The following is a 56,181-nucleotide window of genomic DNA, read 5'->3' as shown; positions in this document are numbered from 1 at the left end:
GCCATCCGCGTCGCCAAGTTCGCCGAAGCCAGACTGACCCTGATCCACGTCGCCAGCCTGCGCGACCTGGCGGTCGACAGCCTGGGCGTCTACGCCGGCGACCCCGGCTACGATTTGGCGCTGGAGCAAGGCCAGGAAGCGCTGGCCCGCGCCCAGACCATCGCCCGCAACGCGGGCCTGACCGATGTGGTCAGCCATCTGGAGAAAAGCTGGGAAGGCGGCCATGATCTGGCCGATCTGCTGATAGGCTACGCCAGCGCGCAGCAGGCGGACCTGATCGTGCTGGGCACCCACGGCCGCAGCGGCCTGGCCCATCTGTTCCTGGGCAGCTTCGCCGAAGACATCCTGCGCCGCAGCCAGTGCCCGCTGCTGGTGGTGCGCAGCCTGGAAGACGACGACATCCGCGTCGAGTAAGCCTCAACGCCCGCCCCGCCGCATGCAGGGCGGCGATGCCAGGCCCGCCTCGCGCGGGCCTGCTTTGTTTCAACGGCGCTCGGCGTGGACAAAAAACTCCCGGTTGCCGTCGCCGCCCTTGATCGGGCTGTCGAACCAGGCCAACGTCTTCATGTTCTGCTCGGCCAGCACTCGATCGATCTTGTCCTTAACCTGCGGATACAGGCTTTCGTCGCGGACGATGCCGCCGTGGGACAGCCCTTCCCGCCCAACCTCGAACTGCGGCTTGACCAGGCTGAGCAGACGCCCGCCCGGCGTCAACAACGGCAGCGCCGACGGCAGCACCAGGCTCAGCGAGATGAAGGACACGTCGCACACCATCAGGTCGAAGCCGTCGCCCTCATTGACGGCCAACAGCGCTGCGCGGTCCAGCGCGCGCGCGTTGACGCCTTCGAAATAGCGAACCCGCGCGTCTTCCCGCATCCGCGGGTGCAACTGGTCGTGGCCGACGTCCACGCCCACCACCCGGCGCGCGCCGGCCTGCAGCAAGCAGTCGGTGAAGCCGCCGGTGGACTGGCCGACGTCCAGCGCGGTCCAGCCGGCGATGTCCAATCCGGCCGCGTCCAGCGCGCCGCGCATTTTCAGCCCGCCGCGCGACACGTAGCGGTCGGCCTCGTCGGCGACGATGTCGAACGCCGCGTCCGCCGGAAATTTCTGGCTGGACTTGGCCACCACCGCGCCGCCGCAGCTGACGCGGCCGGCCGCCACCAGGTTCTGCGCGGCGGTCCGCGATGCGGCAAGCCCTTGTTCCACCAGCAAAATATCCACTCGAATCATGTCCGTTCCCGCTGCCCGAATTCCGATGAACGCGACAGGTTGGCGAAGCCGCCATCCGCTGTCAAGCGAAGCCGCCAACCCTGTCCATTTGCATCAAATCTCGCAACAGATGTTTACAAGAAAATGCTAATAATGATAATCTAAAAAGCAATTCATTGATTTTATTCATATATTCAAACAGCCCCGCCGGCATCGGACAGAAAGCGCCCGCCCCATCCCGCGCGCCCTTATCCATCCATGCTGGCCCGCTCCGCCAGCGCCCGGCAGCAAACAGCCGTTGGCGGCAGAGTCCCGCAGCGGGCTCTGGCCCGGGCAAGGCTTTCGCGCCGGCCGTCGCCGGTTTCGCCCGCGGCCCAGGCCGCGCCTCGCCTCGCCATCCATCACGGCTGCGCGCCCCGCGCGGGGACGCGCGCCGCCATGCAAGGAGTACCGATGGTCCTACGCCTGTCGTTGTTGTTCGCCGTATTGTTCGCGTTCTGGGGCGCCGCCGCTCCCGAGCACATGACCGCCACCGCTTCCGAGTGGCTGAGCTTCACCATTTCCCGCTTCGGCTGGTTCTACCTGTTGTCGGTGTTCGGCTTCCTGCTGTTCGCGCTCTACCTGGCTTTCGGCCGCTTCGGCCACATCCGGCTGGGCAAGGAGGACGACGAGCCGGAGTTTTCCCGCCTGAGCTGGTTTTCCATGCTGTTTTCCGCCGGCATGGGCATCGGCCTGGTGTTCTGGGGCGTGGCCGAGCCGCTGTCCCACTTCGCCACGCCGGCCAGCGCGTCCACCGCGCCGGAATCGGCCGAGGCGGCGCGGCTGGCGATGCGCCACGCCTTCTTCCACTGGGGCCTGCACCCGTGGGCGGTATACAGCCTGACCGCGCTGGCGCTGGCTTACTTCAAGTTCAACCGCGGCCAGAAGGGCCTGATCAGCGCCGCCTTCCGCCCGCTCCTGGGCAACCGCGTCGACGGCCCGATCGGCATCGCCATCGACGTGATGGCGGTGCTGGCCACCGTGTTCGGCGTCGCCACCACGCTGGGCTTCGGCACGCTGCAAATCGAAAGCGGCCTGGAGATGCTGTTCGGCGTGGCGCCGTCTCCCACGCTGACGGTAGCCATCGTCGTCATCGCCACCGCGCTGTTCCTGCTGTCGTCTCTGACCGGGCTGTCGCGCGGCATCAAGTGGCTGTCCAACCTCAACATCGGCCTGGCCATCCTGCTGTTCCTGGCGGTGGTGGTCCTGGGGCCCACCGGCTTCATCTTCGACACCTTCACCACCACGCTGGGCGATTATCTGGGCAATCTGACCAGCACCAGCCTGCGCATGAGCCCATTCACCCAGGGCACCTGGATGGCCAACTGGACGCTGTTCTACTGGGCCTGGTGGGTGACCTGGGCGCCCTTCGTCGGCATGTTCATCGCCCGCGTCTCGCGCGGCCGCACCATCCGCGAGTTCATCGTCGGCGTGCTCTTGGTGCCGGCGCTGGCCAGCTTCGTCTGGTTCTCCGCCTTCGGCGGCACCGCGCTGGACCTGCAGCTGTTCGGCGGCGCCGACCTGGTGGCCGCGGTCAAGAGCGACGTTTCCACCGCGCTGTACGTGATGTTCGAACAGTTGCCGGGCGGCCGCGTCCTGTCGCTGCTGGCGATGACGCTGGTGATCATCTTCTTCGTCACCTCGGCCGATTCCGCCACCTTCGTGCTGGGCATGTTCACCAGCGGCGGCGACCTGAACCCCAGCCACCGCGTCAAGCTGATCTGGGGCGTGCTCCTGGCCGCCATCGCGCTGGTGCTGCTGCAAAGCGGCGGCCTGAAAGCCTTGCAGGCGGTGCTGATCGTCAGCGCGCTGCCCTTCATGCTGATCATGATAGGCATGGCGGTGTCGCTGTACCGCGCGCTGGATGAAGAGGAGCACGACAGCCGCCTGCGCGAGATCCGCCGGCTGCGCCAGCTGGAGGCGCTGGAAAAACGCCAGCAGGATTGACCATGCGACGGGACGGCCGGCGGATTTGATGCGATCATGACAGTATTGTCTCGCCATGGAGGATGTATGGACACGCATCAACTCGACCCGATGGAGGTCCGCGTGCTGGGCGCGCTGCTGGAGAAGCAGGCGCTGACGCCCGACGCCTACCCGCTGACGCTGAACGCGCTGGTCGGCGCTTGCAATCAGCTGACCAGCCGCGAACCGGTGATGCAGCTGTCCGAGGCCGACGCCAGCGCCGCGCTGGACGCGCTGATCGCCAAGAAGCTGGTGGCCGAGCGCCTGCCGGCCGGCAGCCGGGTGGCCAAGTACGAGCACCGTCTCAACTACGAATGGAACATCGACGGCGCGCGCCTGGCCGCGCTGTGCCTGCTGACGCTGCGCGGCCCGCAGACCGGCGCCGAGATCCGCGCCCGCGCCGGCCGCATCTACAGCTTCTCCGGCGTGGACGAGGTGGAAACCGCGCTGAACGCGCTGGCCGACAAGTACCCGCCGCTAGTCATGAAGCTGGAACGCCAGCCGGGCGAGCGCGAGGCGCGCTGGTGCCACCTGCTGTCCGGCGAGCCGCAGATCGTCCCGGCGCAAGCCTGCGAAGTGATAGACGTGGGCCTGACCGGCCGGGTGGCGGCGCTGGAGGCCGAAGTGGCGGCGCTGAAAACGATGCTGCTGGCGCTGGAGCAGCGGCTGAGCAATTGACCGGCTGAACTTGTTTTTTAGGAATTGGTCACTACCTGTTGTCGCTTGAATGAACCAACAGGAATGGACCGCATGAAGCATTTCGCAATCGCCCTGGCGCTGGCCGGGCTGGCCGGCGGCGCCCACGCCGCCGACTACATGTTCGGCGCCGGCAACGGCACCCAGCAACTCACCCGCACGCCGGACGGTTTCGGCATCGGCCTCAATCTCGACTACCTGCGCGACGACCACAAGGGCAGCGCCGGCGGCGCCGGCCTGGAGTTCGCTCTGCCGCTGGGCCCGCTGACCGTGGCCGGCGGCGGCAAGCTGATGGCGCTGTCGCCGGACAGCGGCTCCGCCACCGCCGCGCTGGTCGGCGGCCGCGCCAGCTTCGACCTCACCCCCAAGGTCAAGCTGTTCGGCCAGGCCTACTACGCGCCGAGCAGCTTCGCCAGCGGCAGCGTCGACCGGGTCAGCGACTACGCCGCCGGCGTGCGCTGGAACGTGGTCGGCCCGCTCAGCGTGGAAGCCGGCTACCGCTACTTCGACATCCGCCGCGACAACGACAGCCGCAGCCGCACGCTGGCCGACGGCGCCTACCTGGGCGCGGGACTGAGCTTCTAATCTTCGCCCGCCCTCCTCACGGCTCCCCAGGGGGCCGTTTTCTGTTCCGCACGCCCGCCGAATCCACGCCTTCTTGAGCGCGATCAACCCCTTTTCCCGCGGCAAACTGTTTACAATATTCAAAAAAGATTATTCCTAACGTATACTATGCCGCCTCACATATGGCATACGTCTAAAAATCCATACAGATATGGTATGGATTACGAAAGGAATGCTTTCTTGAAATCCACGCTACGCTCCTTATCGCTGGCCGTTGGCCTATTGCTGGCCGCAGCGGCCTCCCATGCCGCCACAGTGACGTTCGCCGGCCTATCCTATTCCGGCGACAGCAAGTCCATCCCCGCCCGATTTCCCTACAGCCTGAAGCTGGAAAAGACGCTGGCCGCGCGCGGCAACCCGCTGAACAAACAGCTGGCGGCCAAGCTTGCCGCCGACAAACCGCTGCATTTCGACCTGAACCAGCAGGGCCTGACTTCGTTGAAGGGGCAGGACCAGGCCATCGTCGCCACGCTGCTGATTACCGGCGAGACCGTTTCCGCCGAACGCTTCGGCAATGTCGCCAAACTGATGACCCAGGTACGCGCCCAGGCAATGTTCTTCGATTTCAAGAACATGACCGTGCTGCGCGCCTATCCGCTCAGCTTCGCCGACCTGGACCTGATCGACCACTACCCCAGCGAGCGGGAAATGCAAGATCGCTTCGCCGCGCTGTACTACGGCGAACAGGACAAGCCCGGCATTCTGCAGCGCTTCGCCGACATCATGCATGAGGCCGCCGTGCCCGATCAGGTTCCGCGCTTCCTGCAAGTCGCCAAGGTCCGCATCGGCGACGACGCCCGCAAGGCATTGCCTCCCGAGCTGACGCGCACGCCGGGCACCGCGGAAACCTGGGCCGCGGATCTGTTCGCGGAAAACCTCTCCAGCAAGACCGGCGTGCCGCTGCTGCCTTACACCAAGGGCTACGCCATCGGCAACACGCTGTCCATGCGCGTATCCGAGGGCGATGTGTTCATGCTCAAGCTGCCGGAGGCCGACTACGCCATCACCCTGGACATCCCTAAGCTCCGCCGCATCACCAGCGGAGAAGTGGCCGCCGGCACCAGCTATATCTACGGCGCCTACGCCCACGTCAACATCCAGGAGCCGGTATCCGGCAAGAACTATCTGGACGCCGACTTCAAGAACGGCGAGATCAAGCTGGTGCCGGCGTCGCAAGACACCATAGACGATTTCCCCGCCTATCACGAAGCCATCAAGGGCCTGTTCGCCAAACTGGCCGACAACCTGGCCGGCAACCGCAATGGCTGGCTGAAATCGTCCACCTCCGCGTCCGACATCGACCAACAGATCCAATCCACCCAGCAATTACTGAAAGCCTGCAAATGATCCGTAGTCTCCTGATCGCATTCCTGATGCTGTTCGGCGCCCAAGCGTTGGCGGCGACCGCCACGGCCAAGGGCCAGGCGACCGTCAAGTACGAATCCTCGCTGTTCGGCAAGAAGGTCACGCCCGAAGTCCGCGCCCAAGCCGTGCTGCAGGCGCAGTTGAAGGCCATCGACAAGTACTATGCCGAAGCCGGCGACGCGCAGTCGCAGAACCTCGACGCCATCCGCGAAAAAGTGAAGGCGGACCCGGATCGGTACATCCTGGATACTGCGATCCTGAACGAGGACGACCGTCCCGACATGGGCCAGTTCACCGTCACCATCCGCGCCACGCTCAACGTTTCCCAACTGAACAACGCGGTCAAGGCGTCCTCCGCCGCCGCCCAGGCAGCCAATGGCGGCCAGAAATCCAAGCTGACCTTCATCTTCGTTTCCCGTCAGACCGACAGCTCGCAGCGCTTCGACGACCGCGAGTACCAGGCGGTGGAACTGAAGGCGCAAGGCAAAGCCGGCCGTTCCGGCGCCCAGTACCGCGAGTCGGTGGAAACCGGCGGCAGCACCACCCGCAAGGCCACCAAGAAAACCTACGCGATCTTCCCCAGCAACTACTTGAAAAGCGTATTCAACGGCGTGTTCGCCGGCGCCGGATTCAAGGTAGTGGATGCCGCCTACCTGGAGCCGTACACCAAGGGCCTGCTGAAGATCAAGAGCGTGGAAGCCGACTTCAAATCCGGCAACGACCTGCAGCCGCAGACCGAGCGCAACGTGGCCGCCGGCCTGCAGAACGCCAAGGTGCCTTATATCGCCTATGGCACGCTGGACGTGCGCCTGGCCGACACCGATCCCGCCACCGGCATGTTCCGCGTATCGGTAGCCGCCACCGGCAAGCTGCTGGACGCCAGCGACTCCATCCCCGAAACCAAGGCTGAAGTCGGTCCGATCCAAGCCGCCGGCTTAGGTCCGACCGAGGAAGAAGCGCAAGTCAACGCGCTGAAGAAAGCCGCCGAGGACGTCGCCCGCGAACTGCTGAGCCAGATGACCAACGCCGGCATCAAATAAACCCGAAAAACTCACCCAACAACAATGCATCCGGAGATGAAAATGCGCAAAACCCTGATCGTGGCCGCCCTTGCCGGCCTCAGCCTGACCGCCGTGACCGCCCAGGCGGGCATGTTCGACGCCGTGACCAGCCTGACCGGCGGCGCCGGCAACAGCAGCAGCGGCGCCGACCTGATCGGCCAGCAGAAGCAACTGGTGGAATCCTACACCGGCGCCAACAAGCAAGTGCTGATGGCCCAGTCCCAAATGGCGACCGCGCTGGGCGCCAAGGATGCCGCCGCGCTGGCCAAGGCCGAAGCCGAAGCCCTGACCTCCGGCGCCACCAAGGACAGCCTGAGCAAGGCCGACTCCGCCCAGAGCGCCGTGTCCAAGGCCATCAGCGAACAACAAAAGAACACCGGCACGGTGCTGGACGCCGAGGCGAAGAAAGCCTATGCCGAAGGCCTGGGCTCGCTGGCCAAGGGCGTGCTGAAGTACTCCAAGATGGCCAACCAGTTCAGCGGCTTCAAGGATGCGCTGGCATCCGCCTCCCCGCTGGACCTGCCCAAGCTGTCCTCCGGCGCCTACATCGTCACCAGCCTGCCGGGCAACTCCAAGAACCTGTACGAGGCGCTGAAGCAGGCGGTCAGCTTCGCCAAGAGCCACGATATCCCGGTTCCGAAGGATGCGACCCAGGCGCTCTAAGCCCAGACCCGGCCAAGGAAACGACATGAAATTGCGATACGCGATGAGCGCCGCCGCCTTGGCCCTGAGCCTGGCGGCCTGCTCCCACAAGGAAGAGGCGGCGACCGCCCCCAAGGCGGATGCCAGCGCGCCGGTCCAGGCCCAGCCTGACGCCGGCAAACTGACATCGGTGGACAGCGCGGCAACCGGCATCGGCGCCAGTCCGGCGGAAGCCGTCGAGGAAGCGCTGAAACTGGCGATCAAGCAGGTCAACGGCGCCTCCTTCGACCTGTCCTCCGAACAGGTCAAGGCCACGCTGTCCGTCGCCGCCGGCAAGGATGCCGATCAGCTCAGCGCGCACGCGTTCGCCGAATATGTCGCCCAGGAGTCTGGCGGCGTGGTGACCGGCTTCAAGCTGGTCAAGATGGAAGAGCCCGGCCTGCTGAACAAGAGCTACAAGGCGAGCATCGAAGCCAAGATCGCCAAATTCGTCCAGCCGGCATCCGCCGGCAAGCTGAAGATCGTGGTCGGCCCGGTGTACATCGATCGCGAATCCTTCAAGCTGGCGGGCATCTCGGTGCCGGCCGAACAGGTCGCCCGCGAGATACACCAGCAGACGCTGGACGCGCTGGCCAACACCGGCCGCTTCTCGGTGCTGGACCGCGAGCTGGGCGACGATGTGCAGCAGGAACTGGACATGATCAGCTCAGGCCAGACGCCTTCCGCCGAGCGCTCCAAGATCAGCCAGGCGCTCAGCGCCGACCTGATCTGGACCGGCCATCTGACCGCCTTCGGCTACGACAAGAAGCGCGCCAGCTGGAATCTGTCGCAACGCGTGATCAACGTGGCCAACCGCCAGGTGCAACTGTCAAACATGCTCGCCGGCGACGCCGGCAAGCTGGGCGATGGCTCCGCCGATGCCGCCCGCCGCGGCATGGAAGGCCAGATCGTCGATCGCATCGTCAGCGCCATCCTGGTCCGCACCTTCCCCATCTCCGTAGCCTCGCGCACCGGCAATAACGTGATTCTCAGCCAGGGCGGGCAGTCCGTTCGCGAAGGCGCGCGTTACAAGCTGGTATCGCTGGGCCAGGAGGTGAAGGATCCGCAGACCGGACAATCGCTGGGCCGCTCCGAATTCGACTGCTGCGAAGTAGTAGTCGACAAGGTGATGCCGACGATGTCCCAGGGCCATCTGGAAAACGTGAAGATGCCGCTGGAACAGATACCGCCAGGCGGCCTGCAGCTGCGCGAACTGGCGCCGGCCGCGCCGGCGAAAGCCGAGGCTTCCGCCCCGGCAGCCGGCAAGAAGGCGCCGGCCAAGAAGCACAAGCCGGCCGCCGGCATGTTCGACGCCGACAAGGACAAGTGGTAGGCGACGCCTTCCCGCTTCGTTCCACACAGCCGGGCTCCCGAAAGAGCCCGGCTTTTTTTACCACCACAAATGGAAGCGCTGCGCCGGCGGCAAATACATCTTGTCCCCCGGCTTGACGCCGAAGGCCTGGTAGAACGGCTCCAGATTGCGGACAGTGCCGAAGGCGCGCCACTGGTCAGGCGTGTGCGGATCGGACACCATCTGCTGCAGCGTGGCCGCGTCGCGGCTCTTGCTGCGCCAGGACTGGGCGAAGGCGATGAAGAAACGCTGGTCGCCGGTGAGGCCGTCGCGCACCGGCGCTTCCTTGCCGCCCAGCGCGATCTTGTACGCCTTGTAGGCGATCTCCAGGCCGGCGTTGTCGGCGATGTTCTCGCCCAGCGTCAGCTCGCTGTTGACCTTGTGTCCCTTCACCGGCTCGTAGCCGCCGTACTGCTTGACCAGTTTGGCGGTCGCCTCCTTGAAGTGCGCCTCGTCGGCTGGCGTCCACCAGTTGCGCATATTGCCGTCGCCGTCGAACAAATGGCCCTGATCGTCGAAGCCATGGCTGATTTCGTGGCCGATGGTGGCGCCGATGCTGCCGTAGTTGACCGCGGGATCGAAGGCGGTATCAAAGTACGGCGCCTGCAGGATGGCGGCCGGGAACACGATCTCGTTGTTGGCCGGGTTGTAATAGGCGTTGACCGTCTGCGGCGCCATGCCCCATTCGGTCCGGTCCACCGGCTGTCCCAGATGCCTGGCCTGGCGGCGGTAATTGAACGCCGCGACGCGCTCGGCGTTGCCGATCAGGTCATCCGGGCGGATCTCCAGGCTGGCGTAGTCGCGCCACTTGTCAGGGTAGCCTATCTTCAGCGTGTACTTGGACAGCTTCAGGTGCGCCTCGCGCTTGGTTTCCGCGCTCATCCAGTCCAGCGTGTCCACGCTGCGGTCGTAGGCCGCCAGCAGATTGCGCACCAATTCGTCGGCCTGGCGTTTGGCCTCCGGCGTGAAGTACTTGGCCACATACAGCTTGCCCACCGCCTCGCCCATGCCCTCGTCCACCAGCGTCACCGCCTTCTTCCAGCGCGGCCGGTCGGCGCTGCGGCCGTCCAGCGCCTTGCCGTAAAAGGCGAAGCGGGCCGCTACCCACGGCTTGTCCAGGTAGGGCGCGTAGGCGTCCAGCGCGCGCAGCGTCAGATAGTCGCGCAGCGCCGGCAGCGGCGTCGCGCGCAGCAGGCCCGGCAGCTGTTCCAGATAGCTGGGCTGGTCCAGATTGAGGTCCGCCGCGGCGGCCAGCTGCGCGTCTTTCAGCAGCGCCGGCCAATCGTAGCCGGGCAGACGCTTGGCCAACTCGGCCGCGCCGGTCTTGTTGTAGGTCTTCTGCGCGTCGCGGTTGTCGACATTGCTCCACTGCGCCTTGGCCAGCCGCGTTTCCAGCTCCAGCACCGCGGCGGCGCGCGGCAGGGCGTCCTTTTCGCCGGCCAGCGTCAGCAGCCTGGCCAGATAGGCGCGGTAGGCCTTGCGCGCCGCGGCGAAATCGGCGGATTGGAGCAGATAATAGTCGCGGTCCATCGCCAGGCCGGACTGGCCGACGCCGGCCAGGTAGGCCGCGGAGTTCTTGTTGTCCTGCGCCACGTAGAAGCGGAACGGCGTGTCTTCCGGCTGGTCCTGCAGCCGGCCCATGTAGGCGATGACGGCGTCGGCGCTGTCCAGCGCGGCGATGGCGGCCAGCTTGGATTTCAGCGGCGCCAGGCCGCGACGGGCAATGGTCTGTTCATCGAGAAAGCTGCGATAGAGATCGGCGATCTTGCGCGAGTCGGCCGAAGCCGCCGGATCGGCATGCTCGATCAATTCCCGCACCCGCTGCTGGTTGCGGTCGTACAGCAACTCGGATACGCCGGTCGACGAACGGTCGGCCGGAATCCGCGCGCGCTTCATCCAGCCGCCGTTGGCATGCAGCGCGATATTGTCCTGCGGCCGCACCGCGCGGTCCATTCCCTGAAAATCTATGCCGTACGCGCCGTAGTCCAGCCCCCCGGCCCAAGCCGCCTGCAGGCTCAACAGCATGGCCAGCGGCAGCAATTTCTTCCCTTGCATGGTTTTCCTCTTATCGTTCTGAAACGGCCGGACATGATCCGGCCTCGAACGATGGTACGCCCGCGCTCCCCGCGGCGGCAATCGGCAAAATGCAAACGACATCATCGCTCAACAAACCGGCCCGGAGAGGCAAGCCGCAATGAAAAAGGGCGCTCTCGCGCCCCTTGCTGTCACATCTTCCGCCTCAATCGCACAAGCGCTGGTACAGATACACCAGCACCCGCGCCAGCTCGGCGGCGGTGTCCTCCTGGCCGGCATTGCCGGCGTGGCCGCCGCCGTCGGTCTCGTAGAACAGCGCGTCGTGGCCCAGCTCCAGCAGCCGCGCCGCCATCTTGCGGGCATGGCCGGGATGGACGCGGTCGTCGCTGGCGCTGGTGGTGAACAAGGCCAGCGGGTAGCGCGCGTCGGCGCGCAGATTGTGATACGGCGAATAAGCGGCCAGCGCGGCGCGCTCGGCCTCGTCGTCCGGATCGCCGTATTCGTCTATCCAGCTGGCGCCGGCCAGCAACTGGGTGTAGCGCAGCATGTCCAGCAGCGGCACCTCGCACACCACCGCCCGGAACAGCTCGGGGCGCTGCGCCATCGCCGCGCCGACCAGCAGGCCGCCGTTGCTGCCGCCCTCTATCGCCAGCTTGGCCGGCGAGGCCAGCTTGCGGGCGATCAGGTCTTCCGCCACCGCGATGAAGTCGTCGAAGCTGACCTGGCGCTTCGGCCCCTGCGCCGCCTGGTGCCAGTGCGGGCCGAACTCGCCGCCGCCGCGGATGCAGGCCAGCACGAAGGCGCCGCCCCTGGCCAGCCAGTGCGGGCCGAAATTCTCGATGTAGTAAGGCAGCATCGGCACCTCGAAACCGCCGTAGCCGTACAGCAGCGTCGGCGTCGTGCCGTCAAAGGGCGCGTCGCGGCGACGCACCACGAAGTACGGGATTTGCTCGCCGTCGGGCGCCGTCGCCTGCCATTGCTCGGCGACATAGGGCGCGGGATCGAAAGCTTCCGGCTGGCGGCGCAGGCATTCGCGCTCGCCGCTGGCCAGATCCAGCCGGTACAGGCCGCTCGGCGTCAGGAAATCGCTGTAGCTGTAGTAGAGCACGTCGCTCTGCCACGGCTGGTCGGCGATCTCGATCACGCCGTCCGTCGGCAGGTCCAGCGGCTGCGGCGTCCACACGCCGTCTTGCTTGGCGAAGCACAGCATGCGGCTCTTGACGTTGTCGAGCAGATTGACCAGCAGCCGGCCGCGGGTGGTTTCCACCGCCGCCACCGCCAGCCGCGGCTCAGGCGCCTGCAACAGCTCCGGCGCCGGGCCGTCGCCGATCAGGCCGGGCAGGCTCACCGCCAGCAGGCTGCCGCTGACATAAGTCTCGCCGCGCCAGAACCAGTCCTCGGCCAGCTTGACGATGAAGTCGCCGCCGATATAGGCCTCGATCTCGGCCTTGGCCGGCAAGGGCAGCGCGTGCGCCTCCAGGCCGCCGTCCAGCAGATGGTAGGTTTTGCGGTAGAAGCCGTCGGAGGCCTCGATCAGGTCGACGGCGCTGCCGTCGCTGTCGAGGAAGCGCCAGGCGGCGGTCATCATCGCGTCTTCCGGCGCGGCGAACAGCTGGGTCCAGCCGTGCTGGCCGTCCGCGCCCCTCTCCACCAGCCACACCTCGCGCGGGTAGCCGGAACGGGTCAGCGGCGCGCCCTTCCAGCCGGGGCAGACGAAGGCGCTGTCCGGATCGCGCCAGGCGATGTGGTTCTTGCCTTCCGGAAAGCTGAAACCGTCCTCGACCCAGCGCCGCGCCTCGATGTCGTATTCCCGCGCCACGGTGGCGTCGCCGCCGCCGTCAGTCAGATGCACCAAAGCCCGCTCGGGCCGGACCGTGCAGTGCGACACGCCGTCCAGATACCAGTCGCGCTCGTCGGCGTCGGCCAACGCGTCGATGTCCAGCACCGCCTGCCAGTCCTGGCTGCCGGCGCGATAGGCGTCCAGGGTGGTTCTGCGGTAGAGGCCGCGCGGATGGGCTTCGTCCTGGTGGAAGTTGTACAGCCAGCCGGCGTGCTCGGCGAAATAGGGAATCTGCCGCGTGTCGCGCAGGTGGGCGAGGATGTCGGCCTTCAGTCCAGCGAAGCGCGGATCGGCGTCCAGCACGCCCTCGGTGCGGGCGTTCTGCGCGGCCACCCAATCGGCGGCTTGGTCGGAATCCAGGCTTTCCAGCCAGGCGTGGGGGTCGTGGGATGGCGTCATGATGTCGGCGATAGAAAATCCAGGGATGGCGGCGAGGGTAGCACCGGCGCGCCCCAACCGCCATAGCGCCCGCTCAATGGCGGCCGTGCGCCAGCATCCACGCGCCGGCCAGGCCCAGCGCCCGCGCCTCGATGCCGTTGTAGCCGTGCCAGGCCCAGGGCTGGCACGGATCGCCCTCGCTCTTGCCGCCGTCCAGCAGCATCAGCTCGCGCGGCGCGTCGGCGCGCAGCCGCTCCACCACCGGCCCCAGATTGCCGGGCCGGCTGGCGCGGCATTCGTCGCGGCGGTGCTGGATCATCAACACCGGGATGGCCAGCCGCTCCAGAGGCAGGCCGGCCAGGCTGCCGCGGCCGCTGTCTATGCTGGAGGTCAGCAGCAGGCCGTCCGCCGCGTCCGGCCGGTTCAACGCCACCGCGGCGGCGGAGGTAGTGCCGCGGCTGGTGCCGGCCAGCCATACCGGCAGCGCCGCGCCCTGGCGCAGGTAATCGGCCACCGCGGCGATGTCCGCCGCGTGCGCCGGGCTCTCGCGGAAATCGCCCAACAGGCCGCGCGGCATGTCGGACGGCGCGTCCGCCACCGCGACGCGGAAACCCATGTCGGCCCAGCCCTGGCGGGAGCGCACCAGGAAATTGCCCTTGCCCGCGCCCAGCTCGCCCTCGGCCGACAGTTTGAGCAGGCCTTCGCCGCCAGCGAGCAGGATCAGGTTGGCGCGCGCAGGCCCCGGCGGCTCCAACAACAGGAAACGCAGCGCGACGCCGGGACGGGTTGGAATCTCCACCAGCCGCTCGGCCCAGGCGGGCAGGGCCAACAGGCAGCACAGCAGCGGCGGCAGCAGTCGATAGCGCATGGCGTTCTCCCTTGGCAGCGGTTCACGATGTCTGAAGCGGCACGCCAGCGCCTTCCAGCCGGCAGGCGCTCACGGCAACTCTGCTGCCGCTGCCCGGAACCGGGCGATCACCTCGGGCGGCGTGTCCTTGTTGAACGCGGCGTACAAGCCGCTGTCCAGCTTGTCCAGCCGGATGCCGCGCGCCACCAGCGCGCGGTCCAGGCCCAGCGCCTTCAGCTTGCCGGCGATGCCGCTCTCGGTGGACGGCAACAGGTCGCAACGGCCGGCCGCCAGCTTCCTGACATTGAGCGTGGAGTCCGGCGACACCTCCAGCCTGACAAAGCCCTGCTCCTCCAGAAACTCGTGGCGATAGTCGTTCAGCACCACGCAGATGCTGTATTTGCGCGCCTCGTCCAGCGTGCGCGGCTGGATGTCGCTGCGCGCGGCCAGCCGGTAAAAATAGATGTCGGTATCGAGAATCTTGAAAGTGAAGTCCAGGTATTTTTCCCGCTCCCGAGTCCTGGCGATGGGAAACACCATCGCGTAGGGCCGGCTCTTCGCCTCCTGGTAGGCGCGAGCCCACGGCGCCGCCTGCAGCGCGCTGAAAGGCAGGCCCAGCTTGCGCATCACCCGCGTCACCTTCTCCACCGTGGTGCCGCCCATCACTTGTCCGCCCGGGCCCACCATCACGTAGGGCGGATCGTCGTCGGTGTAGATGCGCACCTGCGCCAGGCCATCGGCCCGTCCCGGCGTCGGAAACAGGAGAATGGTCGCCAGCAGCGCGCCGAGCTGCAAGCGTAGCCGCATCCGGCCTGCTCCCATCGGTTCCCATCTACTGGTTATAGGCCCCCGGGCCGGTTCTCGATCCTTTTGCGAGCCTCGCGCCCGGGAAGCGGCCGGCAGACGCTCAGTCGCTGAGCACGCGCTGCATCACGTCCAGCAGGCGGTCGATGTCGGCGCGGCCCACCTGCCAGTGGGTGACCAGCCGCATCGCGCCCTGATGCGGCGGGTTGGCCAGGAAACCGGCCTGCTTCAGCGCCGACATCAGCTCGGCGGCGTCGATGTCGGCGTTGAAGCGGAACCACACCAGGTTGATGTGGACGTCGGCCGGATCGATATCCACGCACGGCAGCTTGGCCAGGCCCTCGGCCAGGTAGCGGGCATTCTGGTGGTCCTCGTCCAGCCGCGCCGCCATTTCGGTCAGCGCCAGGATGCCGGGCGCGGCGATCACGCCAGCTTGGCGCAGGCCGCCGCCCAGCAGCTTGCGCTTGCGGCGCGCCTGGGCGATGAAATCGGCGGGGCCGGCCAGAATGGAGCCGATCGGCGCGGCCAGGCCCTTGGACAGGCAGGCCATCACGCTGTCGACATGGCGGGTGATCTCGCGGACGTCGCAGCCCAGATGCGCGGCGGCGTTGAACACCCGCGCGCCGTCCAGGTGGACGGGCACGCCATGCGCGCGCGCCAGCGCCGCGGTGTCCGCCATCGCCGACAGCGGCAGCACGCGGCCGTTGCCGTGGGCGTTCTCCAAGCAGATCAGGCCGGTGCGCGGCTCGTGGATGTCGTCGCCGACGCGGATGCGGCGCTCGATCGCGTCCACCGCCATCAGGCCGTTGTCGCCCTCAATGGTGCGCAGATGGGCGCCGGCGATCACCGCCGCCGCGCCGGCCTCGTGCCAGACGATGTGGCTGTTGTCCTCGACGATCACCTCGTCGCCGCGGCGACAGTGGGTGAACAACGCCAGCTGGTTGCCGAAGGTGCCGCTGGGGACGAGCAGCGCCGCCTCCTTGCCCAGCTTGTCGGCGGCCAGTTCCTCCAGCCGCAGCACGGTGGGGTCGTCGCCGTAAACGTCGTCGCCGACCTCGGCCTCGGCCATCGCGCGGCGCATCGCCGGCGTCGGGTGGGTGACGGTATCGCTGCGAAAGTCTATCCACTGCATCTGCGTTTCTCCTCAAGTGTGGTGATAGGCCGGCAGGGCCAGATAGCCCGCCAGCGCGTCGGTGATCGCTTCATCCAGCCCCTCGGCCTGCGGATCGGCGTCCAGCAGCAGGCCGTGCACCAGGCTGTCGGCCATCCGCAGCAGCAGCCCGGCCCGGGCGGGGTCGCCGCCGGCGTCGGCCAGCCAGGCCGCGATCCGCGCATGCAGCGCGGCGTCGATGGGATTGCTGGCCGGCGGCTCGTCGTAGATCGGCCATTCGCGCTCCAGCACCCGGTGCAGGCCCAGCTCGCGCCGGTGCAGATCCAGCGCCGCGGCCACCATCGCCGCCAGTTGCTCCCGCGGCGGCCGGCCGGCGCTGCGCGCCAGCGCGTCGTCCAGCGCCGCCAGCGTCTCCTCGCCGTGCCGGCGGTGCAGCGCGGCCAGCAAGGCCTGCTTGTTGGGGAAGTACTGGTACAGCGAGCCGATGCCGACGCCGGACAGCTCGGCGACGCGGTTGGTGTTGAAGGAGGCGTAGCCGTCGCCGGCCAGAATGCGAGCCGCCGCCTCCAGAATGGCGGCGACGGCGTGGCGGGAACGGGCCTGGCGCGGCTGTTTGCGCGGCTGCGGAATGGCGGTCATGGGCTTAGCTAAACACGAGTTTTCCGGCGTCGCAAGCGCGCTTACATTAGCGGCTGGCGCGGAGCCGGCCCGCCCTCTCTTTCCATTCACACGGGAATATCGCCATGTCCAAGACTCTGACTTTCTTCGCGCTGATGCGCGTCCACCCCAACTGGCTGCGGCTGAGCCGGCCGGAGCGCCGCCGCTTCGAGGACGACACTCTGAAGCCGATCTACGCCCGCTATCCCGAGGTGCGCATGCGCTGGTTCGACGCCGAAGCCTTCACCGCCCGCTGCAGCGACGTGGCGATGTTCGAGACCGAATCGGTGCAGGCTTTCTACTATCTGATCGACGCGCTGCGCGACAGCCCGCTGATGACCGAACCCTATTTCGAGTTCGTCGACATCATTCCGGCGGTGGAGAACGGTTTCCGCGACTACGACGCCCAGCTGGCGCAATAGGCCGAATGCCGACGGCGGCCGCTGGGGCCGCCGTCATCGGACATGCATCGGAGATTCAGGCTTGGCCTGATAAGGCCGGCGCGGAAGGCCGGCGTCTTGCATTCAACGGATTGTCAGTCTAGGCGGTTCAGTGGATTCGGTACGATTGTCGGATCGCGTCGGCTTGACGCTCCGCCTTCTGGATGTCCGGCGTGGCCATCGTGATGTCGGCGCCGCAACTGCAGCGCAGCGCATGGTCGGGTAACAAGGCCTTCAGATGTTGGCGGGTTTCCCGCCCGCACTCCTCGCAGGCGATGACCACGGTGGCGTTGTAATGCTTATCCAGATCGATGTCGAACCTTTGCTGCTTCATCGGATTCTCCCTAGAACTGAGAGTCGACCGGCAGAGGAACTGCCGACGGCAATTCGTGCCGGTCTCGGAACGCGGCCGGCGAAACCGGCGCGTATAGGAGAAGATAGGGCAACCGGAAAAAGGTTCCAATCTATCAAGCAGTTGGATTGTAAAAAAATCTTCACGCGGAGCCAGAAACGCCACACCCGGAACGCCGCCGCCGCCGCCAGACCGCGCCCGGACTGGCACCCCGCCCTCGGCTTGGTTATCCTTGGCCGTTTTTGCGCAACAGGTTATCCCGATGGACCACTCCGCCGATCTCGACCGCCGCTTCGGCGGCATTGCCCGCCTGTATGGCGACGACGCGCTCGCGCGCTTCGGCCGCGCCCACGTCTGCGTGGTGGGCGTAGGCGGCGTCGGCTCCTGGGTGGTGGAAGCGCTGGCTCGCAGCGCGATCGGCCGCCTGACTCTGATCGACCTAGACAACGTCGCCGAGTCCAACACCAACCGCCAGTTGCCGGCGCTGGACCCGCTGTACGGCATGGCCAAGGTGACGGCGCTGGCCGAGCGGGTCAAGGCCATCAACCCGGCCTGCGAGGTGACGGAGATAGAAGACTTCGTCACCGAAGAGAATATGGACGAAATGCTGGGCCAGGGTTTCGACTACATCGTCGACTGCATCGACAGCCTGAAAGTGAAGACGGCGATGGCAGCCTGGTGCGCCAGGAAGCGCCAGCGCTTCATCGTCTCCGGCGGCGCCGGCGGCCAAATGGACCCGAGCAAGATCAAGCTGGCCGACCTGTCCGAGGTGACGCAAGATCCTCTATTGTCCAAACTGCGCTACAACCTGCGCCGCCACCACGGCTTCGTCCGCGACGGCAAAAAGATGGGCGTGCCCTGCGTCTACTCCACCGAGCAGCTGGTCTACCCGCAGGCCCAGGCCTGCGACACCGGAGAGGCGCGCGGGCCTCAAGGTTTATCCTGCGCCGGTTTCGGCGCCGGCATGGTGGTGACGGCCAGCTTCGGCCTGTTCGCCGCGTCGCGGGTGCTGACCGATCTGGCCAAGGCCAAAAAATAAGCCAAGCCCGAGTAGCGGTTTCTGAGTCTTCCATTCCACGCAGACCGCTAGCAACGCACCCATTTCCCCTTCAGGACGCGCCGGCAAAAAAGCGTCTGGCCAGGTTTTAAGCCGCCGATATGTTCGACGCCGCGCGACGCTAGCGCGCGGCTAGTTTCGGCGGCGCCTGGCCAGATGCTTTCTTGCCGGGGTTTCGCGGGCTGCAGGGGCGGCCTGGGATCGCCAAGGGGCTGGCCGCACAGCCCCTGGCCCGTCTGGCGGGCGGAACCGCCACCTGAAACATCGTCCGCGCAGCGGACACATCAGCCTAATAAACCAGCCCCCATGCTTGGGACCTAGCGAAAAGCACGCAACTTCAGCCCTTGCGCTGAATCAGATCCCACTGATTGCCGCACAGGTCGCGGAACACCGCCACCGTGCCGTAATCCTGCTCCAGCGGCGGGCGGGTGAACTCGACGCCGGCCGCGCGGTAGCGCTCGTAATCGCGCCAGAAATCATCGGTGTTCAGGAACAGCCACACCCGGCCGCCGGCCTGATTGCCGATGGCCGCGCGCTGGACATCGTCGCTGGCCCGGGCCAGCAACAGGCCGGCCGCCGAGCCCGGCGGCGTCACCACCACCCAGCGCTTGTCCTGCTCGGCCTGGTAGCTGTCCTCGGTCAGCTCGAAACCCAGCTTGCCAACAAAGAAATCGATGGCCTCGTCGTAATCGGCCACCACCAGCGACACCAGCGCCAAACTCTGCTTCATGTTCTTTCTCCGCAGCCAGGCGCCGCCGCCGGCGGGACATCCGCCAGCCTGCTCCGCGCCTCGGCCAGGGCGCGATGATACAGCGGGTGGCTGCCTTCCGGCGCCTCGCGCTCAAGCGGATGCCAGAAAAACTCCAGCAGCAGCCCGCCGTCGTCCAGGCAGAAATGGCTCCAGGTTTCCGGCAAGGCAGACTCCGCGACGCAAAGCTGGAACGACCAGACCTGAGCCTGATAGCCGGACGCCCACTCGCCCAAGTCGCGCCCGATGCGGGCCTTGGCGACGCCGGCCTCCTCGGCCAGTTCGCGCAGCGCCGCCTGCGCCGATGTCTCGCCCGGCTCCACCGTTCCCTTGACCAGTTGGCAGCCCGCTTTCGGATGGCGGAACCAGAGCAGCGCGCCGTCGTCCCGCTGCAGCAACGGACAAACCTTGTTCGCGCTCATGGCTGCAGAATCCGGCAAGCGTGGTCCTGCAGCTCTTCGGCCGAACCGCGGTTGATGTCGAACAGGTCGGCCCGGGTGGCCAGCAGCACGAAGCCTTCGCCGTCGCCGAAGCGCGCCGGCAGCATCGCCATGCCGTAGCGGCCCATCTCGGCTCGCGCGCCCGGCAGCTCGTTGGCCAGCAGGCGGAAGGGATCGTCCCTGGGGTCGCCGTTCTGGTCGGCGTCCACCCGCCGCGCCCAGTAAGCGTGCCCCTTCAACTCCACCGGCAACTGCCGCCAGCGGTAGCCCAGGCCGTCGGCCAGGTCGTCGATCTGCTGCCTCACGACGGAATCGGTGCAGGAGATGTGGATGTGCAGCTGGTTCTGGCTGCGGCCGTACTGGGAATTGACGGTCAGGGACAGCGCCAGCTTGGGCAGCGGCTGGCCGCGCCGCGCGTCCAGATAGCGCCGCGCCTGCCAGGCCGAGCGCCAATAAGCTGGCGTGCCGTCGCCCAGCAGCTGCAGGCTTTCGATGCCGCTCACCTTGTCGGTGGGGATCAACAGGTATTGCAGCGGCCCGTTGCGGTCTTTCAGCACCGCCACGCCCCGCTGCAGCGCCACTTCGGCGCAGGGGCCGGGCTGGCCCTGCGCCTGCTGGGCCGGCACGCACTGCTCGCCGACGATGCGCCACAGAGCGTCGCTGTCCGCCAGCGCGTAGAAAGACGCGCCCGCGGCCAGCAAGCCGGCCAGGCCAACGCCGGCCAGGATTCTTCTTTTCATTGCGACTCCATGGGTGGGGGATCAAGCGCGGCAGCCGCCGCCGTCCATCGCCGCATCCTATCCGAATCCGGACTGGAGCAAAAACTCATGCCAATGCTGTTGCCAAATCAACGAAATTGATTCCAAACAGATACAAATTGGCGACCTGATATTTCTCAAAAACACCAAAAAACAGCACAAAACAAAAAATCCATCCCAAAGGACAGGGATTCCATCTGATTACTTGACCTACTCTGTGCGCCCTCCATGCCGGAGCGAATCCGGCGCCCAGCCATACATAGACATTCTGCGAAAACTGCAACAATCATGCCAGAAGAATCATTCCGTCCGCTGCTTCACAACATTTCCCGCCGCCAGGCGCTGCTGTTCTGTCTGCTGCTCACCGCTTTCGAACTGCTGACCTATCTGGCCAGCGACATGGTGATGCCGGCCATGCTGCGCGTCACCGCCGATCTTTCCGCCGACAGCCGCCACGTGCCTACCGCGCTGAACGCCTTCCTGCTGGGCGGCATCGCCTTCCAGTGGCTGATCGGCCCGCTGTCCGACCGCTTCGGCCGCCGCCCGACGCTGCTGGCCGGCACGCTGATCTTCGCGCTCGCCTGCCTGGCCGCCTCCGGCAGCCAGCACATCGCCTGGTTCAACCTGCTGCGCTTCGTCCAGGGCATCGCGCTGGGCTTCATCGTGGTGGTCAGCTACCCGGCGCTGCAGGAAACCTTCACCGAGCGCGACGCGGTGCGGCTGATGGCGCTGCTGGCCAATATCGCGCTGCTGTCGCCGCTGGCCGGCCCGCTGCTGGGCAGCCTGCTGCTGGAAGTCATGTCCTGGCGCCAGCTGTTCGCCGCGCTTGCCGCGGCCACCGCGCTGGTGGCGCTGGGCCTGTGGCGCTGGATGCCGGAAACGCTGGGCGCGCCGCGGCGCGACGGTCCGGCGCAGCAGCCGGTGCCGCTGCGCCTGGGCGTGGCGCTGGCCAATTACCTGGCGCTGCTGAAGCACCGCGACTTCGTCTGCGGCAGCCTGGCGCTGGGCCTGTTGACCATGCCGCTGATCGCCTGGATCGGCCTGTCGCCGCTGCTGCTGATCCGCCATCTCGGCTACAGCGGCCTGGAATACGGCCTGTGGCAGCTGCCGGTGTTCGGCGCGGTGATCGCCGGCAACCTGCTGCTGAACCGGCTGGCCGGCCGGATGGAGTTGTCCCGCCTGCTGCGGCTGGCGCTGTGGCCGATGGCCGGCGGCCTGCTGCTGACCGGCCTCGCCGCGCCGCTGTCGCCGTCGCTGCCGGCGCTGGTCGCCTGCCTGGCGGTCTACGCCTTCGGCCTGGGCCTGGGCAACGCCACGCTGTACCGGCTGACGCTGTACAGCAGCGACAACGCCAAGGGCAGCGTCGCCGCGATGCTGGGCATGCTGTCCACCGCGATGCTGGGCGGCGGCAGCGCCGTCCTGGCGCTGCTGGATGCCGGCGACAGCCCGGCCCGCTTCGCCGCCGGGGTCAGCCTGGCCTCGCTGCTGGCCTTGCCGCCCTTGTGGCTGCTGCTGCGCCGCCCGCAGCCCGAACCCGTCGCCGCCTGACGCCCGCTTTCTTCATCACTGGAACCGCCATGACCACGCTTTCCCATGTCGAGGCGCTGTGCGCGCTCGAACAACCCTACCGCGCCGACGCCGAATGCGACCGCCTGTTCGACGCCGCGATGCGCGAACTGGTCGATTACCACTGCGAGCACAGCCCCGGCTACCGCCGCTGGCTGGAGCAGAACGGCTTCACGCCGGAACGGCTGGCCGGCCTGTCCGACTGGTCGCAGCTGCCGCCCATCTTCGCCAACTACTTCAAGCGCAAGCTGCTGCTGAGCAAGACCGGCGAGGACGCGCTGGAGCTGACCTCCTCTGGCACCACCGGCCAGAAAAGCCGGATGCGCTACGACGAGCGCAGCATCGGCGCCGCCCAGCGCATGGTGGACCGCATCTTCGACCACTACGGCTGGAACACCCCGCAGCAGCCGTGCAACTACCTGCTGCTCAGCTACGAGCCGGCCGGCGCCATCACCCTGGGCACCGCCTACACCGACCAGTTCCTGTGCAAGTACGCGCCGGTGAACCGCGCCGTCTACGCCTTGCGCCACAACGGCAAGGGCAACGAGTTCGATCCCTTCGGCGCGGTGCGCGCGCTGCAGGAATTCGCCGCGGAAGGCCTGCCGGTGCGCATCCTCGGCTTTCCCGCCTTCCTGTGGTTCACGCTGGAGCGGATGCGCGACATGGGCCTGCCGCCGCTTTCCCTGCACCCGGAATCGCTGGTCTTCCTCGGCGGCGGCTGGAAAACCCATGCCGACAAGGCGATATCGAAGGCCGAGCTCTACCGCCGGCTGGGCGAGCAGCTGGGCCTGCCGGACGAGCGCTGCCGCGACGGCTACGGCTCGGTCGAGCACCCTGTGCCCTACGTCGAGTGCCCGAATCACCGCTTCCACGCGCCCAGCTGGGCCCGCGCCTGGGCGCGAGACACCGCGACGCTGGCGCGGCTGCCGTACGGCGAGGCCGGCTTCCTGCACCTGGTTTCGCCTTACATCACCTCCAGCCCGGCGCACAGCATGCTGCTGAGCGATCTCGCCGTGCTGCATCCGGCCGAAAGCTGCGGCTGCGGCCTGGCCACCGACTGGTTCGAACTCTTGGGCCGCGCCGGCACCAGCAAGAGCCGCAGCTGCGCGATGGCCGCGTCCGAACTGATCAAGGAGTCCTGACATGTATCTGATTGATGGAGAATTGCGCGCCGACATCGAGCTCGACGCCGCATTGGCCGCGCTGCGCGGCAGCCTGCCCGACGCGCTGGCCGCGGAGCCGGAAGTCGACGCCGTGCTGTCCTGCGCCGAGCGCTTCGCCGACGCGCTGGCCGGCGCCGAACGCCACCCGCTGCTGGACGAGGCCGGCCGCGCGCAACTGGCCGCCTTCTGCCGCCGCGAGGCGCTGCAGGCCAAGCTGGAGCGCGAGCTGGGCGAGCGGCCGTTCTCGCTGCGCCGGCCCGACTACCGGGAGCCGCGCTTCGAAGCCTGGCGGCCGCTGGGACTGGTGCTGCACGTGACGCCGTCCAACGCCGCGCTGCTGCCCTTCATGGCGGCACTGGAAGGCCTGCTGGCCGGCAACGTCAACTGGCTGCGCCCCAGCTCCAGCGACCAGGGCCTCAGCGCCCGGCTGCTGGCCGAGCTGCTGCGCCACGACGCCAGCGGCCGGCTGGCCGCCCGCGTCGCCGTGCTGCCGGCGCCGAGCGAGGCGCTGCCGCGCTTGATGGCCGACGCCGACGGCGTATCGGCCTGGGGCGGCGACGCCGCCTTGTCCGCGATCCGCGCGCAGCTGCCCGCCGGCTGCCGCTGGATAGACTGGGGCCATCGCGTCAGCTTCGCCTATCTCGACCCCGCCGCCGCCGCGGACGAGGCGCTGGACGCGCTGGCCGACGACATCTGCCGCTTCGATCAGCAAGCCTGCTCCAGCCCGCAGGCGCTGCTGGTGGACAGCGACGATCCGTCCGCGATCCACGACATGGCGCGCCGGCTGGCCGCCGCGCTCGCCCGCCGCGCGCCGCTGTGGCCGGCGCTGACGCCGGACCTGCAGGAGGCGGCCGAAATCAGCGCCCGGATGGCTTTCCACAAGCTGGACCAGGCCTTCGCCGACGATCAGGGCCAGGTGCTGTCCGGCCAGGGCTGGCGGCTGGCCTGGAACATGAGCCAGGAGCTGGCGCCGTCGCCGCTGTTCCGCACCGTGGAGCTGAGGCCGGCTCCGCGCGCCGCGCTGGCCCGCATCCTGCGCCCCTGGCGCACCCATCTGCAAAGCTGCGGCCTGATCGCGCCCGCCGTCCGGCTGCCGGAGCTGAGCCGCGCGCTGTTGGCCGCCGGCGTCAGCCGCGTCGCCCCGGCCGGCCGCATGCACGACGGCTACCACGGCGAACCCCACGACGGCGTCTATGCGCTGCAGCGGCTGTCGCGCCGGGTATCGGTGAGTCTGGACGCCGCCGCGCTGCCCGGCCACGCCCACCTGGACGCGCCGCCGGCCGAGCCCGAGGGCCTGGCCGCGCTGCCGGTGATGGACAAGGCCGCCTTCCAGAGCCAGCCCGCCAACGGCAAGGCCCAGCTGTTCTTCCGCAGCGGCGGCAGCAGCGGCGCGCCCAAGCTGGCCGGCTTCAGCTACCGCGACTACCACCGCCAGATGCGCGCCGCCGCCGACGGCCTCTTGGCCGCCGGCCTGAACCCGGCCACCGACCGCGCGATGAATCTGCTGTACGGCGGCAAACTGTACGGCGGCATGCTCAGCTTCTTCACCATCCTCGACCACATGGGCGTCGCCCAATATCCGATGGGCGGCCCGTCCGACGACGACTTCAGCGAGATCGCCCACTTCATCGTCGAGCAGAATATCAACACCCTGATCGGCATGCCGGGCACGCTGCACCGGCTGTTCGAATGCGAGAACAAGCTGCTGCGCCGCTACGGCGGCGTGCGCAAGGTGTTCTGCGGCGGCGAGCACATCAGCGACGGCCAGCGCGCCTACATCGGCAGCTTCGGCGTGGAGCTGATCCGCTCGGCGATGTACGGCTCGGTGGACGCCGGCCCGCTGGGGCACGCCTGCCCGCACTGCGCCGACGGCGAGTTCCATCTGCTGGCCGAAACCCAGTGGCTGGAAGTGCTGGACACCGACAGCGACCAGCCGGCCGCCGCCGGCGCATCCGGCCGCCTGGTGTTCACCTCCCGCGAGCGCGAAGCGCAGCGGGTGGAACGCTACGACCTGGGCGACCTGGGCCAGTGGCTGGACGGAGGCTGCGCCTGCGGCCTGGCCGCGCCGCGCTTCCGCCTGACCGGCCGCCACGGCGCGCTGCTGCGGGTGGGCACCATCTTCGTCAACCCGGCCGCGCTGACAGAAAAGATCGGCCTGCCGATGCAATGGCTGGTCGACAACGCCGACAGCGGCGGCGACCGCATCCGGCTGCTGGCCGACGGCGATCCATGGGCGGTACGCGCCCGGCTGCTGGAAGAGCCGATGCTGAACGAAGTGGTCGGCGGCGGCTTGCTGCAGCTGGACGTGGCCGCCACCCCGGCCGCCGAATTCCGCCGCCATCCGCACAGCGGAAAAACCCCGCTGGTGCTTGACCTTAGACGATGAAACCCGGCCGGCGCCGCGGCGCCGGCATGTACACACATAATCATGAATCCGAAACTGATATCGCTGGTCGAACACGCCCGCAACCATTCGCCGCACTACAACGCGCTTTACCACGGCCTGCCCGCCGAAGGCTGGCGGCTGTCCGACCTCCCGCCGGTCGACCCCGCCGTCTACTGGTGGGACTCGCAGGACCTGTCGCGCTGGCCGGCGCTCACCGCCGCCCCGGTCGACGGCCACGTGTTCAAGACCGGCGGCTCCACCGGCGACGGCAAGCTGTCGGTGTTCAGCCGCGAGGAATGGCAAGCCTTCGTCGCCGCCTTCGGCGCCGGCCTCGCCCGCCAACTGCGACCCGGCGACCGCGTCGCCAATCTGTTCTTCGCCGGCGACCTCTACACCAGCTTGCTGTTCATCCACGGCGCGTTGTCGCATTCGCCGGCGCCGGTGCTGGAATACCCGTTCACCTGCAATGTCGACAACGACGCGCTCGCCGGCGCGATCCGCAGCCACCTCATCAACGTGCTGGCCGGCGTGCCGGCCCAGCTGCTGCGCTTCGCCCACCATCTGGAAGAACAATCGCGGGCGCTGCCCGAGGTGGAGACCGTGCTGTACGGCGGCGAAAGCCTGTTCGGCGAACAGATCGCCTTGCTGAAGCAGGTGTTCCCGCTGGCCCGGATCGGGTCGGTCGGCTGCGCCAGCGTCGACGCCGGCCTGATCGGCTACGCCGACCCGGACTGCGCGCATGGCGAACACCTGGTATTCGATGAAGACAGCGTCGTCGAGATCGTCGACGAGGACAGCGGCGAGCCGATAGAGGAACCCGGCCGGCGCGGCCTGCTGCTGGTGACCAATCTGCAGCGCCGGCTGATGCCGGTGATCCGCTATCCCAGCGGCGACCTCGCCTGCTGGCGCGAAGCGCCCGGCCCCAACCGCAAGTTCGCGCTGCTGGGCCGGGCCGGCAACGGCCACCGCATCCGCGTCGGCACGCTGTCGCTGTTTCCGGAAGAACTGGGCCGCGCGCTGGGCGAACTGCACGAACTGCTGGGCTGGCAATTGGACATCTCGCGCGAGGACGGCCGTGACCGGCTGGAACTGCTATTGGCGGCGCGCGCGCCATTGGATCTGGAGCGGATGCGCCAGGCGCTGCTGGCCAAGCAACCGGCGATCGCCGAGCTGTGCCAGGCGGACCGGCTGAGCCTGGCGCTGCGCCAGACCACCCCGGAGGCGATGCGCACCCATCCCCGCTCCGGCAAGCTGATGCGGGTGGTGGACCGGCGCGACTACCAGCCGGCGGAGGCGACCCCATGAGCGCCCGCCATCCCCACGCCGCCTGGGCGCGCGATTACCTGCCGACCGACGCCGCCGACATCAGCGCGCTGTTCCGCGCCGTCTACGGCGACCACTACGTCTACGCCGACGTCTACCTGCCCAGCCAGATCCAGCAGCGCAACGCCAGCGGGCAATGGCGCTCGGCGGTGGCGGTGCGCGACGGCCGGCTGCTGGGCCACGCGACGCTGTGGCTGGACCCGTCCCGGCCGGGCCAGGCGGAGCTGGCGCTGAACGCGGTGCACCCGGACGCGCGCGGCCAGGGCATCGCCAGCCTGCTGGGCCGCCACTTGCGGGCCATGGCCGCCGATCTCGGCATCCCGCTCTTGACCATCAAGCAGGTGTGCTCGCACCCGCAAAGCCAGTACGTCGCCGGCGCGCTCGGCTTTCACAACACCGCGCTGTTGCTGGATTACGTCGATTCGCCGTTCGGCAAGCCGGAGCCGGAAAGCATCGTGTTCGGCTGCCTGCCGCTGCAGCCTCGGCCATTGCCGCAACTGGCCTGGCCGGCGGAGTGGGAGGCATGGCTGGCGCCGCTGCGCCAGGCATTCGGAGAGGGGGAGCATGCGCCCGCCGGCGCGGCCCTGCCCGGCCTGGCGCTGGCGCGCCACGGCCAAAGACTGGAATTGACCTCGCAACAGCCGACCGAGGCGCGGCTGGCCGAAATCGCCGCGCTGCCCGCCGGCCAACTGATCTATCTGAAGCTGCCGGCCGCAACGGAAACGCTGGCGCGGCGGATCCAGCTGCAGGATGCCGGCTTCCGCTTCGGCGGGCTGCTGCCGGCGCCCGCCGGCGGCTGGCAGCTGCTATGGCTGCGCGGCCTGTCCGGGCAGGACATCCGCTTCTGCGACGAACAGGCCGAACAGCTGTACCGGCTGAACGCTTAAGCCAAGGCGCCCAGGCCCGGGCTGCGCATTAGGCACGGCAAGGAGACGCAACGCGGGATCAGAGGTTTTGCTCCCGCCCCGGCAGCGGCTCCAGCTTGACCGCGGTGCCATAGCACAGCACCTCGGTCAGCCCGGTCATCACCTCGGTGGCGTCGTAGCGCATGCCGATCACCGCGTCGGCGCCCAGCGCCTGCGCGTGCTGGCACATCTCGGCGTAGGTTTCCGAGCGGGCCCGCTCGCACAAGCTGGTATAGATGGTGATGTTGCCGCCGAACAGCGACTGCAGGCCGCCGAAGAAATTGCCGACCAGCGAGCGAGAGCGCACGGTGATGCCGCGCACCACGCCCAGATTGGCGCTCACCCGGTAGCCGGGCAGTTCGAAAGCGGTGGTGACCATCTTGGCTGGCAGCATGGATTTCTCCCTGGAAAGTTGAAGACGCCGGCCGCTCAGGCGGCGGCCAGCTCGCGCCCCGCGCGGAAAGCGCCGTCGTCCAGCACCGGCACGCAGGCGCTGATGTTCAGTTGCGCGGCCAGAACGATGTCGTCCTGAAAGCCGCGCGCGGCCAGCTCCGCGCCAGAGGCCGTGAATTGCAGCTGGCGCTCCAGGTCGTGGCGGGCCAGCTCAAACGCCGCCTCGGCCGCCAGCGCCTCCGGCGACTTGCCGCGGCGCAAGCGCTGGATGATGGCGCCGGCGCCGATGAAGTCTTCATAGGCGAAACGCAGCCGGCCATCCGCATCCAGCTCTCCGGCGGCCACCAACAAAACGTCGCCGCCCATCGTTTCAAGATAGTCGGCCACCGCGGCCGCGTTGCGCAGACAGGCGGCGACGGTGTTCGCCGACTCGCTGATCAGGCTCAGCGCCGCGCCGTTCTGCGAGGGCAGCACCAGGCGACTGCCGGCCCTCAGCCCGCACAGCGAAGCCGGCGACAGCGAAGGCTGGTGATGGCTGCGCTCGGCGGCCAGTATCGCCTGCTGCTCGCTGGCGAAGTCGGCGGCGCCTGTGGTCCTGTAGCGGTAAGGCAGCACCTCGGCGCCGTTGCCGCAGGCGATGTCGACGCTGGTGCCGAACGACAGCACGTCGACGATCACGCAATGGGCCGCCTGCGCGCTCAGATGCTGAACCGCCGGCAAGCCCCACTGCAGACGCACGGAATATTCCTGTTGCGCGTAATGCATCCCACATCCCATCAAGATGGAACACCGCCAGCGGCTTGCGCCGGAGGCGGTGTTTCCGTTGATTCTTCGATACCGTCGCGGTCCAGGCCGCGACCTCTTGTCCCAGGCGTTCTGACGACGCCTTGTTTCTTATAAGTAAGGTCCGAAGATTAACGATTAACGCGGGAAAGCTCAAAGAAAACCGGCGAAAAAACAGGAAAAAGCGCCAAGGCCGGCGTCAGCGCTGATGAATTTCCAACACCGGCCCCATCAGCCCCGCTTCAGCATCAGCGTATATTCGCCGCAGCGCTCGCCGGCGCGGGCAGCCAGCCGCCCTTCGCCAGACAGTCCGGCAAAATCGCCGCTGCCGCTGCCAGACAGCACCTGCAGCGCCGCGCGGGCGCCGGCGGTCGGCGAATATACGCCGTCATGACGCAACACGAAGCTGCCGCTCAATCCATCCCAGGTCCCGGTCACCCGTTCGAAGCCGGTGAAGATCACATCGCCGTCCGGCGATATCGGATACAGCAGCTGGTATTCCAGCCGGCCCTCGCCCGTCAGCGGGCCGGTCAGTTCGTTGACGATGCTGGCGCGCTTGAGCTCGCCGGCGCCTTCGGTCTGCAGCAGGCTCTGCTCCTGCCACTGCCGGGTCTGGAACGCGCAGCCCAGCGCGACGACAATATGGGCGCTCATGGTCAGGCTCCTTTCTGAAGATGACAATTCAGCATAACAGCCGGCAAACAAAAACGCCGCCAACCCTAAGGCTGGCGGCGCATATGCTGCGGCGCGGCGGAATCAGGCCAACAGGCAGGACGCCTGGGTCTCCTCGCTCAGGCGGCGCAGCTTGGGCACCTCCTGCGCGCAGCGCGCCTCCGCCAGCGGACAACGGGTGCGGAACACGCAGCCGGACGGCGGATTGATCGGGCTAGGCAGATCGCCCTGCAGGATCTGGATGGTCTTGTTCTTTTCCAGCTTAGGATCCGGCACCGGGATCGCCGACAACAGCGCGCGGGTGTACGGGTGCGAGGGCACATCGTACAGCGCATGCTTCTGCGCCAGCTCCATCTCGCGGCCCAGATACATCACCAGGATGCGGTCTGAGATATGTTTGACCACCGCCAGATCGTGGGCGATGAAAATCAGCGCCAGGCCCATCTCGCGCTGCAGCTCTTTCAGCAAGTTGATGATCTGCGCCTGGATCGACACGTCGAGCGCCGATACCGGCTCGTCGCAGATGATCAGCTTGGGCTCGAGGATCAACGCGCGGGCGATGCCGATGCGTTGGCACTGGCCGCCGGAGAACTCGTGCGGATAGCGGTTGATCATCTGCTCTCGCAGACCCACCTTGCGCATCATCGCCTTGACGCGTTTCATCACCTCGTCGGCCGACAGCTCGGGCCGGTGCACGCGCAGCGGCTCGCCGATGATCTGGGCGATGGTCATCCGCGGATTCAGCGACGCCAGCGGATCCTGGAAGATCATCTGGATGTCCTTGCGGACGCTCAGCCAATCCTTCTGCCCGCCCTTGCGCAGGTCCTTGCCCATCCACACGATCTCGCCGTCGGTGGCCGGGATCAGGTTGAGGATGGCGCGGGACAACGTGGACTTGCCGCACCCGGACTCGCCGACCACGCCCAGCGTCTCGCCGGCGTACAGGTCGAAGCTGACGCCGTCCACCGCCTTCAGCGTTTTCTTCGGGCTCCATGGCCAGGCGTCGCCGCCCTTGACCTGGAAATGCACCTTGACGTTGCGCACCGACAGGATGGGTTGCTTGTTGTCAGGCATGGGTCACCTCCTCGGCGGCTTTGACCAGTTCCTCCGCCGGCTTGTGACAGGCGCGCAGAATCTGCGGATTGAGCGGATTGGCGGCCAGCGGCGGCAGCTCGCTGGCGCAGCGGGCGACGGCGTGCGCGCAGCGTTCGCTGAACGGGCAGCCCTTGGGCATATTGGCCATGTTCGGCGGATTGCCCGGGATGCTGATCAGCGCGGCGTCCTCGTGATCCAGACGCGGCAGCGCGCCCAAGAGGCCGATGGTGTAAGGGTGGCTCGGGTGGTAGAAGATGTCATCGGCGCGGCCGTATTCCATCGCGCGGCCGCCGTACATCACCAACACGTTCTCGCACAGGCCGGCCACCACGCCCAGATCGTGGGTGATCATGATGATGGCGGTGCCGAAATCGCGCTGCAGATCCTTCAGCAGCGACAGGATCTGCGCCTGCACGGTGACATCCAGCGCGGTGGTCGGCTCGTCGGCGATCAGCAGCTCCGGCTCGCACAACAGCGCCATCGCGATCATCACCCGCTGGCGCATGCCGCCGGAAAACTCGTGCGGATACATGTCCACCCGGCGCGCGGCCTCGGGAATTCGCACCGCGTCCAACAGCTCGATCGCGCGCTTTTTGGCGTCGCGCCGGCTCATGCCCTTGTGCAGCTCCAGCACCTCGGTCATCTGCCGCTCCACCGTCAGGTAGGGGTTCAGCGAGGTCATCGGGTCCTGGAAGATCATCGACACGCGGTCGCCGCGGATGCGGTTGAGGTCGCGGGTCGGCAGCGTCAGCAGGTCCTGGCCGTGGAACAGCGCCTGGCCGCTGGCCTGGCCGTTCTTGGCCAACAGGCCCATCATCGCCAGCATGGTCTGGCTCTTGCCGGAGCCGGACTCGCCGACGATTCCCAGGGTCTGGCCCTTGTTCAGCTCGAAGCTCACGCCGTTGACGGCGTTGACCACGCCGTCGTTGGTCTGGAACTGAACCCCGAGGTTGTTGACTTTCAAAATGCTCATGGCTTGCCTCGTCTATCCTGGGGTCAGCGGTCTTTCGGGTCCAGCGCGTCGCGCAGGCCGTCGCCGATGTAGTTGGCGCAATAGAGCGTCAGCGACAGCATGCCGGCCGGGAACAGCAGCATCCAGGGCTGGCTCTCCATCGCCTTGGTGCCGTCGCCGATCAAGACGCCCCAGCTGGTCATCGGCTCCTGGACGCCCAGGCCGAGGAAGGACAGCACCGACTCGGTCAGGATCACGCCCGGCACCGTCACCGTGGTGTAGATCACCACGATGCCCAGCAGATTGGGCACGATGTGGCGGAAGATGATGGTGGGGGTGGAAACGCCGATCGCGTGAGCGGCCTCGATGTACTCCTTGGAGCGGATCGCCAGCGTCTGGCCGCGCACCACGCGCGCCATGTCCATCCAGCCGAGGACGGTGATGGTCAGCACCACCAGGTAGAACTCGCGGCCCAGCAGCGTCACCATCAGGATGGCGATCAACAGGTAGGGCACCGCGTACATCATGTCGACCACGCGCATCATGGCGTTGTCCACCTTGCCGCCGAGGAAGCCGGCGGTGGCGCCCCAGATCACGCCGATCAGCACCGCGGCGATGGTCGCCAGCGCGCCGACCATCAGCGAGATGCGGCCGCCGATCAGCGTGCGCACCAACAGGTCGCGGCCCAGCTCGTCGGTGCCGAACAGATGCAGGTTCTGGAAGGTCGGCGCCAGGCTGATCGCGTCCCAGTCGGTGTCGGCATAGCCGTGCGGCAGCAGCATCGGTCCGAAGATACAGGACACGGTGATCAGGCTCAGGATCACCAGGCTGACCACCGCGGCTTTGTTGCGAAGAAAGCGGACGCGGGCGTCGCGCCACGGGCTGCGGCCTTCGGTCGCCGCTTCGGCGAGGCCGCTTTCCAGAGCCGCGGCGGCCGCGGCTTGCTTGGTTTTCATCATTGCGGGCTCCCCCCTCAATAACGGATCTTGGGATCGAGCAAGGCGTAAGCCAGGTCGACGAGGAGGTTGAACACCACGGTGATCACGGTCACCAGCACCACCAGGCCCAACACCAGCGTGTAGTCGCGGTTGGAGGCGCCGTTGACGATCAGCTTGCCCAGGCCCGGCAGCGAGAAGATCGACTCGGTCACCACGGCGGAGGTGATGGACGAGATCGCCAGCGGCCCCAGCAGCGTCACCACCGGCATCAGCGCCGGCTTCAGCGCATGGCGCAGCACGATGGTGCGCAGCGGCAGGCCCTTGGCGCGGGCGGTGCGGATGAAGTTGCTGTTCATCACCTCGATCAGGCTGCCGCGCATCACGCGGCCGATGGTGGCCACGTTGATGAAGGTGAGCAGCGCGACCGGCAGCACCATGTACTGGATGGAAAAGTCATCCCAACCGCCGGACGGCAGCCAGTGCAGCAGCATCGAGAAGATCAGCACCAGCACCGGGCCGATGATGAAGGACGGGAAGGCGCTGCCCATATTGCCGACCAGCATCACCAGGTAGTCGATGGCGCTGTTCTGGCGCAGGGCGGCGATGGTGCCGAGCAGCACGCCGATGAACAGCGAGATCACGATGGCGCTGCCGCCGATGGCGGCGGACACCGGCAGCGCGTGGGCCACCAGATCATTGACGCTCCAGTCCGCGTAGCGGAACGACGCGCCCAGATCGCCATGCAGCAGGCTGTTCAGGTAATAGAGATACTGCTTCCACAACGGCAGGTCCAGATGGTATTTGGCCTGCAGATTAGCCAGCACCTCCGGAGAAATCTTGCGTTCGCCATCGAACGGACCGCCAGGGGTCATATGCAGCAGCAGATAGCAGACCGTCGTCACGGCCCAGACGGTTGGTATGGTAACCAACACGCGGCGAAGAGTGTAAGACCACATCGCTTGAAACTCCCGATCGCCGATCCGGGACGGCGGCAAGCAGCCGCCGGCCTCCCCCGGAGGGCGAGAACACCACAATCATCGGCCGGTTGCCCCGGGCGGGACAACCGGCCTCGTCACGCGGACAAACGCCGCGCTTTCACGCTTAGTGCTGAACGATGTACAGGTACTTGCTGCGGTAGCGGTCGACCGGATTCTTCAGCGAGTAGCCGCCGACGTACGGCTTCACTAGCCGCGGCAGCGTGTACTGCAGCACCGGGATCATCGGATAGTCGTCCATCACCAGCTTGGTGGCCTGGGTCAGCAACTGGGCGCGCTTGGCCGGATCGGTGGACTCGTTGCCCTGTTTGATCAGCTCTTCGGCCTTCTTGTTGCAGTTGAAGTTGTCGTTCTGGGTATTGCCGCACTGCACCAGCGCCAGGAAAGTGGTGGCGTCGTTGTAGTCGGCCAGCCAGCCGTTGCGGGCCACCTGGTAATCGCCGTCATGGCGCTTCTTCAGGAATACCTTGAACTCGGTGTTGTCCATCGAGGTGTTCAGGCCCAGCTTGGACTTCCACTCGGACGCGACGAAGATCGCCATCTTCTTGTGATAGTCGCTGGTATTGTAGGACAGCTTCAGCGTGGTGCCCGGCTTCACGCCGGCCTGGGCCAGCAGCTTCTTGGCCTCGTCCACGCGCTTGGCCATCGGCCATTTCGCCCAATCGTAGGTGGTCGGCTGCGCGCCGTGCACGCCCTTGACCATCACGCTGTAAGACGGCTGCTGGCCGTCGGCGGTGATCTTCTGCGCCAGCAGATCGCGGTCAACCACCATGGACAGGGCCTTGCGCACGCGCACATCCTTCATCAGCGGATCGCGGTTGTTCAGGCTGTAATAGCGGATGCCGAGGATGGTGTTGTTCTTCAGATCCTTGGGCATGTCGCTCTTCAGCTTGGCGAAGCTGCCCGGCGGGATTTCATAAGTCATGTCGGTCTGGCCCGACAGGTAGAGCTTGTTGTCCGCGTTCTGGTCTTCGATCGGCAGGAAGCTGACGCGGCTCAGCTGCACATTCTTGGCATCCCAGTACTGCGGGTTCTTTTCGATGACGACCTTGCTGTTGACCTGCCAGTCTTTCAGCACGAAGGGGCCGTTGGAAACCATCTTGCCCGGCTTGGTCCAGTCCTTGCCGTACTTGTCGATCACGGCCTTCGGAGCCGGGCCGAGCTGGGCGTTGGACATCAGTTCGGGCAGGTAGGACACCGGGAAGGCGGTCTTCACTTCCAGCGTGTACTTGTCCAGCGCCTTCACGCCGATCGCGGTGGTCGGCTTCTTGCCGGCGACGACTTCAGGGCCATTCTCGAAGAAGATGCCGAAAGTGCCGGCGTACGGGGCGGCCAGCTTGGGATCGACCAGGCGGCGGATGCCGTAGACGAAGTCGTCGGCGGTGACGATGCTGCCGTCCGACCATTTTGCGTTCTTGCGCAGGTGGAACACCCAGGTGGTGGGTCCGGTCTGCTTCCAGGACTCGGCCACGCCCGGCACCAGCGTGCCGTCGTTGTCGGTGGCGGTCAGGCCCTCGAACATGTCATGGGTGATGACGTTGGCGGGCACCCCTTCCACGACCATCGGGTCCAGCGATTCCGGCTCGGAGCCATTGGAGCGCACCAGTTCCTGCTTGGCGGCCAGCTTGACGCCTGCCGGCACCTTGGCGGCCAGCGCGGATCCGGAAGCCATGGCCAGCGCGACGGCGGCGGCGATCACCTGCAGCGATTGCTTGTTCGACATCTCTAATTCTCCTGATTCTGTAGCATCCCGCGTCAGGCGGGTTGTTCGAATTTTTTCACTCTATTGTATCCAGAGTGGGTCCGACGATTATGCGCAGAGGGTTTTGATTCCATCAAGCCCCTATCGGCACAATATGCTATTCATTTTTCTCAAAAAGGAAAATCTGTCCGACAATAGTCAAGTCAAGCAAATCAACGGCCTGCACAGCTTCATCGTTTTATACTTATGGCATTTTGCCATGTGAAATATTATTGCCTGACCCAAGCAAAATTCATCCGAAGCGGAGACAATTACCTTCAAACCGCGTCAAAAAATAATTATTCCCTTATGAATAGAATAAAGACTTCCGGCTGATTTCAGACACCCTGCAGGACAAATAAAAAAAGCCGCCCAAAGGCGGCTGTGCGATCGCAGGCGAGGATCAGCCTCGCAGACGCCAGGCGATGCCTTCTCCGGCGCGCAAGGGCACCAGGCTGCCGCCCGGGTAGGCAAGCTCGGCCGGCACCGTCCAGCTTTCCTTGACCAGCTCGATCCTGTCGCCGTTGGCCGGCAGGCCGTAGAAAGCCGGGCCGTTCAGGCTGGCGAAAGCCTCCAGCTTGTCCAGCGCGCCGGCGGCTTCGAAGGCCTCGGCGTAGAGCTCGATCGCCGCATTGGCGGTGTACATGCCGGCGCAGCCGCAGGCCGCCTCCTTGGCGCCCTTGGCGTGCGGCGCGCTGTCGGTGCCGAGGAAGAACTTGGCCGAGCCGGAGGTCGCCGCTTTGACCAGCGCCTGGCGGTGCTGTTCGCGCTTGAGCACCGGCAGACAGTAATGGTGCGGGCGGATGCCGCCGACGAACAGCGCGTTGCGATTCATCAGCAAGTGGTGGGCGGTGATGGTGGCCGCGACGTTGGCCGGCGCGGCGGCGACGAACTCGGCCGCCTCGCGGGTGGTGATGTGCTCGAACACCACCTTCAACGTCGGCAGCTTGGCCAGCAGCGGCTTCATCACCCGCTCGATGAACACCGCCTCGCGATCGAACACGTCGATGTCGGCGTCGGTGACTTCGCCGTGCACCAGCAGCGGCAGGCCGACATCGGCCATCGCTTCCAGCGCCGGCATCGCCTTGAAGATGTCGGTGACGCCATGGTCGGAATTTGTGGTGGCGCCGGCCGGGTACAGCTTGACGCCATGGACGAAGCCGCTGGCCTTGGCCAGGCGAATCTCCTCCGGACGAGTATTGTCGGTCAGGTACAGCGTCATCAGCGGTTCAAAGGCGCTGCCGGCCGGACGGGCGGCCAGGATGCGCTCGCGGTAGGCGGCGGCGGCGGCCACGGTGGTGACCGGCGGCTTCAGATTGGGCATCACGATGGCGCGGCCCATCTGGCGACAGGTGTCGGGCAGCACCGCGGCCAGCGCGGCGTCGTCGCGCAGGTGCAAATGCCAGTCGTCGGGACGGATCAGGGTGAGAGTCTGCATGGTGGATGGCTTGCCGTAACGATGGATAAAACAATGGCGATGGAAAACCATCGCCAGGGATGTCTACTTGCGCCGGAGCACCATCCGGAACTTGCCTTCGCCGGTGGTGGTCGATTCCAGCAGGCCGTTGCCGGTCTGGCGGCAAAAAGCTTCAAAGTCCTTGGGCGCGCCCGGATCGGTGGCGATCACTTCCAGCACGGCGCCGCTGTCCATATCGGCCAGCGCCTTCTTGGCGCGCAAGATCGGCAGCGGGCAATTCAGGCCGGAAAGATCAATATGCTTGTCGGGAGTCATGGGCCGGGTATCCTTCAGCCATATCAGGTTACAATGAATCACATGGCGGCCGGCCGCGCAAACCGGCGGGCCGCAGCCGTATAGTTTACGCCAGTCGTCAAGCCTTACCCAAATCGGTCACCGCAATATGTGCATCCTCGCTTTCGCCTACAAAACGCCGGGCATGGGCCAGCTGGTACTTTTGGCCAACCGCGACGAATACTACGCCCGCCCCGCCGAGCCGCTGGACTGGTGGCCGGAATACCCCCATACCCTGGGCGGCCGCGACCAGCAATCCGGCGGCGGCTGGCTGATGGTGGACGGCCGCAACCGCATCGCCGCCGTCACCAACTTCCGCGACGGCTTCCCGCCCAAGGCGGAGCGCTCCCGCGGCGAGCTGGTGCAGCGCTTCGTCACCGGCGACGACGACCCGTTCGCCTTTGCCGACTGGCTGCGCGAGGAATGCCACCGCTACGGGCCGTTCAACCTGCTGTTCGGCACCACCTCGGACCTATTCTTCTTCCACAGCCCCGGCCGGCAGATCGCCCGCGTCACGCCTGGCATCCACACGCTGTCCAACGCCACGCTGGACACGCCGTGGTTCAAGTGCCAACGGCTGGCGGAGCGCCTGGGCGATTTCGGCCGGCCGCCGACCGAGGAGCAGGCCTACGCCGCGCTGTCCGATCCGACTCCGGCCGGCCCCGGCCATCTGCCCAATACCCGCATCGGCCTGGCGCTGGAAAAGACGCTGTCGCCGATCTTCATCCAGGGCCGCGACTACGGCACCCGCGCCTCGATGCTGCTGACGGTTTCCAGCCGCGGCGACATCAGTTTTTCCGAACTGAGCTGGGGCCTGGCCGGCCGCGAAACCGGCCGCCGACATTACAACCTGCGCGCCGGACAGGCGCGCTGACGGAGCATCCGCATTTGAAAGCCATCGCAACCACCCTGCCGGCGCTGCTGGCGCTATGCCTGAGCCTGCCCGCGCTGGCCGGCAGCGACAGAATCAACAAGAACATCGAATTCCAGGAAGAGCAGCCCTGGGCCGAACAAGACTACGCGCTGCCCGACTATCCGCAGACGCCGGACTGGATAGAAGTGAAGCCCGACTGGCTGCAGCAGAACCGCTTCTTCGTCGACGCCAAGACGCTCAGCGTGGGCGGCGACGGCGTGGTGCGCTTCGTCAGCCGCGTGCTCACGCCCAGCGGCGTGGAGAACCTCAGCGCCGAGGGCATCCTGTGCAAGGACAACCAATACAAGGCCTACGGCTTCGGCGACAGCATCAACCACCGCTGGATCGCGTCGATGCGGCCGCAGTGGCTGGCGATCAACAGCGCCGACAAACTCCGGCGCGAGTTGCGGGAGCTGATGTGTCCGTCGCACAGCGCCCCGCGCGACGCCGCCCAGGCGATCGCCTCGCTGCGCGGCGCCCGTTGACGCCATGATCGACGCCTGCGACGGATGTTCTAAGATGAAACATCTGTCTTGCATTCGCGTAGGCGCCGATGGATCAGCAAACTCTGCAGGAAAATCGGGAAAGGGAATGGGTCAGGCGACTGTTCGAGCAAAAAGGCATTGACCCGCTCGACGTGAAATCGCTGAAGTGCCCCGCGCCCGATGTCGGCGTGTCGCTGTCGGACGGCCGCTGCCTGGCCATCGAGGTGACCGAGGTGCTGGCCGGCGAATATGCCCGGCGCAACGCCCGCAAGAAGGAAATCCAGCAGGCCCAGCAGGCGGCCGGCGGCATAGGCTGGATGTTCACCCGGCCAGCCAACGCGCTGGACGTCGCCTGCCGCATCGAGGCCAAGGTGGGCAAGGACTACCATGTGCCGAACGGCCACCAGCTTCATCTGCTGCTGGCGGCCGGCACTTTCGAACACGGCGCGCTCCCATCCACGCTGTTGCTCTACATCTCCATCCCGGAACTGAATCAGCTGACCCACAGCATGCTGGAGCGCTCCCGCTACCAGCATGTCTACCTTCATCTTCAGCTGGGACGCGGCCTCTATGAATGGAACCGCGGCGACCGCTGGCACGAGATCCACTCGCCCTGCCTGCGCCACGCCGCCGAACACCATACCGCGTCGGCCTCACCGCTCTCGGATTGAAAACCGGCCCGCCAACGCGGCGCGCGCTGCCGAGTCTCGCGCTTGGCGCGGACGGAGCCTGCGCCATGGGGCCTTGATGCGAAATCGAGACAACCCAGGCCATCCGGCGCCTGCCCGCCGCATCTCGAATCACGCCTCCTCTCCCGCCGGCGAGGCCCAACTCCGCCGTTAAAAAATGGCGCAAACATACCGGCCATGAGACTCGCCATCGACAGGCGATGCCGATCATCGGCACAAAACATCCGGAATCGCCGCCGGCTTGCAATATCCCCATCGCCCTCAAAACCAACCGCCGGCAAAAAAACATAGATATTAACAATTCACCACGCAATAATTCATATTGCATGAGTTATATCAATGATTATTCCTATGTAATATTAGTATCGATAAACAACCACTCCTGGAGTAATCATCATGAAAGAGGCAGTGACCTATATCATTAGCCACGGCATCGTAATATGCGCGATCGCGTTCATAGCCATTTTTTCACTGGAGCGCATTTTTCCCAAGCATGCCTTTAGTCCTGAGCGCAGCAAAAAGCGTCTCTTCAACAACGTCATCATAGCGATCAGTTATCGTTTCATCAGCGCGCCGATCATCATCGCGCCGCTGATGGTATATATGATCAGAGATTTTCCTTATCGGATGCATCGCCCCGACTGGTATACCGGCGCGCTGGCTTTTGTCATCGACATCATGTTGCTGGATCTGCTCAATTACACCATTCATTGGTCTGCGCACAGAATACCAGTGCTGTGGCGATTCCATGCCATGCATCACCTTGATGAGCATATTGATTCAACCACCGGTTTTCGCCAGCATTTCGGCGAGAAATTCCTTGTCCTCGCCATTCGCATTCCCGGCATGTTGCTGATCGGCGTGCCGTTCACCACGGTGGTGGCTTTCGAAGTGATCTCTTTCTGCGTGACCACTTTCCATCACTGCAACATCAATATTCCGCAAAAGCTGGAAAACCTGCTCAGCAAGCTTTTCGTCATGCCTTCGTTCCACAACATCCATCATGGCCGCGAGATCGAATACACGGATACCAACTATGGTTTCATCTTCTCGCTCTGGGACCGCGTCTTCCGCACCCACTCCGTCGATGAGCGCCCAACCGGCTTTGAAACCGGCCTGGACCACCATACGGACTTTTCCGCCGCCAAATTGATCTTTCTGCCCTTCGGCAAAACACCGGTCAAGGAATGGACATCTCAAAAGTGAACATGGGCTTCGAACCACAATGCTGACAAATGGCGATACCATCATGAATACCAAAATCATCGACTGCACGTTGCGGGAAGGCTGCCAGACCATTCAATGTTCATTCGACATTGAGCAAAGCATCATACTGGCGAAAAAAATATCTGCTTTTGGCGTGGACATGGTCGAATGCGGCCATCCCTATATTTCCCGCTTCGAAATGGACAGGGTCAAAGCCGTGGTCGGGGTGGCAACCGTCCCCGTGCTGGCGCACGCCAGATGCCGGCAAGAAGACATTGACGCCGTTATCGAATCAGGCGCCCAGTGGGTGGGCATGTTCGCCTCGTTCAATGTCGTCTCTCTGGCGACGAAATTCCACGGCCAATCTCAGGAACAGGTCATCAAGCTGTTCTCCGAGTCCATCCGCTATGCCAAGGACAAGGGCCTGCTCGTCCGCGCCACCATCGAGGATGCCAGCCGCACCTCACTCAGCGACCTCATGCGGATCACCAGGGTCGCGCAACTGGCCGGCGCGGACCGGGTATGCTTCGCCGACAGCGTCGGCAATCTGTTCCCGCATGAGACATTTGAAATCCTGTCGAACCTGACCAAGGAATTCCACCAAGTGGAGTTCGAATACCATGTCCACAACGACCGGGGCCTGGCTTTGGCCAACACGCTGGAAGCGATTCGGGCCGGCGTTCACTGGATCTCGGCCAGCTGCAATGGCATTGGCGAAAGAGCGGGCATTACGGATACCTTCCAGTTGGCCACCTTGCTGCAGGCGAAAACCGACAAGCCGCTATACAAGCTCGCCGATGCGCTGGCCTTGTCCGAACTGGTCGCGACCTTCAGCCGCATCGGCCACTCCCCGATGCATCCCATCACGGGGCAAAACGTCTTCGCGCACGCCGCAAAGCTGCATCGGCAAGCAAATGAAAAAGACGCCAGCTCATACAATATTTTCGACGCCGGCCTATTCCGGGCAAAGCCCGCGATCGAAAAACATCCGGCGATGCATGAGTCAAACCTGTTCATCCAGCCATTCGAAAAATCGGCGACCGAGCTGCGCTACCACAGGCACGGTCCCGGCAAACGTTTCGTGATGCTGGACCACCGCTTGCTGGAAGCGTCGCCATATTATTTCATCGCGCGCCATGTCGACGCGATTGCGCCCAATGAGCAAGGCCATGTCGATAGCCATCGGCACAATTGCGACTCCGTCTTCATGTTCCTGGGCGATGAACAGGATTACCAGGGCCTGACCGTCGAGGTTTCCATCTCGGGAAAAACCCAGACCATGCGCAGCCCGGCCACGGCCTTCGTCCCTGCCGGCGCGGAACATACTTATCGCTTCCTCCATGGCAAAGGCAGTTTCATCAACTTTGTCCATAAGGGAAAATATGAAGACAGCCTGCTAGAGATCAGCGCATGAAACAGTTTGACAAGCATGCGGATGCCTACGACGCCATACGCCGCAAGATCCAATATCCGGAAGAGCTTTATCAATTCCTGCTGGCGAAGACGCCGGGCCGCGCCGCCGCGCTGGACATCGGCTGCGGCAATGGCGTCTCTACCATCAGGCTGGCGCCTCATTTCGCATACGTGGAAGGCATTGACCATGGCGCCAATCTGATCGACAAGGCCGCCGCCAACTATCCCGCCCTGCGCTTTGCGACCGTGCCGGCCGAAAGCTACGCGAGCGAGCGGCGTTTCGACCTCATCACCAGCGCCACTTCCTTCTATTGGATGGACCGATCCAAAGTGCTGGAAATCATCAAGCGCCAGTTGGTCGGCGGCGGCCTGTTCTGCGCTTACAAATACGACGTGCCGCAGGCCTACGGCGACTTGCGCTTATTGATCGAGGAAGAATTGGTCAACAAGTGGGGAAAATTCCGCGATCCCAGGCTGCTGCAATATGACGATACGCTGGAGAGGATTGCCCAGATCGGGGGATTCAAGGAGGCGAAACGGAAAATATTTTCCAACATCATTGAATTGACTCCATTCGAACTCGCGCTGTTTCTGCTGTCCACCAGCTACGTCACCGCATATATGGACCAGAAGCCCGAAGAGAACTATGCGGATTATCTTCTGGACAAGATGCAGACCGTCGGCGGAAGCGATCCGGTCAAGGTGAATTTTGATATCTACGCCTATATCGCGGAAAAGGCATGACGGCAGGCGGCATCCTTCCCGGATGCCGCGGCCGGCAAACAACCCGATCAACGACATCAAAGATCAAAGGATCGAGCGATGCCTGCAATTGCTTTGAAACCGATCACCCATCAACGGCCGGCGCCCTGGACCGCGCCGGATGCGCTGGCGCTGCCCGCCCCGATAGCCGAGGAACTGGAAGGCTTGCTTGGCCAACTGGTCAGCGGGTCAAGCCATGCCGAGCATGCTCAGCGGGCGCAGCAGCTGCGCCACGCCATCCATCATCAACTGGAATCCGGCAGCGGCGCGATCTGGCTGCACAGCGCGGCGCTGGCCCAGGCGTCCCGCGAAGCGTTCCATCACGCTTTTTTCGAATTCTGCACCCTGCTTGGCCTGCCGGTCTCCATCAACAAAAACGGCGATGTCATCAAAGAGGTCAAGGATGCCGGCCACAAAGACTCCAAGCTGGCCCCCGCCCGCGGCCACATGACCAACCAGGAGCTCGCTTTCCACTCGGACCGCGCCGACATCACGGTGCTGGCCTGCTGGGAAGCGGCGAGCCATGGCGGCGAATTCAAGATCTGCTCGTCGGCGAAGCTGATTGAGGTTCTGGAAAAAAGGAATCCGGACTGGATCAAATGGCTGACGACCCCGATCCCGCACGACCTTCGCGACGAGGGCAGCTCAGGCGACAGCTACTGCCATTTGCCGATACTCAGCGAGTCGGATGACGCGTTCGTCCTGCGCTACATCCGGAAATTCAACGATTCCGCCATCCGCCACGGCATTGCGCTGCCGGACGAAGTCAAAACGATGCTGAGCGAAATAGACCAAGTCATCAACCATCCCGACATGTCGGTGCAGGTCAGCTTCGAAAAAGGCAGCATCGCCCTAGTCAACAATCACACCACGCTGCATTCCCGAACCGAGTTCGTCGACGCGCCGGGCGCCGAGCGCTGCCTGCTGCGTTGCTGGCTGGCGAGCGAATTCACTCGGCCGCTGCCGGAAGCGTTCTCGACGATTTTCCATACGATCCAGCCCGGCGTGCTCCGCGGAGGAGTGCGTCCGGCCTAGAGAGGAGAGCAGCCTTCCATTCCGTTCTCGGGAATGGAAGGCCATCGGCTCAACGCCCCTTTTCGGCGCCGCCGTTGATCTGGATGATTTGCGCCGTAATATGCGCCGCTTCGGCGGAGGTCAGCCAGGCAATGGCATTGGCGACATCCTGCGGAGTTCCGCCCCGGCCGTTCAACGCTTCCGCCTGCTTGCTCTTTTGTTGCTCCGGCGACAGCGCCGCGCCAAAAAACTCGGTGTCCTGCACATAACCCGGCGCCACGGCATTGACCGTAATGCCTTCCGGACTTAATGCCGCCGCCAGATCGTAGCAATATGGATGCAATGCCGCCTTCGCCGCCGCGTAACAGCCGATCGACGAGCCGCGATAAGCCGCGATGGAGCTGATCAGAATGACGCTTCCGCCGGGCCGCTTCAATATTGGGCGAATGCCTTCCGTCAGCAATACGGCCGAGAGGGTGTTGTTTTGAAAATTATCATTCCACCGCCTCGCCACGCCCGCCAAACCATCAGCGTAACTTCCCGCAGGCGCGCGGCGGATCGCATTGCTGCCCGCCGCATTGATCAGCGTATCGACGGTTTTGAATTCCTGCCGTATGGCATCGCAGGCGTTTTGCGCTTGTTCCGGGATCGATAAATCCGCAGTCAAGGCCAAAACGGCAGGCGCCTTTGGAAACGCCTCGGCGATATTCGCCGCAGCCTGACACAGCGTATCCATCCTGCGGCCCAATATCACGACCTGCATTTCCTGCTTGGCATAATGCTGTGCGCAAGCATAGCCAATTCCCGTCCCGCCACCGCTGATTACGACGACTTTCGACATGATCTGCCCTTATTTGGATTGATAAGACTGAGTACTCAAGCCAATCCAATTTTCCCTGCAAATATTAAATTGGCAAGCACTGAAAAATACTAACATGCCATTTAAATATCAACAATGCAGCCTCATGCAGGCAATAGCCATTCATTTTCCGCCATGGGAACCCACGAGCGGGCGCTTGCGGAACTTATTCGCAAAACCACCGGGAGGAAAATAGGAACTGAAAATATATCAGGGGGGAAAAGCCATTATCGACGCCGGAACATATCATTCCGGCCACAGCAATAGTCAGGCTTCGGTATCGGCATGACGCCACGCCCCGCTCTTGCCGCCGTCTTTCTCCAGCAGGCGGACGCCGGTGATCTCCATGCCGCGGTCCACCGCCTTGCACATGTCGTAGATGGTCAGCAAACCGACATTAACCGCGGTCAGCGCCTCCATCTCTACGCCGGTCTGGCCATTGCACTCGGCGGTCACGGCTATCCGAACCATGGATTCTCCGTCCAGCAGCTCGAAGTCCACCGCCAGCCGCGTCAACGCGATCGGATGGCACAGCGGGATCAGGTCCCAGGTCTTCTTGGCCGCCATGATGGCGGCGACGCGGGCGATGCCCAGCACGTCGCCCTTCTTGTGGCCGCCGTTTTTCACCAGCGCGAACGTGGCCGGCAGCATGCGGATCGCGCCTTCGGCCACCGCGCGGCGGGCCGTGGCGGCCTTGCCGCCGACATCCACCATATGGGCCTGGCCGGCTGCGTCGAAATGGGTGAGTCGTGTCATGGCGTACCCTTCAAATGAAAACGCCCGCCGCGATCAGCGCAGCAGGCGGAAAATCAGCCAGAAGCAGGAAACGACGACCAGCAGGCCGGCGCTCCAGCGGGCGATGGCCAGCGCGCGGCGCAGGTAGCGGCGGTCATGGGTAAGGGCGAAGCACAACAGCGCCCAGCCAATCGCCAGCACCGTCGCCAACAGCCACAGCCGCCAGAAGCCGAACACGGCCTCACTCCTCTGACGGCAACAGGTGGAAACTGGACGGCGCGTCCAAGGGATCGTCGAAACTGGCGAATTCCCAGGCGTCCGGCGTTTCCAGCAGCTTGCGCAACAGCTTGTTGTTCATCGCGTGGCCGGACTTGTGGCCGGAGAACGCCGCGATCAAGGGATAGCCTACGACGTAAAGGTCGCCGATCGCGTCCAGTATCTTGTGGCGGACGAATTCATCCGGGAAGCGCAGGCCCTCCGGATTGAGCACGTACTCGTCGTCGATCACGATGGCGTTGTCCAGGCTGCCGCCGCGGCCCAGGCCGTGGTTGCGCATGTACTCCACCTCGTGCATGAAGCCGAAAGTGCGGGCCCGACTGATTTCGTCGGTATAGGAATGGTGGGCGAAGTCCACTTCCACCGTCTGCGGCGCGCGGTTGAACGCCGGATGGTTGAACTCGATGGACAAGGTGATCTTGAAGCCGTCGTGCGGGTCCAGCCGGACCCACACGCCGCGGTCTTCCACCATTACTGTCTGTTTGACGCGGATGAAACGCTTTTTCTTGGGCTGCTCCGCCACCCCAGCCGTCTGCAGCAGATAAAGGAACGGCGCGGCGGACCCATCCATGATGGGAATCTCCGCCGCCGTCACCTCGACGACCAGGTTGTCGATGCCGAAGCCGGCGAACGCCGACATCAGATGTTCGATCGTGCCGACACGCACGCCGGTGTCCGTCACCAGCGTGGAGGAGAGGCGCGTGTCGTTCACGAGCGAAGGTTCTACCTTCACGTCGACCGGCTCGGGCAAGTCGGTGCGACGGAAGACGATGCCGGTATCGGGCGGCGCCGGCAGCAGGGTGAGCTTCACCCGCTCGCCGGAATGCAGACCGACGCCCGTGGCGCTGATCGCTTGCTTCAGCGTGCGCTGCAGAATCATTTCAGGCTACTCAACCAGACGGGAAAACCCGATTCTAGCATAGCGCTCTGCCATGCTTTATTGATTGATTCGCTGACATGAATAGCGTTTATCTATCCGTATCCTCCGTTCAGTCCGCCTGCTTGCGCAGGAAGGCCGGGATGTCGTAGCTCTCGCTGACCTCGGGGTTGGAGAAATCCAGCGAGGGATTGGCGCGGCGGCGGCCGGTGCGCATGATGGCGGGCGCGTCCAGATCCTCGTAGTTCACCATTTCCACCGCGCGGTCGTCGGTGCCGGTCTTGACGATCTTGATGTACTCCGGACGGTCCTCGTTGCGAACAGCCTTCTTCTGGCCCAGGCCGGTGGCGATCAGCGTCACGCGGATGGTGTCTTCCGGCATGTCCTCCACTTCGGCGGTGCCGAACTTGATCTGCGCGTCTTCGTCCGCGTACTGGCGGATGATGCCCATGATCTCGCGGTACTCGCTCATCTTCAGGCAACCCGGCGCGGTGGAGATGTTCACCAGCACGCCGCGCGCGCCTTCCAGCGTGATGTTGTCCAGCAGCGGGCTGGCCACCGCCTGCTCGGCGGCCACGCGGGCGCGGTCGATGCCGGAGGCGTAGGCGGAACCCATCATCGCCAGGCCCATCTCGCCCATCACGGTGCGCACGTCGGCGAAGTCGACGTTGATCAGGCCCGGGCAAGTGATCACTTCGGCGATGCCGGCCACGGCGCCCTTCAGCACGTCGTCGGCGGCGCGGAAGGCTTCGCGCATGGTGACGTCGTCGCCCAGCACTTCCATCAGCTTCTCGTTGGGGATCACGATCAGCGAGTCCACGTGCTTCTTCAGGTCCTCGATGCCGTTCTGCGCCACTTTCAGGCGCTTGCCTTCATGGTCGAACGGACGGGTGACCACGCCCACGGTCAGAATGCCCATTTCCTTGGCCACTTCGGCCACGACTGGAGCCGCGCCGGTGCCGGTGCCGCCGCCCATGCCGGCGGTGACGAACACCATGTTCGCGCCGCGCAGGCTTTCGGCGATGCGCTCGCGGTCTTCCAGCGCCGCGCTGCGGCCCACTTCCGGGTTGGCGCCGGCGCCCAGGCCGCGCGTCAGGTTGGTGCCCAGCTGCAGCTTCTGCGGGGCGCGGTTGCGCTGCAGGGACTGCGCGTCGGTGTTGGCGCAGATGAATTCCACGCCGTGCACATTGCCGGTGATCATGTTGTCGATGGCGTTGCAACCGCCGCCGCCGACGCCGATGACCTTGATGACGGCCGAGCTGGCCGTTTCCTGCATGACTTCAAAAACCATTCCGCTCATTTTCCTCTCCTCATAAAGATGAGCCATTCATTACTGCCTGGTACTACGCCCGAACAACCTTCAACACGCCGCCGGCACCTGCCGGCGGCACCGAATTCAATCAGAAATTGCTGCCGAACCACGCCTTCATCCGCGTGAACATCTGGCCCATGCCGGCCGACTCGGACTTCACCGGGCCGGAATAGCCCTGGATCTGGTCCTTGCCGTACAGCAGCAGGCCGACGCCGGTGGAGAAGCGCGGGGTCTTCACCACCTCGGCCAGGCCGCCGACGTACTTGGGCACGCCGACGCGCACCGGCAGGTGGAACACCTCCTCGGCCAGCTCCACCATGCCCGGCATCAGGCTGGCGCCGCCGGTCAGCACCATGCCGGACGACAGCATTTCCTCGAAACCGCTGCGGCGCAGCTCCTGCTGCACCAGCTGGAACAGCTCCTCGACCCGCGGCTCGACCACTTCGGCCAGCGTCGCGCGGGACATCTGGCGCGGGCCACGCTCGCCCACGCCCGGCACTTCGATCATCTGCGCCGGATCGGCCATGCCCACCAAGGCCACGGCGTGCTGGATCTTGATGTCCTCGGCCTCCTTGGTCGGGGTGCGCAGCGCCATCGCGATGTCGTTGGTGATCTGGTCGCCGGCGATCGGGATCACCGCGGTGTGGCGGATCGCGCCGCCCACATACACGGCGATGTCGGTGGTGCCGCCGCCGATGTCGATCAGGCACACGCCCAGGTCCTTCTCGTCCTCGGACAACACGGCGATGGCCGAGGCCATCGGCTGCAGCACCAGATCGGACACTTCCAGGCCGCAGCGGCGCACGCACTTGGTCACGTTCTGCGCGGCGGACACCGCGCCGGTGACGATGTGCACCTTGGCTTCCAGCCGCACGCCGCTCATGCCCAAGGGCTCGCGCACGCCTTCCTGGCCGTCGATGCTGTATTCCTGAGTCAGGATGTGCAGCACCTGGTGGTCCGGCGGAATGGTCACCGCGCGCGCGGTCTCGATCACGCGGTCGATGTCCATCTTGGTGACTTCGCGATCCTTGATCGCCACCATGCCGTGCGAGTTCACGCTCTTGATGTGGCTGCCGGCGATGCCGACGAACACCTCGTGAATCTTGCAGTCGGCCATCAGCTCGGCTTCTTCCAGCGCGCGCTGGATCGCCTGCACGGTGGACTCGATGTTCACCACCATGCCGCGTTTCAAGCCGCGCGACGGGGTGTGCCCCATGCCGACGATGTTAAGCTGGCCGTCTTCCAGCACCTCGGCCACGATCGCCACGATCTTGGAGGTGCCGATGTCCAGGCCGACCAGCATGTTCTTGCTTTCCTTTGGTTTGCTCACCTGTCGCTCCAACGCCTAATCACTTGTTTCCCTTGGCCGGCGGCGCCTTGTAGTCGGGCATCCGCACGGCGAATCCATTCGGGTAGCGCAGGTCGACGTATTCGATGTGATACGGCAACCGCGCCAACTCGCTCTTCCAGTAGGTGGCGAAGCGCTCCGCGCGCGCCGCCACGTCATTACGTCCCAGCTCCAGCTGCAGCTGGTTGTCCAGCACCACTTTCCACGCCCGCCGCGACGACAGCCACAGTTCCCGCGGCGCCAGGCCCGACGGCTGCAAGGTCTGGCGCATCTGCGTCAGCATCGCCGTCATGTCCTTCTCAGCGCCCGCCGGTCCGAAAAACACCGGCAGCTTGGCGTCGCTGGCCGCGTCGAAACGCTCGCCGCGGGTATTGACCAGACCGTTCTCCCCCCAGCGTGCCAGCGCCACATGCTCCTCCACGGTGATATCCAGCGCGTCCGGCCAGCGCCGTCTCACCTGCGCGTCGCGCACCCATGGCAATTTGCCGAAGGCGGCGCGCGTCTTGTCGATATCCAGCGTGAAGAAGGTGCCGGACAGCTCATGCTCCGCGATGAATTTCAGCTGTTCGGCCGTCACCCGGTTCATGTCGCCCTGAATCCGTATCTTCTTCACCGGGAACACCGGCGCGTGCGTCAGCCAGAATCCCCCCGCGTACAGCAGCATCAGCGCCGTGGCGCCCAGCATCAGATTGGCCAGGCTCCTGAGCAGCCGATGGTTATCCCACATGCACCGTATCCAATACCTTCAGACACAGGTCCTCGTAAGCGATGCCCTCGACCTTCGCCGCCATCGGCACCAGGCTGTGGCTGGTCATGCCCGGGCTGGTATTCGCTTCCAGCAGGTAGATCTCGCCCGCCTCGTCCATCAGGAAATCCACCCGGCTCCAGCCGCGGCAACCCAATACCTTGAACGCCTTCAGCGCCAGCTCGCGCGCCCGGGCTTCCACTTCCGGGGCCAGGCCGGACGGGCAGCGGTAGACCGTGTCGTCGCGGAAATACTTGGCCTGGTAATCGTAATACTCAGTGGCCGGTTCAATCTTGATGGTCGGATACGCTTTGTCGCCGATCACCGCGCAGGTGTACTCGCCGCCGCCGATGAATTGCTCGGCGATCACCACCGCGTCGTACTTGCGCGCCTCCTCGAACGCCGCGCGCAACTCGCCCGCCGCCTTCACCTTGGTCACGCCTATGCTCGAGCCCTCGCTGGACGGCTTGACGAAGATCGGCAGGCCCAGCGTCTTTTCGATCGCGTCGAAATCGCTGTTCTCGTCCAGCAGCTCGAACGCCGGAATCGGCAAGCCCGCGCCCTTCCACAACAGCTTGGTGCGCCACTTGTCCATGGCGATGGCCGAGGCCATCACGCCGCAGCCGGTATACGGCACACCCAGCGCCTCCAAGGCGCCCTGCAGCGTGCCATCCTCGCCGAACGGGCCGTGCAGGATGTTGAACACGCAAGCGAAACCTTCTTCCTTCAGCGCCGACAACGGCTTTTCCGACGGATCGAACCGGTGGGCGTCCACGCCCTTGGACTGCAGCGCCGCCAACACGCCGGCGCCGCTCATCAGCGACACTTCGCGCTCGGACGAGCTTCCGCCCATCAACACCGCCACTTTGCCGTACTGCTTCATCTATCTATCCTCAACAAGCCCGCGCCCACGGCGCGGACGGAAATCCTGATCAACCCGCCAGGGCCGTCACTTTGCCCGGCACCGCGCCGACCGAGCCGGCGCCCATCGTCACCACCACGTCGCCGTCGCGGGCGGCGTCCAGGATGGCCTGGGGCAGATCGGCGATGTCCTCGACGAACAGCGGCTCCACCTTGCCGCCCACCCGCACCGCGCGCGCCAGCGCCCGGCCGTCGGCCGCGACGATGGGCGCTTCGCCGGCGGCGTACACTTCGGACAGCAGCAGCGCGTCGACGCCGGACAACACCTTCACAAAGTCCTCGAACAGGTCGCGGGTGCGGGTGTAGCGGTGCGGCTGGAACGCCAGCAGCAAGCGGCGGCCGGGGAAGGCCCCGCGCACCGCGGCCAGCGTGGCGGCCATTTCCACCGGGTGGTGGCCGTAATCGTCCACCAGCGTGAAGCTGCCGCCGTCCTTGGCCTTCACTTCGCCGTAGCGCTGGAAGCGGCGGCCGACGCCGGCAAACTCGGACAAGCCCTTCTGGATGGCTTCGATGCTGGCGCCGCACTCCAGGCCGATGGCGATCGCCGACAAGGCGTTCAGCACGTTGTGGCGGCCCGGCAGGTTCAACACCAGCGGGAAGCGGGTGATGGCGCCGTTCTTCACCACCACGTCGAAATGCATCTGGCCGGCGGCCGCGCGCACGTTCTCGGCGTAGATGTCGGCCGAGTCGTCCAGGCCATAAGTGGTCACCGGCTTGGTGACGCGTTCGCGGATCTCGCGCACATTGGGGTCGTCCACGCACAACACCGCGCGGCCGTAGAACGGCATACGCTGCAGGAAATCGACGAAAGCCTGCTTCAGCTTGTCGAAGCTGTGGTCATAGGTATCCATGTGGTCGGCGTCGATATTGGTCACCACCGCCATCACCGGGCTCAGATGCAGGAAGGACGCGTCCGACTCGTCGGCCTCGGCCACCAGGAACTCGCCCAGGCCCAGCTTGGCATTGGTGCCGGCGGCGGTCAGCTTGCCGCCGATGACGAAGGTCGGGTCCAATCCGGCCGCGCCCAGCACCGACGCGGTCAGGCTGGTGGTGGTGGTCTTGCCGTGGGTGCCGGCGATGGCGATGCCCTGCTTGAAGCGCATCAGCTCGGCCAGCATCATCGCGCGCGGAATCACCGGCACGCGCTTGTCGCGCGCCGCCAGCACTTCCGGGTTGTCCGCCTTCACCGCGGTGGAGGTCACCACCACGTCGGCGCCTTCCACATAGGTGGCGTCATGGCCGAAGAACACGCGCACGCCCTCGGCGGCCAGCCGCTTGGTGGTGGCGCCGTCGGCCATGTCCGAACCGGACACGGTATAGCCCAGGCCGTGCAGCACCTCGGCGATGCCGCACATGCCGACGCCGCCTATGCCCACGAAATGTATGTGTTTGACCCTGTGTTTCATGTCTGTGTCTCTGCTTGAACGCTCGTACGGCGCCCTGTCATTCCCCGGCCAGCTGCTGGCACAGGTCGGCCACCCGGCCGGCCGCGCCGGAACGGGCCAGCGCGCGCGCGCGTTCGGCCTTGTCCAGCAACTGGTCTCTGTCCAAACCCGCCAGCAGGCCCGCAAGCCCATCGGCGTTCAATTCCTTCTGCGGCAGATGCCAGGCCGCGCCGGCCTTAGCCATCCATTCGGCGTTGTCGCGCTGATGGCCGGTGGTGGACACCACCAGCGGCACCAGCACGCTGGGCACGCCGGCCGCGCACAATTCGCTGACCGTGATCGCGCCGGCGCGGCAGATCACCAGATCGCACTCGGCCAGCCGCTTCGGCATGTCGTCGACGAAGGGCAGCAGCTCCACTTGCTCGCGCAGGCCCGCCGCCTGATAAGCGGCCTCGACCGCGGCGAAGTTCGCCTCGCCGGTCTGGTGCGCCAGCTGCGGCCGCTTGCCGGCCGGCAGCTTGGCCATCGCCTGCGGCAGCGTTTCATTCAGCACTTTGGCGCCCAGGCTGCCGCCGACCACCAATACCTTCAGCGGGCCGCTGCGGCCGGCGAAACGCTCTGCCGGCGCAGCGATGCTTTCGATCTCGCCGCGCACCGGATTGCCGGTGACCAGCGCCTTGCCGTTGCGCGCCGCGTCGCCGTCGAAACCGCAGGCCAGCTTCTTGGCGAACGGCAGCAGCGCCTTGTTGCTGAGCAGCAGGCCGGCGTCGGCATTGACCAGCACCAGCGGCTTCCACAGCAGGCCGGCCATCACGCCGCCGGGCAGGCAGACGTAGCCGCCCATGCCCAGCACCACGTCCGGACGGTGGCGGAAAATCTGCGCCGCGCTGCTGAAGAACGCGCCGGCCAGTTGCAGCGCGCCCTTTATCGAACCCAACAGGCCCTTGCCGCGCACTCCATGGAAGTTCAGCCGCTCAAGCTCAATGCCAGTCGGCGGCACCAGCTTGTTTTCCATGCCGCGGCGCGTGCCCAGCCACACCACCTTCCAGCCCCGGCTTTGCAATTCCTTGGCCACGGCGAGGCCGGGGACGATGTGTCCACCCGTGCCAGCCGCCATCACCATGACCGTGCGATTCGCCATCTTCATCAAACCTTGTACCCGCGCATGATGCGCCGGTTCTCATAGTCAACCCGCAGCAGCACCGCCACCGCGATCAAATTCATCAGCATCGCCGAGCCGCCGAACGACATCAGCGGCAGCGTCAAACCCTTGGTCGGCAACAGGCCCATGTTCACCCCGATGTTGAAGAACACCTGGATGCCCAGCCAAATGCCTATGCCCTGCGCCACCAGCGCCTGGTAGTAGCGCTCCAGCTTTTTCGACTCCACGCCGATGTGGAAGGCGCGGCGCACGATCCAGGCGTAGAGGCCGATCACCACGCAGATGCCGGCGAAGCCGAATTCCTCGGCGATCACCGCCATGATGAAGTCGGTGTGCGCCTCCGGCAGGTAGAACAGCTTCTCGATGCTGCCGCCCAGTCCCACGCCGAACCATTCGCCGCGGCCGATGGCGATCAGCGAGTGCGACAGCTGGTAGCCCTTGCCGTACGGGTCGTCCCACGGGTCCATGAAGCCCAAAACCCGCTTCAGCCGGTACGGCGACGACACGATCAGCAGCACGATGGCCACCACCGCCATCGCCGCGAGCCCCGAAAAGATGCGCATATTGATGCCGCCCAAAAACAGCAGGCCCATCGCGATGCTCATCACCACCATCAGCGCGCCGAAGTCCGGCTCGCGCAGCAGCAGGAAGGCCACCACCACCATCGCCGCGAACATCGGCGCGAAGCCTTCCTTGATGCTGTGCAGCAGGTGGCTCTTGCGCACCGTGTAATCCGCCGCGTACAACACGGTGGCGAACTTCATCACCTCCGACGGCTGCAGGTTCAACACGAACAGGTTGATCCAGCGGCGCGAGCCATTGACCACCTTGCCGATGCCGGGAATCAGCACCAGCACCAGCATCACCAAGCCAATCAGGAAGATCTTTCCCGAATACTTCTGCCAGAACGCCGTCGGGATCTGGAACGCCGCGAACGCCGCCGACAGCCCGATCACCATGAACACCACGTGGCGGATCAGGTAGAAGTAGCGATTCTGCGTCGCCGCGTCGGCTTCCGCGTAGGCGATCGACGCCGAATACACCATCACCAGGCTGATCGACAGCAGCAGCGCCAGCGCCCAGGCCAGCGCCTCGTCCAACGCGGTGATCGCCGTGTAGCGATTGGCCGGATTGCGGATCATGCGCGCGCCGCCTTCACCGCCGCCACGGTGTCGATGAACACCTGGGCGCGATGCGCGTAGTTCTTGAACATGTCCAGGCTGGCGCAAGCCGGCGACAGCAGCACCACGTCGCCCGGACGGGCCAGCGCCGCCGCGCGGCGGGTGGCGTCCTCCAGCGTGTCGCAACGCTCCAGCGTCAGGCCGCTGCCTTCCAGCGCCGCCTCCATCCTGCCGGCGTCGCGGCCGATCAGCAGCACCGCGCGCGCGATGCGCTGGCAAGCCGGCTTCAGCGGCGCGAAGTCCTGGCCCTTGCCGTCGCCGCCGGCGATCAGCACCACCCGGCGGGTCATGCCGTTCAGCGCGGCCTCGGTCGCGCCGACATTGGTGCCCTTGGAATCATCGATAAACGCAACACCATCGAATTCGTCTACCAGCTCGACGCGATGAGCGAGGCCGCGGAAGGTTTTCAGCCCATCCAGCAGCTTGTCCAGCGGCAGGCCTATGCCCTGGCACAGGCCCAGCGCGGCCAGCGCGTTGGCCGCGTTGTGCAGGCCTTGCAGCTGCATGTCGGCGCAATCGAACACCTTTTCGCCGCCCGCGCTCAGCCAGTAGCCGCCGTTGCGCGCCAGCGCGTAGTCGGCGCCGCCGTTCAACGAGAACCACTTGACCGGGTGGCCGGGGCGAATCATCGCCCGCACCAGCGCGTCGTCCTTGTTCAGCACCTGCACGCCCTTGCCGTTGAACACCCGGGTCTTGGCGTGGGCGTAGTCCAGCAGATCGGCATAGCGGTCGAGGTGGTCCTCGGAAATATTCAGCACGGTGGCGGCGTCGGCCTCCAGCGTGAAGGTCGACTCCAGCTGGAAGCTGGACAGCTCCAGCACCCACACGTCGGGGCGCCGGCCGCTTTGCTCGCGTTCCAGCTGCGCCTCCAGCACCGCCAGGCCGATATTGCCGGCGACGACGGTATCCAGGCCGGCCGCCTCGCACAAGTGGCCGACCAGGCTGGTGACCGTGCTCTTGCCGTTGGAGCCGGTGATCGCGATCACCTTGCTGCCGTCGCCCTGGATCGCGCGCGCCAGGATTTCGATGTCGCCCACCGCCTCGCCGCCGGCGCGGCGGAAGGCGGCGATGGCCGAATTGGCCAGCGGCACGCCGGGGCTGACCACCAGCAGGTCGGAGCCGGCGAAGGTCGCGTCGTCGAAAACGCCGACGATCACCTCGACGCCCGGCAGATGGCGCTCCAGCTCGGCCAGCCGCTCGGCGGACGGATTGGCGTCGACGACGCGCACGCGCGCGCCGTGGGCGGCCAGGTAGCGCGCGGCCGCCAGGCCCGAGCCTCCCAGTCCCACCACCGTCACATGTCGATTGGCGTAATCCATCTCTTCCGTCCTCAGCGCAGCTTCAGCGTCGACAGGCCGATCAGCACCAGCATCATGGTGACGATCCAGAAGCGAACCACCACCTGGGTTTCCTTCCAGCCCTTCAATTCGAAATGGTGATGCAGCGGCGCCATGCGGAACACGCGCTTGCCGGTCAGCTTGAACGAGGTGACCTGGATCATCACCGACAGCGCCTCCATCACGAACAGGCCGCCCATCAGGAACAGCACGATCTCCTGGCGCACGATCACCGCCACCGCGCCGAGCGCGGCGCCCAGCGCCAGCGCGCCGACGTCGCCCATGAACACCTGGGCCGGATAGGCGTTGAACCATAAAAAGCCCAGGCAGGCGCCGCACATCGCCGCGCAGAACACCACCACCTCATGCGCGCCGGGGATGAAGGGCAGGCCCAGATACTTGGAGAACACCGCGTGGCCGGCGACATAGGCGAAGATGGCCA

The 56,181-nt window shown here is 65.6% G+C and carries 56 protein-coding genes (2 of these 56 only partly in view); 22 read left to right on the top strand and 34 right to left on the bottom strand.

The window, feature by feature from the left end; all coding sequences use genetic code 11:
* Nucleotides 1-414, top strand: the 3' portion of a protein-coding gene (locus VA599_RS17390) for a universal stress protein (protein WP_021475060.1). It extends 63 nt beyond the left edge of the window; 414 of the gene's 477 nt are visible here — the last part of the coding sequence; its start codon lies beyond the left edge, outside the window; the stop codon is at nt 412-414.
* 69 nt (nt 415-483) lie between these two features.
* On the opposite strand, the gene VA599_RS17385 is transcribed toward VA599_RS17390, so the two are convergent.
* Complete coding sequence (locus VA599_RS17385; protein WP_046157906.1) at nt 484-1,230, bottom strand: TlyA family RNA methyltransferase; 747 nt, start codon at nt 1,228-1,230, stop codon at nt 484-486.
* A gap of 432 nt (nt 1,231-1,662) precedes the next feature.
* On the opposite strand from VA599_RS17385, the gene VA599_RS17380 reads away from it, so the two are divergent.
* From VA599_RS17380 to VA599_RS17350, 7 genes are all read left to right on the top strand, one after another.
* On the top strand, nt 1,663-3,195 hold the full coding sequence (locus VA599_RS17380) for a glycine betaine uptake BCCT transporter (RefSeq protein WP_021475058.1): 1,533 nt from the start codon (nt 1,663-1,665) through the stop codon (nt 3,193-3,195).
* Between the two features lie 66 nt (nt 3,196-3,261).
* Entirely contained in the window at nt 3,262-3,891 is a 630-nt protein-coding gene (locus VA599_RS17375) for a YceH family protein (protein ID WP_021475057.1), read from the top strand.
* Nucleotides 3,892-3,963: 72 nt separating this feature from the next.
* Nucleotides 3,964-4,494 carry a YfaZ family outer membrane protein gene (locus tag VA599_RS17370; protein WP_231161940.1) on the top strand — a complete coding sequence of 177 codons (531 nt, stop codon included), beginning with the start codon at nt 3,964-3,966 and terminating at the stop codon, nt 4,492-4,494.
* A gap of 219 nt (nt 4,495-4,713) precedes the next feature.
* Complete coding sequence (locus VA599_RS17365) at nt 4,714-5,880, top strand: hypothetical protein (RefSeq protein WP_346789753.1); 1,167 nt, start codon at nt 4,714-4,716, stop codon at nt 5,878-5,880.
* Nucleotides 5,877-6,938 (top strand): hypothetical protein, encoded by a 1,062-nt coding sequence (locus VA599_RS17360; RefSeq protein ID WP_021475054.1) that lies wholly within the window; start codon nt 5,877-5,879, stop codon nt 6,936-6,938. The genes VA599_RS17365 and VA599_RS17360 overlap by 4 nt, the downstream gene beginning before the upstream one ends.
* 42 nt (nt 6,939-6,980) lie before the next feature.
* The gene (locus VA599_RS17355; RefSeq protein ID WP_031295289.1) at nt 6,981-7,622 is read left to right on the top strand and encodes a hypothetical protein; all 642 of its coding nucleotides are present in this window, start codon (nt 6,981-6,983) and stop codon (nt 7,620-7,622) included.
* A gap of 25 nt (nt 7,623-7,647) precedes the next feature.
* Entirely contained in the window at nt 7,648-8,973 is a 1,326-nt protein-coding gene (locus VA599_RS17350) for a CsgG/HfaB family protein (RefSeq protein WP_346789750.1), read from the top strand.
* 57 nt (nt 8,974-9,030) lie between these two features.
* Here the strand turns inward: VA599_RS17350 and VA599_RS17345 are convergent, their stop codons facing one another.
* The 6 genes from VA599_RS17345 to VA599_RS17320 form a co-directional block, all read right to left on the bottom strand.
* Nucleotides 9,031-11,046, bottom strand: coding sequence for a M13 family metallopeptidase (locus VA599_RS17345; protein WP_346789748.1), 2,016 nt, complete (start codon nt 11,044-11,046; stop codon nt 9,031-9,033).
* 184 nt (nt 11,047-11,230) lie between these two features.
* Nucleotides 11,231-13,264 (bottom strand): prolyl oligopeptidase family serine peptidase, encoded by a 2,034-nt coding sequence (locus VA599_RS17340; protein ID WP_346789746.1) that lies wholly within the window; start codon nt 13,262-13,264, stop codon nt 11,231-11,233.
* A 73-nt stretch (nt 13,265-13,337) separates the two neighbouring features.
* The gene (locus tag VA599_RS17335) at nt 13,338-14,111 is read right to left on the bottom strand and encodes an alpha/beta fold hydrolase (protein WP_346789744.1); all 774 of its coding nucleotides are present in this window, start codon (nt 14,109-14,111) and stop codon (nt 13,338-13,340) included.
* Between the two features lie 69 nt (nt 14,112-14,180).
* Entirely contained in the window at nt 14,181-14,897 is a 717-nt protein-coding gene (locus tag VA599_RS17330) for a substrate-binding periplasmic protein (protein WP_346789743.1), read from the bottom strand.
* Nucleotides 14,898-14,997: 100 nt separating this feature from the next.
* Entirely contained in the window at nt 14,998-16,026 is a 1,029-nt protein-coding gene (gene ltaE / locus VA599_RS17325; RefSeq protein ID WP_346789741.1) for a low-specificity L-threonine aldolase, read from the bottom strand.
* A 12-nt stretch (nt 16,027-16,038) separates the two neighbouring features.
* Nucleotides 16,039-16,644 carry a TetR/AcrR family transcriptional regulator gene (locus VA599_RS17320; RefSeq protein ID WP_346789740.1) on the bottom strand — a complete coding sequence of 202 codons (606 nt, stop codon included), beginning with the start codon at nt 16,642-16,644 and terminating at the stop codon, nt 16,039-16,041.
* Between the two features lie 104 nt (nt 16,645-16,748).
* Between VA599_RS17320 and VA599_RS17315 the strand changes: the two genes are divergently transcribed.
* Nucleotides 16,749-17,084, top strand: a complete 336-nt coding sequence (locus VA599_RS17315; RefSeq protein ID WP_021475045.1) for a darcynin family protein — start codon at nt 16,749-16,751, stop codon at nt 17,082-17,084.
* A gap of 127 nt (nt 17,085-17,211) precedes the next feature.
* On the opposite strand, the gene VA599_RS17310 is transcribed toward VA599_RS17315, so the two are convergent.
* Nucleotides 17,212-17,436, bottom strand: coding sequence for a hypothetical protein (locus tag VA599_RS17310; protein ID WP_021475044.1), 225 nt, complete (start codon nt 17,434-17,436; stop codon nt 17,212-17,214).
* A 280-nt stretch (nt 17,437-17,716) separates the two neighbouring features.
* Here VA599_RS17310 and VA599_RS17305 point away from each other — a divergent pair, with 280 nt between their 5' ends.
* Nucleotides 17,717-18,493, top strand: coding sequence for a tRNA threonylcarbamoyladenosine dehydratase (locus VA599_RS17305; RefSeq protein WP_346789737.1), 777 nt, complete (start codon nt 17,717-17,719; stop codon nt 18,491-18,493).
* A 355-nt stretch (nt 18,494-18,848) separates the two neighbouring features.
* Here VA599_RS17305 and VA599_RS17300 read toward each other — a convergent pair whose 3' ends face one another.
* Genes VA599_RS17300 through VA599_RS17290 form a run of 3 tightly spaced genes read right to left on the bottom strand, consistent with a single transcriptional unit; the run spans nt 18,849 to nt 20,439 of the window.
* Entirely contained in the window at nt 18,849-19,241 is a 393-nt protein-coding gene (locus VA599_RS17300) for a VOC family protein (protein ID WP_011137860.1), read from the bottom strand.
* A complete protein-coding gene (locus VA599_RS17295; RefSeq protein WP_346789735.1) occupies nt 19,238-19,681 on the bottom strand; it encodes an NUDIX hydrolase in 444 nt (147 codons plus the stop codon). The genes VA599_RS17300 and VA599_RS17295 overlap by 4 nt, the downstream gene beginning before the upstream one ends.
* Nucleotides 19,678-20,439, bottom strand: coding sequence for a CDP-diacylglycerol diphosphatase (locus tag VA599_RS17290; RefSeq protein WP_021475041.1), 762 nt, complete (start codon nt 20,437-20,439; stop codon nt 19,678-19,680). The genes VA599_RS17295 and VA599_RS17290 overlap by 4 nt, the downstream gene beginning before the upstream one ends.
* A gap of 306 nt (nt 20,440-20,745) precedes the next feature.
* On the opposite strand from VA599_RS17290, the gene VA599_RS17285 reads away from it, so the two are divergent.
* The 5 genes from VA599_RS17285 to VA599_RS17265 are packed head-to-tail and all read left to right on the top strand — an operon-like array spanning nt 20,746 to nt 27,782.
* Nucleotides 20,746-22,005 carry an MFS transporter gene (locus tag VA599_RS17285; protein ID WP_346789733.1) on the top strand — a complete coding sequence of 420 codons (1,260 nt, stop codon included), beginning with the start codon at nt 20,746-20,748 and terminating at the stop codon, nt 22,003-22,005.
* A gap of 29 nt (nt 22,006-22,034) precedes the next feature.
* On the top strand, nt 22,035-23,165 hold the full coding sequence (locus tag VA599_RS17280) for a LuxE/PaaK family acyltransferase (protein ID WP_346789731.1): 1,131 nt from the start codon (nt 22,035-22,037) through the stop codon (nt 23,163-23,165).
* 1 nt (nt 23,166) lies between these two features.
* Nucleotides 23,167-25,572, top strand: coding sequence for an acyl-CoA reductase (locus tag VA599_RS17275; protein WP_104945988.1), 2,406 nt, complete (start codon nt 23,167-23,169; stop codon nt 25,570-25,572).
* Nucleotides 25,573-25,614: 42 nt separating this feature from the next.
* A complete protein-coding gene (locus VA599_RS17270) occupies nt 25,615-26,877 on the top strand; it encodes a phenylacetate--CoA ligase family protein (protein WP_346789729.1) in 1,263 nt (420 codons plus the stop codon).
* A complete protein-coding gene (locus VA599_RS17265; protein WP_104945986.1) occupies nt 26,874-27,782 on the top strand; it encodes a GNAT family N-acetyltransferase in 909 nt (302 codons plus the stop codon). Before VA599_RS17270 ends, VA599_RS17265 begins: the two co-directional genes overlap by 4 nt.
* Before the next feature lie 58 nt (nt 27,783-27,840).
* Here the strand turns inward: VA599_RS17265 and VA599_RS17260 are convergent, their stop codons facing one another.
* The 10 genes from VA599_RS17260 to VA599_RS17215 all read right to left on the bottom strand — a co-directional run bounded on the left by VA599_RS17260 (nt 27,841) and on the right by VA599_RS17215 (nt 37,101).
* The gene (locus tag VA599_RS17260) at nt 27,841-28,194 is read right to left on the bottom strand and encodes a YbjQ family protein (RefSeq protein WP_021477335.1); all 354 of its coding nucleotides are present in this window, start codon (nt 28,192-28,194) and stop codon (nt 27,841-27,843) included.
* A gap of 35 nt (nt 28,195-28,229) precedes the next feature.
* On the bottom strand, nt 28,230-28,958 hold the full coding sequence (locus VA599_RS17255; protein WP_158677483.1) for a 2-phosphosulfolactate phosphatase: 729 nt from the start codon (nt 28,956-28,958) through the stop codon (nt 28,230-28,232).
* 249 nt (nt 28,959-29,207) lie between these two features.
* Nucleotides 29,208-29,630: a DUF3224 domain-containing protein gene (locus tag VA599_RS17250; protein WP_346789727.1), complete on the bottom strand. Its 423-nt coding sequence runs from the start codon at nt 29,628-29,630 to the stop codon at nt 29,208-29,210.
* Between the two features lie 102 nt (nt 29,631-29,732).
* Complete coding sequence (oppF, locus tag VA599_RS17245) at nt 29,733-30,722, bottom strand: murein tripeptide/oligopeptide ABC transporter ATP binding protein OppF (RefSeq protein WP_021477338.1); 990 nt, start codon at nt 30,720-30,722, stop codon at nt 29,733-29,735.
* Nucleotides 30,715-31,716: an oligopeptide/dipeptide ABC transporter ATP-binding protein gene (locus tag VA599_RS17240; protein ID WP_021477339.1), complete on the bottom strand. Its 1,002-nt coding sequence runs from the start codon at nt 31,714-31,716 to the stop codon at nt 30,715-30,717. Before VA599_RS17240 ends, oppF begins: the two co-directional genes overlap by 8 nt.
* Before the next feature lie 23 nt (nt 31,717-31,739).
* A complete protein-coding gene (locus VA599_RS17235) occupies nt 31,740-32,654 on the bottom strand; it encodes an ABC transporter permease (RefSeq protein ID WP_021477340.1) in 915 nt (304 codons plus the stop codon).
* Nucleotides 32,655-32,668: 14 nt separating this feature from the next.
* The gene (oppB, locus tag VA599_RS17230) at nt 32,669-33,589 is read right to left on the bottom strand and encodes an oligopeptide ABC transporter permease OppB (RefSeq protein ID WP_021477341.1); all 921 of its coding nucleotides are present in this window, start codon (nt 33,587-33,589) and stop codon (nt 32,669-32,671) included.
* Between the two features lie 145 nt (nt 33,590-33,734).
* A complete protein-coding gene (locus tag VA599_RS17225; RefSeq protein ID WP_046155167.1) occupies nt 33,735-35,351 on the bottom strand; it encodes a peptide ABC transporter substrate-binding protein in 1,617 nt (538 codons plus the stop codon).
* 421 nt (nt 35,352-35,772) lie between these two features.
* A complete protein-coding gene (gene pyrC / locus VA599_RS17220) occupies nt 35,773-36,807 on the bottom strand; it encodes a dihydroorotase (RefSeq protein ID WP_346789722.1) in 1,035 nt (344 codons plus the stop codon).
* A gap of 63 nt (nt 36,808-36,870) precedes the next feature.
* Nucleotides 36,871-37,101 carry a sulfurtransferase TusA family protein gene (locus tag VA599_RS17215; protein WP_021477345.1) on the bottom strand — a complete coding sequence of 77 codons (231 nt, stop codon included), beginning with the start codon at nt 37,099-37,101 and terminating at the stop codon, nt 36,871-36,873.
* A gap of 127 nt (nt 37,102-37,228) precedes the next feature.
* Between VA599_RS17215 and VA599_RS17210 the strand changes: the two genes are divergently transcribed.
* The 7 genes from VA599_RS17210 to VA599_RS17180 all read left to right on the top strand — a co-directional run bounded on the left by VA599_RS17210 (nt 37,229) and on the right by VA599_RS17180 (nt 43,622).
* On the top strand, nt 37,229-37,993 hold the full coding sequence (locus VA599_RS17210; RefSeq protein ID WP_021477346.1) for an NRDE family protein: 765 nt from the start codon (nt 37,229-37,231) through the stop codon (nt 37,991-37,993).
* 14 nt (nt 37,994-38,007) lie between these two features.
* Nucleotides 38,008-38,517 (top strand): CNP1-like family protein, encoded by a 510-nt coding sequence (locus VA599_RS17205; protein ID WP_021477347.1) that lies wholly within the window; start codon nt 38,008-38,010, stop codon nt 38,515-38,517.
* A gap of 68 nt (nt 38,518-38,585) precedes the next feature.
* Nucleotides 38,586-39,188 carry a hypothetical protein gene (locus tag VA599_RS17200; protein ID WP_021477348.1) on the top strand — a complete coding sequence of 201 codons (603 nt, stop codon included), beginning with the start codon at nt 38,586-38,588 and terminating at the stop codon, nt 39,186-39,188.
* A gap of 414 nt (nt 39,189-39,602) precedes the next feature.
* Nucleotides 39,603-40,412 (top strand): sterol desaturase family protein, encoded by an 810-nt coding sequence (locus VA599_RS17195; protein ID WP_346789719.1) that lies wholly within the window; start codon nt 39,603-39,605, stop codon nt 40,410-40,412.
* A 43-nt stretch (nt 40,413-40,455) separates the two neighbouring features.
* Nucleotides 40,456-41,826 (top strand): LeuA family protein, encoded by a 1,371-nt coding sequence (locus VA599_RS17190; protein WP_104948039.1) that lies wholly within the window; start codon nt 40,456-40,458, stop codon nt 41,824-41,826.
* Entirely contained in the window at nt 41,823-42,569 is a 747-nt protein-coding gene (locus tag VA599_RS17185) for a class I SAM-dependent methyltransferase (RefSeq protein WP_346789717.1), read from the top strand. The genes VA599_RS17190 and VA599_RS17185 overlap by 4 nt, the downstream gene beginning before the upstream one ends.
* A 78-nt stretch (nt 42,570-42,647) precedes the next feature.
* Nucleotides 42,648-43,622 carry a TauD/TfdA family dioxygenase gene (locus VA599_RS17180; RefSeq protein ID WP_104945977.1) on the top strand — a complete coding sequence of 325 codons (975 nt, stop codon included), beginning with the start codon at nt 42,648-42,650 and terminating at the stop codon, nt 43,620-43,622.
* 49 nt (nt 43,623-43,671) lie between these two features.
* On the opposite strand, the gene VA599_RS17175 is transcribed toward VA599_RS17180, so the two are convergent.
* The 13 genes from VA599_RS17175 to mraY form a co-directional block, all read right to left on the bottom strand.
* Nucleotides 43,672-44,442 carry an SDR family NAD(P)-dependent oxidoreductase gene (locus tag VA599_RS17175; protein ID WP_346789715.1) on the bottom strand — a complete coding sequence of 257 codons (771 nt, stop codon included), beginning with the start codon at nt 44,440-44,442 and terminating at the stop codon, nt 43,672-43,674.
* Between the two features lie 285 nt (nt 44,443-44,727).
* Nucleotides 44,728-45,216, bottom strand: a complete 489-nt coding sequence (moaC, locus tag VA599_RS17170) for a cyclic pyranopterin monophosphate synthase MoaC (RefSeq protein WP_104945975.1) — start codon at nt 45,214-45,216, stop codon at nt 44,728-44,730.
* A gap of 33 nt (nt 45,217-45,249) precedes the next feature.
* Nucleotides 45,250-45,432 (bottom strand): hypothetical protein, encoded by a 183-nt coding sequence (locus tag VA599_RS17165; protein WP_104945974.1) that lies wholly within the window; start codon nt 45,430-45,432, stop codon nt 45,250-45,252.
* A 4-nt stretch (nt 45,433-45,436) separates the two neighbouring features.
* Entirely contained in the window at nt 45,437-46,348 is a 912-nt protein-coding gene (lpxC, locus tag VA599_RS17160) for a UDP-3-O-acyl-N-acetylglucosamine deacetylase (RefSeq protein WP_199776287.1), read from the bottom strand.
* A gap of 112 nt (nt 46,349-46,460) precedes the next feature.
* Nucleotides 46,461-47,648: a cell division protein FtsZ gene (gene ftsZ / locus VA599_RS17155; protein WP_346789713.1), complete on the bottom strand. Its 1,188-nt coding sequence runs from the start codon at nt 47,646-47,648 to the stop codon at nt 46,461-46,463.
* 100 nt (nt 47,649-47,748) lie between these two features.
* Nucleotides 47,749-48,990 (bottom strand): cell division protein FtsA, encoded by a 1,242-nt coding sequence (ftsA, locus tag VA599_RS17150; RefSeq protein ID WP_425536217.1) that lies wholly within the window; start codon nt 48,988-48,990, stop codon nt 47,749-47,751.
* A 19-nt stretch (nt 48,991-49,009) separates the two neighbouring features.
* The gene (locus tag VA599_RS17145; protein ID WP_021477359.1) at nt 49,010-49,735 is read right to left on the bottom strand and encodes a cell division protein FtsQ/DivIB; all 726 of its coding nucleotides are present in this window, start codon (nt 49,733-49,735) and stop codon (nt 49,010-49,012) included.
* Nucleotides 49,725-50,636, bottom strand: coding sequence for a D-alanine--D-alanine ligase (locus VA599_RS17140; protein ID WP_104945972.1), 912 nt, complete (start codon nt 50,634-50,636; stop codon nt 49,725-49,727). Before VA599_RS17140 ends, VA599_RS17145 begins: the two co-directional genes overlap by 11 nt.
* Nucleotides 50,637-50,685: 49 nt before the next feature.
* On the bottom strand, nt 50,686-52,080 hold the full coding sequence (gene murC, locus VA599_RS17135) for a UDP-N-acetylmuramate--L-alanine ligase (protein ID WP_021477361.1): 1,395 nt from the start codon (nt 52,078-52,080) through the stop codon (nt 50,686-50,688).
* Nucleotides 52,081-52,117: 37 nt separating this feature from the next.
* The gene (murG, locus tag VA599_RS17130) at nt 52,118-53,200 is read right to left on the bottom strand and encodes an undecaprenyldiphospho-muramoylpentapeptide beta-N-acetylglucosaminyltransferase (protein WP_346789710.1); all 1,083 of its coding nucleotides are present in this window, start codon (nt 53,198-53,200) and stop codon (nt 52,118-52,120) included.
* A gap of 5 nt (nt 53,201-53,205) precedes the next feature.
* Entirely contained in the window at nt 53,206-54,363 is a 1,158-nt protein-coding gene (ftsW, locus tag VA599_RS17125; RefSeq protein ID WP_346789708.1) for a putative lipid II flippase FtsW, read from the bottom strand.
* Nucleotides 54,360-55,721: a UDP-N-acetylmuramoyl-L-alanine--D-glutamate ligase gene (gene murD, locus VA599_RS17120; protein ID WP_346789706.1), complete on the bottom strand. Its 1,362-nt coding sequence runs from the start codon at nt 55,719-55,721 to the stop codon at nt 54,360-54,362. Before murD ends, ftsW begins: the two co-directional genes overlap by 4 nt.
* An 11-nt stretch (nt 55,722-55,732) precedes the next feature.
* Nucleotides 55,733-56,181, bottom strand: the 3' end of a protein-coding gene (gene mraY / locus VA599_RS17115; protein ID WP_021477365.1) for a phospho-N-acetylmuramoyl-pentapeptide-transferase. It continues 637 nt past the right edge of the window; only the last 449 of its 1,086 coding nucleotides appear in the window; its start codon lies off the right edge, out of view; it ends in the stop codon at nt 55,733-55,735.

The organism is Chromobacterium indicum (assembly GCF_039708975.1).
Taxonomy (GTDB): Bacteria; Pseudomonadota; Gammaproteobacteria; order Burkholderiales; family Chromobacteriaceae; genus Chromobacterium; species Chromobacterium piscinae.
This window is presented reverse-complemented; position numbering and strand designations above follow the sequence as displayed.

Bases quoted from the DNA above. Each gene is read 5' to 3' on its own strand.
- VA599_RS17385 (WP_046157906.1), bottom strand. From the start codon at position 1,230: ATGATTCGAGTGGATATTTTGCTGGTGGAACAAGGGCTTGCCGCATCG.
- VA599_RS17380 (WP_021475058.1), top strand. From the start codon at position 1,663: ATGGTCCTACGCCTGTCGTTGTTGTTCGCCGTATTGTTCGCGTTCTGG.
- VA599_RS17375 (WP_021475057.1), top strand. From the start codon at position 3,262: ATGGACACGCATCAACTCGACCCGATGGAGGTCCGCGTGCTGGGCGCG.
- VA599_RS17370 (WP_231161940.1), top strand. From the start codon at position 3,964: ATGAAGCATTTCGCAATCGCCCTGGCGCTGGCCGGGCTGGCCGGCGGC.
- VA599_RS17360 (WP_021475054.1), top strand. From the start codon at position 5,877: ATGATCCGTAGTCTCCTGATCGCATTCCTGATGCTGTTCGGCGCCCAA.
- VA599_RS17355 (WP_031295289.1), top strand. From the start codon at position 6,981: ATGCGCAAAACCCTGATCGTGGCCGCCCTTGCCGGCCTCAGCCTGACC.
- VA599_RS17350 (WP_346789750.1), top strand. From the start codon at position 7,648: ATGAAATTGCGATACGCGATGAGCGCCGCCGCCTTGGCCCTGAGCCTG.
- VA599_RS17345 (WP_346789748.1), bottom strand. From the start codon at position 11,046: ATGCAAGGGAAGAAATTGCTGCCGCTGGCCATGCTGTTGAGCCTGCAG.
- VA599_RS17340 (WP_346789746.1), bottom strand. From the start codon at position 13,264: ATGACGCCATCCCACGACCCCCACGCCTGGCTGGAAAGCCTGGATTCC.
- VA599_RS17335 (WP_346789744.1), bottom strand. From the start codon at position 14,111: ATGCGCTATCGACTGCTGCCGCCGCTGCTGTGCTGCCTGTTGGCCCTG.
- VA599_RS17330 (WP_346789743.1), bottom strand. From the start codon at position 14,897: ATGCGGCTACGCTTGCAGCTCGGCGCGCTGCTGGCGACCATTCTCCTG.
- ltaE (WP_346789741.1), bottom strand. From the start codon at position 16,026: ATGCAGTGGATAGACTTTCGCAGCGATACCGTCACCCACCCGACGCCG.
- VA599_RS17320 (WP_346789740.1), bottom strand. From the start codon at position 16,644: ATGACCGCCATTCCGCAGCCGCGCAAACAGCCGCGCCAGGCCCGTTCC.
- VA599_RS17315 (WP_021475045.1), top strand. From the start codon at position 16,749: ATGTCCAAGACTCTGACTTTCTTCGCGCTGATGCGCGTCCACCCCAAC.
- VA599_RS17310 (WP_021475044.1), bottom strand. From the start codon at position 17,436: ATGAAGCAGCAAAGGTTCGACATCGATCTGGATAAGCATTACAACGCC.
- VA599_RS17305 (WP_346789737.1), top strand. From the start codon at position 17,717: ATGGACCACTCCGCCGATCTCGACCGCCGCTTCGGCGGCATTGCCCGC.
- VA599_RS17300 (WP_011137860.1), bottom strand. From the start codon at position 19,241: ATGAAGCAGAGTTTGGCGCTGGTGTCGCTGGTGGTGGCCGATTACGAC.
- VA599_RS17295 (WP_346789735.1), bottom strand. From the start codon at position 19,681: ATGAGCGCGAACAAGGTTTGTCCGTTGCTGCAGCGGGACGACGGCGCG.
- VA599_RS17290 (WP_021475041.1), bottom strand. From the start codon at position 20,439: ATGAAAAGAAGAATCCTGGCCGGCGTTGGCCTGGCCGGCTTGCTGGCC.
- VA599_RS17285 (WP_346789733.1), top strand. From the start codon at position 20,746: ATGCCAGAAGAATCATTCCGTCCGCTGCTTCACAACATTTCCCGCCGC.
- VA599_RS17280 (WP_346789731.1), top strand. From the start codon at position 22,035: ATGACCACGCTTTCCCATGTCGAGGCGCTGTGCGCGCTCGAACAACCC.
- VA599_RS17275 (WP_104945988.1), top strand. From the start codon at position 23,167: ATGTATCTGATTGATGGAGAATTGCGCGCCGACATCGAGCTCGACGCC.
- VA599_RS17270 (WP_346789729.1), top strand. From the start codon at position 25,615: ATGAATCCGAAACTGATATCGCTGGTCGAACACGCCCGCAACCATTCG.
- VA599_RS17265 (WP_104945986.1), top strand. From the start codon at position 26,874: ATGAGCGCCCGCCATCCCCACGCCGCCTGGGCGCGCGATTACCTGCCG.
- VA599_RS17260 (WP_021477335.1), bottom strand. From the start codon at position 28,194: ATGCTGCCAGCCAAGATGGTCACCACCGCTTTCGAACTGCCCGGCTAC.
- VA599_RS17255 (WP_158677483.1), bottom strand. From the start codon at position 28,958: ATGCATTACGCGCAACAGGAATATTCCGTGCGTCTGCAGTGGGGCTTG.
- VA599_RS17250 (WP_346789727.1), bottom strand. From the start codon at position 29,630: ATGAGCGCCCATATTGTCGTCGCGCTGGGCTGCGCGTTCCAGACCCGG.
- oppF (WP_021477338.1), bottom strand. From the start codon at position 30,722: ATGCCTGACAACAAGCAACCCATCCTGTCGGTGCGCAACGTCAAGGTG.
- VA599_RS17240 (WP_021477339.1), bottom strand. From the start codon at position 31,716: ATGAGCATTTTGAAAGTCAACAACCTCGGGGTTCAGTTCCAGACCAAC.
- VA599_RS17235 (WP_021477340.1), bottom strand. From the start codon at position 32,654: ATGATGAAAACCAAGCAAGCCGCGGCCGCCGCGGCTCTGGAAAGCGGC.
- oppB (WP_021477341.1), bottom strand. From the start codon at position 33,589: ATGTGGTCTTACACTCTTCGCCGCGTGTTGGTTACCATACCAACCGTC.
- VA599_RS17225 (WP_046155167.1), bottom strand. From the start codon at position 35,351: ATGTCGAACAAGCAATCGCTGCAGGTGATCGCCGCCGCCGTCGCGCTG.
- pyrC (WP_346789722.1), bottom strand. From the start codon at position 36,807: ATGCAGACTCTCACCCTGATCCGTCCCGACGACTGGCATTTGCACCTG.
- VA599_RS17215 (WP_021477345.1), bottom strand. From the start codon at position 37,101: ATGACTCCCGACAAGCATATTGATCTTTCCGGCCTGAATTGCCCGCTG.
- VA599_RS17210 (WP_021477346.1), top strand. From the start codon at position 37,229: ATGTGCATCCTCGCTTTCGCCTACAAAACGCCGGGCATGGGCCAGCTG.
- VA599_RS17200 (WP_021477348.1), top strand. From the start codon at position 38,586: ATGGATCAGCAAACTCTGCAGGAAAATCGGGAAAGGGAATGGGTCAGG.
- VA599_RS17195 (WP_346789719.1), top strand. From the start codon at position 39,603: ATGAAAGAGGCAGTGACCTATATCATTAGCCACGGCATCGTAATATGC.
- VA599_RS17190 (WP_104948039.1), top strand. From the start codon at position 40,456: ATGAATACCAAAATCATCGACTGCACGTTGCGGGAAGGCTGCCAGACC.
- VA599_RS17185 (WP_346789717.1), top strand. From the start codon at position 41,823: ATGAAACAGTTTGACAAGCATGCGGATGCCTACGACGCCATACGCCGC.
- VA599_RS17180 (WP_104945977.1), top strand. From the start codon at position 42,648: ATGCCTGCAATTGCTTTGAAACCGATCACCCATCAACGGCCGGCGCCC.
- VA599_RS17175 (WP_346789715.1), bottom strand. From the start codon at position 44,442: ATGTCGAAAGTCGTCGTAATCAGCGGTGGCGGGACGGGAATTGGCTAT.
- moaC (WP_104945975.1), bottom strand. From the start codon at position 45,216: ATGACACGACTCACCCATTTCGACGCAGCCGGCCAGGCCCATATGGTG.
- ftsZ (WP_346789713.1), bottom strand. From the start codon at position 47,648: ATGAGCGGAATGGTTTTTGAAGTCATGCAGGAAACGGCCAGCTCGGCC.
- VA599_RS17145 (WP_021477359.1), bottom strand. From the start codon at position 49,735: ATGTGGGATAACCATCGGCTGCTCAGGAGCCTGGCCAATCTGATGCTG.
- VA599_RS17140 (WP_104945972.1), bottom strand. From the start codon at position 50,636: ATGAAGCAGTACGGCAAAGTGGCGGTGTTGATGGGCGGAAGCTCGTCC.
- murC (WP_021477361.1), bottom strand. From the start codon at position 52,080: ATGAAACACAGGGTCAAACACATACATTTCGTGGGCATAGGCGGCGTC.
- murG (WP_346789710.1), bottom strand. From the start codon at position 53,200: ATGGCGAATCGCACGGTCATGGTGATGGCGGCTGGCACGGGTGGACAC.
- ftsW (WP_346789708.1), bottom strand. From the start codon at position 54,363: ATGATCCGCAATCCGGCCAATCGCTACACGGCGATCACCGCGTTGGAC.
- murD (WP_346789706.1), bottom strand. From the start codon at position 55,721: ATGGATTACGCCAATCGACATGTGACGGTGGTGGGACTGGGAGGCTCG.